Source organism: Allobosea rubneri, from assembly GCF_032464875.1.
Classification (GTDB): Bacteria; Pseudomonadota; Alphaproteobacteria; order Rhizobiales; family Beijerinckiaceae; genus Allobosea; species Allobosea rubneri.
This window is the reverse complement of the sequence record NZ_JAWDID010000046.1, coordinates 1-41,688: the sequence shown is the minus strand read 5'-3', so window position 1 is coordinate 41,688 and position 41,688 is coordinate 1. Positions and strand designations below refer to the sequence as shown.

Below are 41,688 nucleotides of genomic sequence, written 5' to 3'. Positions count from 1 at the left end.
GGGCCTGTCACCGAACGATTTTCCGCCGAAGGGCTTGCCGCCGAACGACTTGCCGCCGCCCGACCTCTCACCGAACGGCTTTCCGCCGGAGGGTTTGCCACCGAAGGATTTGCCGCCGCCCGGCCTGTCGCCCGAGGGCTTGCCGCGGAACGGGCGCTCGGAGCCTGCCTCGTCGCCACCGGCGCGTGGCGGGCGCTTGCCGCGCGGCGGCGCGTCGGCCCAGTCGCCGCTGCCCTTCCAGGGGGAATCGCCGCTGCGATCCGGGCCGTACGCCTCCTGTGGCGCGCGGGAGGGTCGCTCGCCACGTGGCGCGCGCGGCTTCAGCCCGGTCTCCCGCGGCTGCTCCGCCGGGGCGGCAGCGCGGACGCGCTCGACCTTGACGCGGCGGCCGCTCGGATCCTCGATCGCCTTGTCGCGGACGCGAACGACCGTGCCGCTCGCCTCGCGGGCCTGGCGCTCTTCCTTCGGGTCGGCGCCGCGGCGCGGGGCGGCGCGCCGCTCGCGCTGCGGTTGCGCCTCCTCGTCGCGCCAGACCGTGCGCTTCCACGGCTTGTCGCTGCGGTCGTCCTGCGAGGGCGTGCGCTGGACGATGGGCATGCCATCGGCATCCTCGCGCGGGCGGCGGCGCGGCCGGTCGTCGCCGGCGGGAGCGCGACCGCGGGCAGGGCGCTCCTGCGGCGGAAGCTCGTCGCGGCGCGGCGCCTCGAAATCGACGCCGGCCTTGGCCATCAGCTCGGTGCCAAGCTGGTCCTTCAGCACCTTGGAGCGGATCTCGTCCGCCTCGCCCTCGGCGAGGTCGCCGAGCTGGAACGGACCGAAGGAGATCCGGATCAGCCGGTTCACCTGCAGGCCGATATGCTCAAGCAGGTTCTTGACCTCGCGGTTCTTGCCCTCGCGCAGATCGACGATCAGCCAGGTGTTGGCGCCCTGCTCGCGCTCGAAACGGGCGGTGACCGGGCCATAGTTGACGCCGTCGATGGTGACGCCGTCCTTGAGCGTGTCGAGCCGCTCCTGCGTGACATGGCCGAAGGCGCGCACGCGATAGCGCCGCAGCCAGCCGGTCTCCGGCAACTCCAGCATGCGTGCGAGGCCGCCATCATTGGTCAGCAGCAGCAAGCCTTCGGTGTTGATGTCGAGCCGGCCGATCGAGAGCACGCGCGGCAGGTCCTCCGGCAGCGCGTCGAACACGGTCGGACGCCCCTCCGGATCATGGTTGGTCGTCACGAGGCCGCGCGGCTTGTGATAAAGCCAGACCCGGGTGCGCTCGCGCGCCGGCAGCGGCTCGCCGTCGATCAGCACGACATCGGCAGGGCCGACATCGAGCGCCGGGCTCTCGATCACCTGGCCGTTCACGGTGACGCGGCCCTCGGCGATGATCGCCTCGCAATCGCGGCGCGACGCGACGCCGGCGCGCGCCATCACCTTGGCGATGCGCTCGGGCTCGATCGTCGGCAGAATGGTCGGTGAGACCGCCTCGGCGATGTCGGCGGCGCTGCGATGGGCGCGGTCGGGCCGGCTGCGGGTCGGATTGCTGCCGCGCGGCGCGTCGAAGCGCTTGGCGCCGAACCCCTTGGCGCCGAAGCCCTTGGCACCGAAGCCCTTGCCTGCAGGCCTCTCGCCGCGTGGCCGCTCGCCACCTTCGCGCGGCGGCCGGCTGGCGAAGCGATCCTCGCTGCCGCGCTCACGGAAGGGGCGCTCGCCGCCCTCGCGGGGCGGGCGCGAGCCGGCATCGCGGCCGGGACGCTCGAAACGAGCCGGTCTGTCGCCGCGGGGCCTGTCGCCCTCGCGCGGAGGGCGGCTGGAGAAACGCTCTTCACCGCTGCGCTCACGGAAGGGGCGCTCACCGCCCTCGCGGGCCGGGCGCTCGCCGCTCGGACGCTCGCGGAACGGCTTCTTCTCGAAGGGCTTCTTCTCGAAGCGCTTGGCCGGACGCTCGCCTTCGAAACGGCGCTCGGCGCCCTCGGCCGGGGCACGCCGCGGCCGGTCGTCGCCCTCGCGCGAACGGAAGGGAGGCTTGCCGGCGCCGCGGCCGGGCGGCCTGCCGCCGCGCGGGCCGCCATCGCGCCCGCCGCCGTGTCCACCGCTTCCGCCCTTGCGCGGGCCGCGGTTTTTCTGGTTGTTGTCGTCGCTCATAATGGCTCCAAGAGCAGTCCCGTCGTCGGCCGCGATGGGGTTCGCAGGGGCCGCGAGGCAAGCCGTCTCCAAATTGGGTCGTAGCCGGCGCTTGTAGCAGGGCCGGCGGCGCGCCGCGAGCGGCAATGATGAGGGTTCGATGACATCTGTCGACGCAGGGCGCATCGAGCCCATGTCCCAGACGCCCATGTCCGAGACGCCCGACGCCGGGACGTCCGCCGCGCCGATGGCGCTGGCCATGGCGCAGGCGCGCGCCGCGGCCCTACGCGGCGAGGTCCCGGTCGGCGCGGTGGTCGTGCGGGACGGAAAGGTTCTGGCTAGCGCCGGCAACCGGACGCTGGAGCTGAAGGACCCGAGCGCCCATGCCGAGATGCTGGCGATCCGCATGGCCTGCCAGGAGATCGGTTCCGAGCGGCTGATCGATTGCGACCTCTATGTCACGCTCGAACCCTGCCCGATGTGCGCGGCGGCGATCTCCTTCGCCAGGCTGCGCCGTCTCTATTTTGGCGCTTCTGATCCCAAGGGTGGCGCGGTCGAGAGCGGCGTCAGGCTCTATGCCAGCCCGACCTGCCATCATGCGCCGGAGGTCTATGGCGGGCTGAGCGAGAGCGAGGCGGCCGCCTTGCTGCGCGACTTCTTCAAGGAAAGGCGCTGATGCCGCTGACTGGCGAAGCAATCGATATCCGCGCTGCGACGGCTGCGGACGACGATGCCATCGCTGCCCTCAACCGTGCGGCCTTCGGGGGCGAGGATGAGGTCGGCATCGTCGAGCGATTGCGCGGGGACGATCTCGTCGCAGTCGAGCTGGTCGCGGTTCGGGCTGGGGCGATCGTCGGTCATATCCTGCTGAGCCATTTGCCGACGACCATGGACGGAAGGCCGGTCAACGCGCTGGCCCTGGCTCCGATGGCCGTCCTGCCCGGCCAGCAGAAGCGGGGCATTGGAGGACGCCTGATCGAGGCGGCCTTGGACGAGGGGCGCCGCCTTGGATATGCGGCGGTGATCGTGCTCGGCCATCCCGACTATTACCCGCGCTTCGGCTTCTCGGCCGCGCTGGCGAGCAAGCTGGCCTCGCCTTTCGCTGGCGAGGCCTTCATGGCGCTCGAACTGGTTCCAGGGGCGCTGGCGGGGCAGGCGGGGTCGGTGACCTATCCAGCGGCCTTCGGGCTGTAAGAGGCGCGTCTCGGAATGGACACTCCAATCGAGCGAGCCGGCGGGTCCGACAGGATGCGTCCATGAGTTTGCCGGAGGAGCCGGATCAGGAGGCATGGGACGCCTGGCATCCGACGGAGTTGGCGCGCCGGCTGGCTGGCCTATCGCAATCCTGGTGCGTCGTCGGCGGCTGGGCGCTCGATCTCTGGTTCGGCAATCAGACGCGCGAGCATGAGGATCTCGAATTCACGATCTTGCGCCCCGATTTCCGAAGGTTCAGGCAGGCTCTGCGCGGCATGGCGCTCTATACGGCCGATAGCGGCGTCGTTGCGCATCTGCCCGACCATGAAAAGCCGGCGGACTCGATCTGGCAGGTCTGGTGCCGCGACGAGGTCGAGCAAAGCTGGCGGGCCGACATGATGATCGAGCCGGGCACGCCGGAAATCTGGGCCTACAAGCGCGATCCCCAGCTTATCCGCCCGCGCGCCGAGATGGTGGCGACGACCGCGGACGGGGTGCCCTATCTGAAGCCGGCCGGCGTGCTGCTGTTCAAGGCGAAGCATCGCAGGCCAAAGGATGAGGCTGATTTCGAAAACGCCATGCCGAAGCTGCCGGCGCGCGAGCGGTCCTGGCTGAAGAAGAGCCTCGCAGCGACGCATCCCGGCCATGATTGGATCGGGATGCTTTAGGGCGGTTGCCTCGCGCGCCCTCAGCCCATCGCCCGCAACACCAGATAACAGCCCAGCGCCAGGAGGCCTGCGAAGAAGCAGAGCTTGAAGGTCGCGGCCGAGATCCGCTGCCGGATCGCCTGGCCGACGCCCATTCCCGCCAGCGCCGGCAGCAGGGCGAGCAGCGAAGCGCCGGCGATGGTCCAGTCGAGCGCGCCGGCGCCGATCAGCCCGAAGGCGAGCGCGACCGTCGAGACGATGAAGGACAGGCCGAGTGCCTGTACCAGTTCCTCCTTCTCGAAGCCGAGCGCCTGCAGATAGGGCACTGCGGGCAGCACGAAGACGCCGGTCGCTGCAGTGGAAACGCCGGTCAGCACGCCGACGACCGGCCCGAGCCAGGCTTCGTGAGCGGCTGGCACCCGCAGCTTCGCCGCCTTCAGCCCGACCAGCGCATAGAGTACGAGCGCAACCCCGAGCCAGAGCGTCGCCGAGCCGTCCTTGGCCTTTTCCAGCAGGCCGGCGCCGGCCCAGGTGCCAAGGCAGGTGCCGGCCAGCATCGGCCAGAGCCGAAGCGCGATCGCCTTGAGCTTTGGCCCGGAAAGCTGCCAGCTATTGGTCACCAGATTGGGGATCACCAGCAGCGCCGCCGCCTGTGCCGGCGCCATCACCACGCCGAGAATGCCGACGGCGATGGTCGGCAGGCCGAGCCCGATCACGCCCTTGACGAAGCCAGCGACCACGAAGGTCGCGGCGATGAAGAGAAGCAGCGTCGTCTGGTCCATCTGTCGGCCGGCCCTGTCAGTCGGTTGCCATGAATGGCTTGTGGCAGTCCTGCCGCGCCCTGTCGCGCCCCGACACTACGGTTGTGGCCGTAGTGTCGTTGCTTGCCTGCGGCTCCGTGCGGGTGATGATGCGCGAGCAAGGGGAGGCTCTACCCATGGCCATCAACGGACCCTATCTCGCGGAGATCGCGCATCTGATCGGCGATCCCGCCCGCGCCAACATGCTGCACGCGCTGATGGGTGGTCGTGCGCTCACCGCCAAGGAGCTCGCCTTCCTTGCCGGCGTCGCGCCGCAGACGGCGAGCGGCCATCTTTCCAAGCTGCTGCAGGGTGGATTGCTCGGCGTCGCCGTGCAGGGGCGTCACCGCTACTACCGTCTCGCCGGGCCGGATGTCGCAGCGACTCTGGAGGGGCTGATGGTGCTCTCCAGCGGCCAGCCGACCAGTCGGCGCCTGCCGTCGCGCGTTGGGGCCGATCTCGCCGAGGCGCGGACCTGCTATGACCACTTCGCCGGCCGGCTCGGTATCGCCATTCACGACGCGCTGGTCGCTGGTGGGCATCTCTCGGTTTCGGAAGGCGGCTATGGCCTGACCCGTTCCGGCGTCGCGATCTTCGCCGGGCTCGGCATCGACCTTGCCGCCGCGCAGAAGAGCCGCCGTGCGCCCTTGCGTCCCTGCCTCGACTGGAGCGAGCGCCGCCCGCATCTCGCCGGCTCGCTCGCGGCCGCGCTCGCCTGCCGCTGCTTCGAGGCCGGTTGGGTCCGGCGGATCAAGGACAGCCGCGCCGTGCAACTGACCGATGCCGGGCGCGAGGCGCTGGAGGCAGGCCTGCCCGGCTTTCGTTGCGACGCGCCAGAGCAGCCTATACCCGTTGTTCGAGCGCCTGCGACAGCTTCCGCTTGACCTCCTCCTTCACCGGCGCGGCGGCGTCGAGGATGGCCTGCGTCTTGAAGAAGTCGAGTGCGCCGAAACCGTCGCCGCCGGCGCGGATCAGGATGTCGGGCGGCTGGCGCTCGACCATGCGCTGGACGAGGGCGCGGGTCAGGATCTGCGAGACGCCGACGAGGGCTTCGAGCGGCTCTGGCACGCGGCTGTCGCTGACCATGGCCGGCGCGCTGGTGTCGATGGCGAGCACGATGCGGTGCGGGGCGAGCAGCCGGTCATAGGGCAGGGGATTGACCGCCCCGCCATCGATCAGCACCCGCCCACCGATCGTCACCGGCCGGATCAGTCCGGGGATGGCCAGCGAGGCGGCGATCGCCGGTGTCAGCGGGCCATTGCCGAGCACGACCTCCTCGTGGAGATGATAATCGGTCGCGACCGAGAGGAAGGGGATGCCGAGCTCCTCGAAGCGGTCCGGCACCTTTTCCGGCCAGAACAGGTCGAGCAGGCGCTCGCCATCGAGCAGTACCGGATTGCCGAAGCCGCGCCAGAGATCGGCGAACTTGCCGACCCGGGCATCCAGCAACCGGGTGACTACCTTTGCGCGGTCGCGGAAGGTCTTCTCGACATGCTCGCGCAGCTCACTACCCGAGAGGCCCGCGGCATAGGCTGCGCCGATGATCGCGCCCATCGAGGAGCCGGCGATCAAAGCGGGCCTGATCCCGAGCTCGTCGAGCGCTTCGAGCACAGGAATATGGCTGAGCCCGCGCGCCCCGCCGGAGCCGAGCACGAGGACGAGCTCCGGCGGGCTCGCCGGGGCGGGAGAAGGCGAGGCGGTCATGCCGCGGGCCGGGCCAGGAACGGCTTCAGGGCCGCCAGGGTGGCCTGCGGGTTTTCCTCAGGCAGGAAGTGGCCGCTGGCGATGGCCTGGCCCTCGGCCTGGGGCGCGAAGGTCTGCCGCCAGATCTCGAGCGGGCTTGCGCCCTTGGCCGGAATGCCGCCATCGCCCCAGAGCGCCAGCACCGGGCAGAGAATCTTTTTGCCGGCCGCAAGGTCGGCCTTGTCCTGGGCGAGATCGGTGGTGGCGCCGGCGCGGTAATCCTCGCAGGCGGCGTGAATGCGCGAGGGATCGTTGAACGACTCCGTATAGGAGGCGAGCGCCAGCGGGTGGAAGGCCTTCAGCTCCTTGGCCCGTGTCCAGCTCGCGATCGTATGGTCGAGCCAGCCGGCCGGATCGCCCTTGATCAGGTTTTCCGGCACCGGCTCGGGCTGCGCCAGGAAGGTCCAGTGATAGACCTGCATGGCGCGCGCGGCGTTCATGCCCTCCCACATCGAGAGCGTCGGCAGGATGTCGAGCAAAGCGAGCCGCTCGACCCGGCCGGGATGGTCGAGCGCCAGGCGATAGGCGACGCGGGCGCCGCGATCATGGCCGACGACCGCGCAGCGGACATGGCCGAGCGCGTCCATCACCGCGACGATGTCCTCGCCCATGCCCCGCTTGGAGTAGAGCGCCGTGCCACCGTCGCCATGCGGCGCGGCCGACCAGCCATAGCCACGCAGGTCCGGGCAGATCACGGTGTGGCTCTTCGCCAGTTCCGGCGCGATCGTGTGCCATTCGGCGTGGGTCTGCGGGAAGCCGTGGATCAGCACCAGCGGCGGGCCTTCGCCGCCGACGCGGACGAAGATCTTGCCGACCGGGCCGTTGATCCAGTGCGAGGTGAAGCCGGGGAAGAGCGAGTCGATATTGGTCATGGCGCGTCCTCCGCAGGCCCGGCAGCCGAGAGCATTCGGCCGTCACAGCCTATCTAGGCCGCGTACCCGGTTCTGTCAGCCTTCACGCTCGCGCTTCACCGCCTGCCAGCCGATGTCGCGGCGGCAGAAGCCGCCCGGCCAGTCGATCAGGTCGACAGCCGCATAGGCGCGCGCCTGCGCCTCGCTGACGCTCTTGCCGAGGGCGACGACGTTGAGCACGCGTCCGCCATTGGCGACGAGCTTGCCTTCCTTGTCCTGCGTGCCGGCATGGAAGATCAGCACGCCGTCCTGCGCCGCCGCCTTCTCGACGTCGGCGATGACGCTGCCCTTCTCCGGTGTGCCGGGATAGCCCTTCGCCGCCAGCACGACGGTCAAAGCCGCTTCCTCCGACCAGCGCAGATCGAAAGCATCGAGCACGCCGTCGCAGGCGGCGAGCAGGGCCGGCACGATGTCGCTCTTCAGGCGCGGCATCAGCACCTCGCATTCGGGGTCGCCGAAGCGGACATTGTATTCGATCAGCTTCGGCCCTTCCGCGGTGATCATCAGCCCGGCGAAGAGCACGCCCTTGAAGGGGGAGCCGCGCCGCGCCATGCCGGCGAGCGTCGGCTGGATGATCTCGGCCATGACGCGCGCTTCCATCGCCTTCGTCATCACCGGGGCCGGCGAATAGGCGCCCATCCCGCCAGTATTCGGGCCGGTGTCCCCGTCGCCTACGCGCTTGTGGTCCTGCGCCGAGGCGAGGGCCAGCGCATGCGCGCCGTCGCAAAGCGCAAAGAAGCTCGCTTCCTCGCCGATCATCCATTCCTCGATGACGATCTCCTCGCCGGCGGTGCCGAGCCCGCCCGAGAACATCATCCCGATCGCATCATTGGCCTGCTCGACGGTCTCGGCCATCACCACGCCCTTGCCGGCGGCGAGCCCGTCCGCCTTGATCACTAGGGGCGCACCATGCTTCGCCACATAGGCTCTGGCGGCGTCGGGATCGTCGAAGCGGGCGAAAGCTGCCGTCGGGATGCCGAACTCGGCGCAGAGCTCCTTGGTGAAGGCCTTCGAGCCTTCGAGCTGGGCCGCGGCCTTCGACGGGCCGAAGGCCTTGATGCCGGCTGCAGCGAGATCGTCGACGATGCCCTCGACCAGGGGGCCTTCCGGCCCGACCACGACGAGGCCGATCCTCTGCAGCTTGCAGAAATTGGCGACCGCCTCGTGATCGGTGATGTCGATCACGACGTTCTCGCCGCATTCGGCCGTACCGGGATTGCCGGGCGCGATGAAGAGCTTGTCGCAGAGCGGCGAGGCCGAGATCGCCCAGGACAGGGCATGCTCGCGTCCGCCCGAGCCGATCAGAAGGATGTTCATTGCGCCGTCTCCGCTCTGTCGCGTCACCCACAGCCCTCATCCTGAGGAGCGCCGTCAGGCGCGTCTCGAAGGATGGTTCCAGAGCGCGCTGGAAGCATCCTTCGAGACGCCGCTTCGCGGCTCCTCAGGATGAGGGCTCGTTGGATGCTGACCTCGCATGGCGCAATAACCCTCGCGGACCGACGGGGCAACGCTTCAGCTATCGCGCTCGCGTCGGTAAGGTCCGCGCCATGGACAACGAATCGCCTCAGCCTGCCGGCAATGCCCCCGAATGGTCGGTCTCCGACCTCTCCGGCGCGCTCAAGCGCACGCTGGAGGACGCTTTCGGCTTCGTGCGCGTGCGCGGCGAGATTTCGGGCTATCGCGGTCCGGTCTCCTCCGGCCATGTCTATTTCTCGCTGAAGGACGTCAACGCCAAGATCGACGCGGTGATCTGGAAGGGCGTCTTCGGCCGGCTGAAGACCCGGCCGCAGGAGGGGCTCGAGGTGATCGCCACCGGCAAGATCACCACTTTTGCCGGCAAGTCGAGCTACCAGATCGTCATCGACTCGCTGGAGCCGGCCGGTGTCGGCGCGCTGATGGCGCTGCTCGAGGAGCGCCGCAAGAAACTCGCCGCCGAAGGCCTGTTCGACGAAGGCCGCAAGCAGCTCATCCCCTATCTGCCGGGAACGATCGGCGTCGTCACCTCGCCGACCGGGGCCGTCATCCGCGACATCCTGCATCGGCTGGAGGAACGCTTTCCGCGTCGCGTGCTGGTCTGGCCGGTCCGCGTCCAGGGCGAGACCAGCGCCGTCGAGGTCGCCAACGCGATCAACGGCTTCAACGCGCTGCCGCAGGGCGGTCGCATCCCGCGCCCGGACGTGATCATCGTCGCGCGCGGCGGCGGCTCGCTCGAGGATCTGATGGGCTTCAACGAGGAGGCGGTGGTGCGCGCCGCCGCCGCCTCGCTGATCCCGCTGGTTTCCGCCGTCGGTCACGAGACCGACTGGACCCTGATCGACCACGCCGCCGACCTGCGCGCCCCGACGCCGACCGGCGCGGCCGAAAAGGTCGTGCCGGTGCACGCCGAATTGCTGGCGCAGGTCACCGACCTGTCGCGTCGCCATGCGGGCGCGACCTTGCGCCTGTTCGATCGACGCCGCAGCGATCTGCGTGCGCTCGGACGCGCCTTGCCGACGCCCGAGAACCTGCTCGCCGGCCCGCGCCAGCGGCTCGACCTCGCAGCTGCCCGGCTTGGTCCCGCGCTGGCGCGCAATGCCCGCGCTTATGAACAGCGGCTCGCCCAGCTCGATCGCCGCCTGCACGTACAGTCACCGGCGGCGCGATTGGCGACGCTGGCGGTGAAGCTCGACAGCCTGGGCGGACGGCTCGTCCTTGCCCGCGGCAATGTGGTGCTTCGGCAGCGTGAGCGCATCGCCCGTGCCAACGACCGGCTGGAGGCCATCGCCGCGAGGGGGCAGGCCGCTTTCGCGCGCCTCGTCCAGCGTCGGCGCGACCGGCTCGACGGCCTGTGGACGCTCGCCGCCTCGCTCGGCCCGCAGGCCGTGCTGGCGCGCGGCTATGCGCTGGTGCGCGACGAGAACGGCGTACTGCTGCGGCAGGCGGCGGCGGCGCGGCCGGGCATGGCCCTGCAGGTCACGCTCGCTGATGGCAGCTTCGGCGCCGTCGTGCCGGGCGGCACGACCCCGCGTCCGGCGCCGCGCAAGACCGTGGCACCCGGCGGGCAGGGGGATCTCTTCTGAAGCAGCGTCGACGCGCGACCGTTCAGGCAGCGTTCAGCAAGCGCCGGCTAACCGCAATCTATCGACGGTTGGGGGTGCCTGATGCGGATTCGGATCCGGACGGCCTATGCCTGCGCCTTGGCGATGCTTTCCCTGCCGGGCCTTGCGCTTGCGCCGGCGAAGGCCTCTGAGTTCGTCTGCAGGCCGACCTCGCTCATCACCACCGCCACTACCCCGGATTTCACTGCGCTTTGGCGTAAGGGTGACGGGCCGCTGCGTCTCCTCGCGATCGGCTCCTCCTCGACCGAAGGCGTGGGCGCCAGCGCCAAGGACCGGACCTATCCGGCGCGGCTCGCCGCGCTGCTGCGCCAGGGGCTCTCGGGCCGGCCGGTCGAGATCGTCAATGCCGGCATCGGTGGCGAGATCGCGCCGCAGACGCTGCAGCGGCTGAAGAAGGCGTTGGCCGAGACGCGCTACGATCTGGTGATCTGGCAGGTCGGCACCAATGATGCCGTCACCGGCGGCGATCTTCAGGCTTTTAGCGCGCTTATCGCCGACGGGATCGCCGCGGCCCGCCAGTCGCAGACCCGCCTCGCCATCCTCGATCCGCAATTCTATCCCGGGATCAAGGAGACGGCGCGCTACCGCGCCTATGTCGACGCGATCGCCGAGATCGCCCGCGCCAATGGGGTTCCGGTGCTGTCGCGCTTCGCGGCGATGTCCGGCTGGTATCAGCGCGATGCCGAGGGCTTCATGGCGGCGCTCGCCGGTGACCGTTTCCACATGAGCGATGCCGGCTACTCCTGCCTCGCGCAGGATATCGCCCGTTCGCTGCTCGAGCGGGCGCCCGGCGTGACCCTCGCCTCGACCGCGCACTGAAAGCCCGCTCCGGAGCAGCCGCTCCGGAAGCGCGCGCGATCGCTCATTTCCCTGCCAGGAATTCCTTGACGCGCCGGATCGCGTCCTCGCGTGCCGCCGGGTCGGTGCCGACCGTCGCCTTGCCGGTCCCCGTCGCCGAATAGGCGATGTCGTCGCGCTGCTTCATATCGAGGCGCGGATGGTCGAAATCATGCACGGCGCCCTCGTAGACCACGAGATTGACCGACTCGCCGCGGGCGCGGGCGGCTTTCGCCAGGTAGTCGCAGGGCGCCGGCGGGGTCCAGTCGTCGGCTGACCCCATCAGGATCAGCACGGGCAGGCGCGCGGCGAAGCTGCGCGATTCCAGCTGCGTGCGACAGCCGGGGTAAAAGGCGACTGCGCGCTTGAAATCCAGTTGCTTGTCGGCCGGGCTCCGGTCGGAGCGGACCGCGGCGAGGATGGTCGAGCCGCCGCCGGACCAGCCGAGCAGCGAGATCGCGTCGGCACGCACATCCGGCCGGGCCTGCAGCCAGTGCCGCGCGGCGACAGCATCGATCACCCGCTCGCGGCTCGCCCGCACGGTCAGTTCCTTGACACCGCATTGCGAGCCGAGGCCGCGCGAGCCATAGCTGTCCGGCATCAGCACCATGAACCCGGCGGCGGCGAGCCGCTCGCCCCAGTCGCTATGGCGGGTGGAGAGCTTGTCCTTGTCGCGCCAGAGGCCGCCGCAGCCATGCAGCGCCACCACGGCTGGGAAAGGACCCGGTCCCTGCGGCCGGTAGAGCACCGCATTGAGCTGGACATCGTCGAGCGCGATGCGCACGCGCTCATAGCCTCCGGCCCCTGCGGCGGCGGCGAGGCAGGGCAGCAGCCCTGCCGCGAGGAGCAGGATACGGACCAGACTGGACATCATCGGCCGGAACGTTAACACAAGAGCGCCATGATCAGGCAATTTATTCATACACTTGTCTCTGCGCCCCGTGGCAATGCCCGCGGCGGTGCCTGTCGCATCACCGCAGACCGGATTCGTCATGAACATCAATGAGCGCCTGCCGTCCGCCGGCTCCGAGGCCCTGCTCGACTACGGTCATGGCGAATTTCGTGTCGTGCGTCCCGGCGCCTTCGTGCGTTGCGCGGTCACGGGAGCGCCGATCCGGCTCGAGGATCTGCGCTATTGGTCGGTCGAGTGGCAGGAAGCCTATGTCTCGCCGGAAGCGGTGCAGCTAAGGGTGCGCCGCGGCGGCCGCCCCTGAGCCGGACAGCGCCTGCAGCAGCAGCGCGGCGAGCGCGTTCTCGTCCTCGAAGCCGAGCCTGACCGGAACCGCGAGCAGGCGTTCGCGCTCGTCGGCCGGCCAGAGCGGCTCCAGCTTGACCATATCCTTCTCGGTGACGGCGACGACGCAGCCCTGCGCCTTCGCGTCCGCGATCAGCGCAGCGACATCGCTCGCGGCATAGGGGTGGTGGTCGCCATAGCGGCGCTCGCCGACGATGCTCGCGCCGTTCTGGCGCAGGGTCGCCGCGAATTTCTCCGGTCGGCCGATCCCTGAGGCGGCGAGGACCGAAAGCCCGGCGAGGCGGGCCCGAACCTCCGGCACGACCGAAAGCGCAGCGCGCAGCACCGGGCGGCCTGCCGACCGAGCTTTCCTCGCCACGATCTCGCCCGGCTCGCCGGCCCCGATCACGATGACCGCATCGGTTTCCCCGAGCTGCCCTTCGATCGGCGCCCGGAGGGGCCCGGCCGGAAGGCAGAAGCCGTTGCCGATGCCGGCGGCGCCATCAACGACGGCGAGCCGCAGGTCCTTGCCCAGCGAAGGGTTCTGCAGCCCGTCATCCATCACGATCAGGCTGGCGCCCTGGGAACGTGCCAGGGCCGCGCCGGCGGGCCGGTCGCGGGCGACGATCACCGGGACATGCCCGGCCATCAGCAGGGGCTCGTCGCCGATCTCGGCCGCGCCGTGGCGCGCAGGCTCGACCCGCAGGGGACCGGCTTCGCGTCCGCCATAGCCGCGCGACAGCACGAAAGGTCTTTCGCCGATGGCGGCGAGGCGCTCCGCCAGCGCGAGGACGGTCGGCGTCTTGCCGGCACCGCCGGCGACGAAATTGCCGACGCAGATCACTGGGATGCCGGCATCGGCGCCGGGGCGGCGCATGCGAGAAAGGGTCGCCGCTCCGTAGATCGCGCCGATCGGTTGCAGCAGCCGGGCAGGGACAGCCGGTGGCGTGCGCCACCAGAAGTCCGGTGCCGACATCATGGCGTCGGCTCGCGTTGGCCGAGTGCGACGCGCATCAGCAAGGGCTCGAGCGCCTGCACGGTGCGCTCCAGCGCGCCGCCGAGCTGGGTGCTGGTCTGTGCGGCGGCGCGGGCCGCCTGGCGGGCCGCCGCCGGGTCGCTCAGCCAGCGATGCACGGCGCCGGCCAGTTCCTGCCGGTCGGCGACCTGGCGGGCGCCGCCGCCGGCGTCGAAGGCGGCGAAGAGGTCAGCGGATTTGTGGACGAGCGGCCCATGCAGCAGGGCGCAGCCGAGCTTGGCCGGCTCGATCGGGTTGTGGCCGCCGATCGGGGCGAGCGAGCCGCCGATGAAGGCGACCGGCGCCAGCCGGTAGAACAGGCCGAGATCGCCGAGCGTGTCGGCGACATAGAGCTCGACATCGCGCTCCGGCAATTGTCCGAGCGAGCGTCGCGCGCTGACGACACCGTTCGCCTGGACCAGCGCTTCGACCTCCTCGCCGCGCTCGGGATGGCGCGGTGCGATGATGGTCAAGAGCTTCGGCAGATGCGCCTTGATCCCGAGATGGGCGGCGAGCACGTCCTCTTCCTCGCCAGGATGGGTCGAGGCGGCGACCCAGACCGGGCGCCCTGCCATCAAGCCGTCTAGCAGAGCAAGCGTATTGGGGTCGGCCGGCGGTGCCGGCACGTCGAATTTCAGGTTGCCGGCGATGCTGACGCGCGGGGCGCCGAGCTGGGCGAGGCGCTGCCCATCCTCCTGCGACTGGGCGAGGCAGCGCTCGAAGCCGGAGAGCAGATAGCGCGAGGTCTTCGGGAATTTGTACCAGCGCTGGAAGGAGCGCTCGGACATGCGGGCATTGACCTGGACCAGCGGAATGCCGCGCTTTCCCGCCTCGATCATCAGGTTCGGCCAGATCTCGGATTCGCAGACCAGGCCGAGGTCTGGGCGCCAATAGTCGAGGAAGCGGCGCATGTAGCGCGGCACGTCGAGGGGCAGGTACTGATGGATCGCGCCGGCCGGCAGGCGCTGTTCGAGCAGCCTTGCCGAGGTCACCGTGCCGGAGGTGACGAGCACCGCGAGGCCCCGGCGCTGCAGGCGCTCGACCAGCGGCAGCAGGGTCACGGTCTCGCCGACGCTGGCGCCATGCAGCCAGACCAGGGTCTTGTCGGGCCGGTCGACGCTCGGATAGCCGCGCCGCTCGGCGATGCGCGCCGGATCTTCCTTGCCGCGGCGCCGGCGCCAGAGCAGGAGGCCGAACGCAGCCGGTTCGAGCAGCGCCGTCAGCGTGCGATAGGTGCTGATGATCAGGCTGCGGCCGATCATGGTGTCGCTGCCTTCGCCGCTGCCGTGGCAGCGTCCTTGGCGGCTGCGGCTTCGCGCAGGCCGGCGCCCGGGTCGCGCGCGCCGATCAGCGCATAGGCGCGCTCATGCGCGGCATCGAGCCCGGCCTGGACCGCGAGCCTGGCCGCCTCGCAGGTCGCCTCGTCGGCATCGCGCGCCACCGTAACCGCTTCGCCGACGACGATCGCGCCGCGGCCGAAGGGCAGGCCGATCGAGGCCCTGTCCCAGCTGTTGAAATCGATCCGCCGGCTGGTCACCACGGCGATCGGGTGGATCGGCCGGCCCGACGCCCGCGCCAGCGCGACGATGCCGGCGCCACAGACCCGGGCGCGCTTGGGGATGTCGGCGGTCAGCACCATGGTCTCGCCGGCCGCGAGTCGGCGCATCATCGCGAGGAAGGCCGGCGCCCCGCCTTTTTCCCGAACCTTCTTGCCCATCGCCCCGGAGCCGCGGATCGCGCCGATGCCGAGCTCGCGCAGCGCGACCGCGTTGAAGCCGCCATCGCCATGGCGCGAGACCAGCGAGCAGGCCGGCATCCAGTCCGGCCGTGCGAACGGGATCATGATGTGCTGGCCATGCCACATGGCGATGATTAGCGGCAGTTCCGGGCGCACGCGCTCATAGACGTCCGCGGGCTCGATGACGAAACGGTTCGTCCGGCGCACCAGGCGCAGATACCAGGCCAGGCTGCGCCCGAGCGCCTCCTGTGCAAATCGCGTCTTGAGCAGCGAGAAACCCATCGAACGGTGCGAAGTCGCCTCTGCTCAGCGCTGCGCCGTCGAGGGATCGAGCAGGCGGTGCAGGTGCACGACGAAATAGCGGGTCTGCGCCTGGTCGACGGTCGCCTGGGCCTTGGCCTTCCAGACGGCATGGGCAGCGGCATAGTTCGGATAGACCCCGACGATGTCGAGCTTCGAGAGGTCCTTGAACTCGACACCGTCGAGCGAGCTCAGTTCGCCACCGATCACCAGATGCAGAAGCTGCTTGTTTTCCTGGCTCTCGCTCATCGACTCCCTCCGGTTCCGGGTTGCGGGCTCTCCAGTGAGAGCAGGCCCATGGCGCCGCCCGAAAACCGCTCCGGGCGACCGCACGCCATGCGCGCCGCGCGTTCAGTTAAGCCATTCGGGTCGCGCGCGCGAGCGCCGATTTCGGGCATTTTCGTATGTAATGACGCGCCAATAGTCGCATTGCGCCATCGAACGGCACTTAGCCGCCCTGCAGCGTGCTCTCGCGCATGCGGCGCAACGCACGGTCGAGCGGCGAAAGCAGCTCCGTGCCGGACGCGAGCAATATGCCGTGGATCGGATTCTCGCGATTGTAGAGCACCGGCCCGCCTTCGGCGGTGGTCAGCTTTCCGCCGGCTTCGCTCAGCACGAGATCGGCGGCGGCGAGGTCCCAGTCGCGCGAATCCGGCGAGACCAGTCCGGCATCGATGCTGGCATCGGCGATCCGCGTCAGCCTGAGGGCCAGCGAGGGGATCTTGTCGACGGCGACAAAGCTCTGCTGCCGGGCCAGCGCATCGAGCATCGGCTTGGGCCCGGCGATGCGGGCCTGCGCGAGATCGCTGACGCCGCTCGTGCGGATCGGCTCGCCATTGCGCATGGCGCCGCCGCCAAGAATCGCCGAATAGCTCGCGTCGGCGGCAGGGGCGTGAACCACGCCGGCAATCGGGAGGCCGTCGTCGAGCAGTGCGACGCAGACCGCCCAATCCGGCGAGCCGCTCATGAATGCGCGGGTGCCGTCGATCGGATCGACGACCCAGACGAAGCGCCGCGACAAGCGGATCGCATCGTCGGCGGTCTCTTCCGAAAGCCAGCCGGCCTCCGGCAGCAGCGCCGAGAGCCGGATGTGCAGGAAGGTATCGACGCCGATATCGGCTTCCGTCACCGGCGAGCCGCCGGCCTTCGACCAGGTCCGTGCCGCCGTCTTCTCGCCGGGGCGGAACAGGTCGAGCGCGAGTTGGCCGGCCTCGGTGCAGGCAGCGCGAATGGCGGGCAGGAGATCCTTGGCGTGGGGCAGGGAATTGGGATGCATGATGTCCCGTTATGACTGCCGCTGATGGCGGAACAAGGAAAAAGCCGCGCGCCGGGGAAAGATTTCGTCAAGCATCAGGTCGGAAAGCGGCCGGATCAGCCCCGAAAAGGCGCACGATACCTTTGTTTAACCGAAGCTCTTAAGCGCTCGGACAGACCCGGGACGCAATCTCTCACGGCAAGCACGAGAACCCCGCATTCGACAGAGGGTTCCGGGCAGCAGGGAATTAAGAGAGGCGTTAAATCCATGGCAAGCGTCACGCCAGCCGCCGGGGAGATCGGTTTCCAGCCGAGCAGCCCCGGCGGCACCAGCAACTACAATGGCCAGCCCTACAGGACGCATGGGGCCTCCTCGCAGCAGGCGGAGGCGCCGCGGATCGAGCGGCTCGGGGCGGTGCGCATCCTGCGCGGCAGCACCGGCTGGCGCGGTGTCGCGCTGCGTCTCGTCAGCGGCGAGGGCGAGGAAGCACGGTTCCAGCTCGCGCTGACAGCCGGCGATGGCCGCTCGATCACGGTCGCGGTCCTCGACGAGGACGAGGCGGTCGCCGCCTGGCGCGATTTCGGGCGCTCCAGCGGCTTGCCGCTGTTGCTCGAGTCCACCGACGGCGTCATCACCGAGCCCTTTCCGCAGCTCGGCCGGCTCGCGCTCGGGCCGGTCCGCATCCGCCGCCGCTACGGTCTGCTGGCCGGCCGGCGGCCGCGCTTCCTGACGCGCCGCAAGACCGGCCGTTTCTCGGAGCGCCCCGTCGTCATTCAGGGCGAGATCCTGTCGGGCTGAGAACTGTCGCGTCGACCACGACGAATCCAATCACAGGCCGGGGCGCGCAACGAGCTCCGGCCTGATTCGTTTGGATGCGTGCGTCAGCGCTGGCGCGCCTGCTGCGTCAGGTCCGATCGGGACTGGTGATCCTTACGACCTGGCTCATAAATGGAGCCCTCATCCTGAGGAGCCGCGTAGCGGCGTCTCGAAGGATGCTCCAGATGTCTCCGGAGTCTCCTGAAGCATCCTTCGAGACGCCATTTCTGGTGAAATGGCTCCTCAGGATGAGGGCTGAGTGAAGTCTCGATCAGACACTTAGAACGCCGCCTTGGCCGCTGCGTCGAGCGCGAAGCCGGCGGCGAGGATGAGGCCGGCGTTGCGATTGGAGCGGAACAGCATCAGCGCAGTCGGGCCGTCGGCGCCGCCGATCAGGCGCACCTGCCATCCGAGATGCAGCGCGAAAAGACCAAGTCCCGCAAAGGCGACGATGCCGCCGCCGGCGAGCCAGGTCGCAAGTCCCGCCAAAAGCGTCGCAACCGCATAGCAAAGGCCGACGGCCTGCTGCGTGTAGCGGCCGAAATAGCGCGCGCTCGACTTGATCCCGGCGATGACGTCGTCCTCGATATCCTGCATCGCGTAGACCGTGTCGTAGCCGATGGTCCAGAACACCGCGGCGAAATAGATCAGGAAGGCTGGCGGATCGAGGCGCCCGAACACCGCGCTCCAGCCGACCAGCCCGCCCCATGAGAAGGCGAGGCCGAGCACGAACTGCGGCAGGTTCGTGATGCGCTTCATGAACGGGTAGATCGCGACGATGCCGAGCGAGGCGATGCCGGCGGCGATCGTGAAGGCGTTGAACTGCAGCAGCACGAGGAGCCCGGCCAGCGACAGGCCGACCATGAAGAGAGCGGCTGCGCGCGGGCTGACCTGACCGGACGGGAGCGGGCGGCCGCGCGTGCGCGCCACCTGCGCATCGAGCTTGCGGTCGACGATGTCGTTGAAGGTCGAGCCGGCGGCCCGCATGACGATCGCGCCGATCAGGAACAGCAGTATATGCCAGGGATTCGGGTAGGGCAGGCCGGCGGCGATCGCCGCGAGCCCGGCGGCCCACCAGCACGGCAGCAGCAGAAGCCACCAGCCGATCGGGCGCTCGATCCGGGCGAGCTTGAGATAAGGCCGCAGCCGGCGCGGCGCACGCGTATCGACCCAATGGCCGCGCATCGCATCAGGCAGCGGTGCATCGGCGAGTTCGGGCGCAGGCACCATCGCTGTCGTGCCCTTGTCTTAGAGAGCGCCTTGCGGCACTCGCATCGGGCCGCCGGTCAAGGAGTCCGAGCCGCCGAACGGGTTGCCGCCCTGCTGCTGCTGCGCCTGTTGCTGGGCCTTGCGCTGCATCGCCGCATGTTGCTTCACCGCATCGCAGGCCTGGTTGCGAACCGCCGCGGCCTTCTCATTGTCCGCCTTCATGCCGTCGATGAAGCTCGGCGGAATCTGGCACCAATCCTGGTTGGCGGTGGCGAACTTGAGCGTGGCATTGCCGTTGTTGACGAGGCGGCCGAGCGTGCCGCAGGCCTGCTGCGGGGTCAGCTTGCGCTTCGCCTTGCTGGAGGCGTTCAGGCTCTGCACGATCGATTGGCGTTCCTGCAGAAGCTTTTGCATGTTCTCGCAACCGGAAGGCGACTGTGCCAGCGCCGGCTGTGCCAGGCTTGCACCCACCAAACCTGCGCCCGCCAGCGCCGCAGCCAGCTTCAGGGTTGCGTATCGCCGCATCGTCCCGCTCCGCATTCTTCACCATCCGCGCCGTCCCGGCGCCGCACGTCCATAACAGCCACGGCCGCACACCGCAAAGTGTCGACTCGCTTTTGTCTGGGATTTGCCTGCCCATACCTGCCGATTGTGGCGGTTTTCGCGTCCACGTGCTTGGTATGCCGCTGCGTCTCGCTACCGCATGCCCCGGTTTTGCGATCTGGCACAGGGCCGACTATGTGATCTCGCGCGTCCTTGCCCGGTCCGGCCGTTTCCGGCGGAAGGGCAGCGCGCCAGCAAGGCGGATCCACGGCGCATGCGCGATTTCTCCAAGCACCGGCTCTACTGCGACGCGAAGCTTGTCGCGGGTGCCCTGATCGACCTCGCCCGCGACCAGGCGAACTACCTTTTGAACGTCCTGCGCCTGCGCACCGATGACAGCATCCTGGTCTTCAACGGGCGCGACGGCGAATGGCTCTGTGCGGTCAGAGCCGAAGGTCGCAAGCAGGCGCGTCTCGAAGCGCTCCGGCAGGTGCGGCCGCAGCCGCCCGCGCCCGATCTGGTCTATCTCTTCGCGCCGCTGAAGCATGCGCGGCTCGACTATATGGCGCAGAAGGCGGTCGAGATGGGGGCGGGCGTGCTCCAGCCGGTGCTGACCCGCTATACTCAGGTCTCGCGTCTCAATCTCGAGCGGCTTGCGGCCAATGCCGTCGAGGCGGCCGAGCAATGCGGCATTCTCTCGCTGCCGCGGATTCGGCCCGAGCTGTCGCTGGTCTCGGCGCTGGACGGGCTCGAGCCCGACCGCCTGCTCGTCTTCTGCGACGAAGCGCTCGCTCCCGAGGGGCCCGTCGTGGCGCTGCAGTCCGCGCCGCGCGGGAAGGTCGCGGTGCTGATTGGTCCGGAAGGCGGCTTCGACGAATCAGAGCGCGCGCTGGTGCTCGGGCGCGACCGGACTTTGCGGCTCTCGCTCGGCCCGCGCATCCTGCGCGCGGACACGGCTGCGGTCGCTGCGCTCGCCCTCGTTCAGGCGACGCTCGGCGACTGGATAAGCCAATAGCGCCCGGAGTTTGCGCGAAGGGCTCGTCCGCCCGCACAGCGGAACGCGGCTGCCCCCTGCCGAGTTGAGCACAGGGAATGAGGACCACGGTCGCAGTTCCGACTCAATGACGGGCAGTCTGGCGCCGCGCCGAGGAGGCGCCGGCCAGGGGGAGGGTGGATATGGTGAGCAAGGCCTATCGCTTCGGCATCGAGGAAGAGTACTTCCTGTCCGACGCCGAGAGCCGCGGCATCGCGCGCAAGATTTCTCCGCATTTCATCGAGGCGGCCCAGGCGGCCTTTCCGAACGAGCTGCAGCGCGAGATGCTGCAGTCGCAGATCGAGGTCATGACACCGATCTGCGAGAACATGGCGCAGGCCCGGCTGTCCCTGTCGCGGCTGCGTGCCGGGCTCGCTGCGATTGCGCTCGACCACGACATGCTGCTGCTGGCCTGCGGCACTCATCCCAGCGCCGTCTGGTCGCGCCAACGTGCCACCGAGGCCAAGCGCTATGACGGCATCATGCGTGACCTGCAGATGCTCGGCAGCCGCAACCAGCTCTGCGGCCTGCATGTTCATGTCGAGGTGCCGGACGAGGATCTGCGCATCGGCATCATGGTGCGGATGCTGCCCTATCTGCCGCTGCTGCTGGCGCTTTCGACGTCCTCGCCCTTCTGGCAGGGTCGCCGTACCGGTTTGATGGGTTATCGCCTGTGCGCCTATGCAGAATTGCCGCGCACCGGCCTGCCTGAACTTTTCACCGACGCGGCCGATTATCACGCCTATGTCGAAACCATGATGGCCTCCGGCGCGATCCGCGATTCGAGCTTCATCTGGTGGTCTATCCGCCCCTCGGAAAAGCACCCGACGCTGGAATTGCGGGTCGCCGACAGTTGCACACGGCTGGACGACACTCTCGCCATCGCCGCGCTCTACCGCTGCCTTGTGCGCCACCTCGCCCGCAAGCCGGCGCTCAACGGCAAGCTCACCGCAGCCTCGCGCGCCATTGCTGCCGAGAACATCTGGCGGGCACAGCGCTATGGGCTGCATGGCGGCTTCGTCTGCGCGGATCGGCGCGCCATGCGCCCGGTCGCCGAGGTGCTCGACGAGGTGCTGGCGATGCTGGCCGAGGACGCCGCCGCGCTGGGCTGCGGGGCGGATCTGGCGTCGTGCCGCAGCATCGTCGCGGGCGGGACCAGCGCCGACATGCAGCTCGCCATCTTTGAAGAGGCCCGCGCCGGCAGCGGCGGCCAGGATGCCGGAATGCGCGCCGTCGTCGATTGGCTGGCGGCACAGACCCGTGCCGGCGGCAACGGGCAGGCGGGCACGACCCTGCGCGGTGCCGCCTGAACCGCGGATCATGCATTTCGGCAAGATTGTGACCACACCCCCGCATCCGTGATCGTTGTGGTCACGGCGGCGCTCGCCTATGTCTGGCGCTCCGAAGCCTTCCTTGCCGGAGCGCCTGATGGCCCGCGACGTGTCCGATTCCACTCCGATCAGCTCGAAGGCCGAACTGATCGGCTGGATCGCCGAGGGTGAGAAGCCCGCTTCCGCATTCAAGCTCGGCACCGAACACGAGAAATTCCCATTCTATGCCGGCGATCTGAGCCCGGTGCCCTATGAGGGCAAAGGCGGACGTGGCGGCATCCGGGCCCTGCTCGAGGGCATGCAAGCACGCCTCGGCTGGGAGCCGATCCTCGACGACGGCCATATCATCGGACTCGCCGGCCCCGATGGTGGCGGCGCGATCTCTCTGGAGCCGGGTGGCCAGTTCGAGCTTTCCGGCGCGCCGGTGGCAAGCGTGCATGAGACCGCGGCCGAGCTCGATGCTCATCTGGCCGATCTCCACGCGGTCGCGGAGCCGCACGGCATCCGTTTCCTCGGTCTCGGGCATTCGCCGCTCTGGACACTCGCGCAGACGCCGATGATGCCGAAGCGGCGCTACAAGATCATGGCGAACTACATGCCGAAGGTCGGCACGCGCGGGCTCGACATGATGTTCCGAACCTGCACCGTGCAGGTGAATCTCGACTTTGCCAGCGAGGCCGACATGGTGGCGAAGCTGCGCGTCTCGCTCGCCTTGCAGCCGCTCGCGACCGCGCTCTTCGCCGCTTCGCCGTTCAGCGAGGGCAAGCTCAACGGCCTGCAGTCGATGCGCTCGGAGATCTGGCGCGACACCGACAATGCCCGCGCCGGCATGCTGCCCTTCGCCTTCGATGCAGGAATGTCCTACGAGGCCTATGTCGACTGGGCGCTCGACGTTCCCATGTATTTCGTCAAGCGCGGCGACATCTATCACGACGTCGCTGGCGGTTCCTTCCGCGACCTGCTCGCGGGCCGGCTCGCGCAGTTGCCGGGCGAATGCGCGACCATGTCGGACTGGGCCAACCATCTCTCCACCCTGTTCCCGGAAGTGCGCTTGAAGCGCTATATCGAGATGCGCGGCGCCGATGCCGGACCGGTCGAGATGCTGAACGCGCTGCCGGCCTTCTGGGTCGGATTGCTCTATGACGATGCCTCGCTTGCTGCAGCCTGGGATATCGTCAAGGGCTGGAGCGCCGAGGAGCGCCAGCGTTTGCGCGACGATGTTCCCAAGGCCGGGCTCAATGCCAGAATCGGCGGCCGTCCGTTGCGCGACATCGCGCGCGAAGTCGTCGAATTGTCGCGCGCCGGCCTCGCCCGTCGCGCCCGCCTCGATGGGCAGGGCCGCGACGAAACCCGCTATCTCGAGCCGGTGATCGCGATCGCCGATGCCGGGCGCAGCCTCGCCGAGCGGCTGGCGGTGCGCCAGCAGGGTGCCTGGGGCGGGCGGATCGAGCCGGCGTTCACCGAACTGGTGTTGTGAGGCACCGAAGCAGGGAAGGGTGCGCACGCGCGGCGGCCTCAGGCCGATAATTGCGCTTGCCCCCGAATTTAGCGGTTCGGATTAACGAATTCTCCGCAGCTTGCCGCTAGCAATGGCGACATGAAGCCGATTTTCGCCCTTGCCCGCGACTTTCTGCACGATGACCGTGGCGCCACGGCGGTCGAATACTGCCTGATCGCGGCGATGATCTCGCTGGCCTGCGTTACGGCGGCGACGACGATCGGACAGAGCGTGCTCGGCTTCTTCCAGCAGGCGGCCGCCGGCTTCAATCCCTGAGCAATCGCGGCTTTCGCCGCTGCGCCCTGCCTTACATCGTGCGCGCGCAAGAGCGCTGCCTGTCGATTGGCCTGGAAATTGCGCGGCGCAGTTTCACTAAACTTTACCATATTCAGCCCGCGGCAGCCGATCTGGCCCGCTCATGCGCCGATACCCCCGGTTTTCACGAGCCTGCGCAAGATTTTGTCAATCCGCCCGCCCGTACGGTTCTGGCATCGTCGCGCCGCATTTTCGGCGCCTTCCGCGAGGCTTTGGAATGACGCCCCTGTTTCGCCGCTTCCTGAAGGATGCCCGCGGCTCGACTGCGCTGCTGTTCGCTGTCGGCCTGCCGGTGCTGATGCTCGCGGTCGGCGGCGGCATCGACTACAGCCAGGCGGCAGCGCGGCGTCAGGCGATCGCCAGTGTCGTCGAACTGAGTTGCCGCGAGGCCGCCCTCGACATCAACGTCGAGTCGCGAAAGACCGGGGCCGATCCCAAAAGGGACTATACCTCGTTCGCGAAGACCAAGATCAACGATGCGGTCAGCAAGCTCTCCCAGCCCGGAGTCACTGGCGTTGCGGTGGACACGACGCTGGCAAGCAACGTTATCACTGCCGTTGCGACGGCCACGAGTTCCAATGCCTTTAGCGGCATTCTCGGATATCAGACGGTCGCGCTTCGCGTCGAGCGCCAGTGCAATTATGTCGTCGGGACTCCGGGGACGCCGCCCACGGGAACCGGCAAGGTCCTGTTCGCCGAATCCTTCGAGACCGAGCACAATGTCGCCTCGAACGCCTGGACCGTGCTGAAGAACTGGAACGGTTGGACGACCCAGAGTTCTCAGGGCGGTATCGAGATCAACGGTATCCCGTCGCTGGCCGCGAACGAGATCCGCTTCGGTAACTTCTTCGCCGAGCTGGATTCGCATTGCTACACCTCAGGCTGCAAGACCAATTCCAGCATGTGGCGCGAGTTCACCAACCTCGAGGTCGGCGACTACGAACTGAGCTACTGGTACATCTCGCGCGAGCGCAACCCGGCCTACGCCGGCCAGACCCTATGCGCCTACAAGACCGACGCGAAGGCGGAGTGGGACAAGCTCAAGGCGGCGACCTGGAGAGAGCAGACCAACCGCATCGAGGTCTTCTTCCAGAAGAAGGCGAGTTCCTATGTCACGCCTAACAAGGACGTGGACAAGGCGACCGACCAGGTCGACGTCTGCGTGCACACCGACAAGTGGACCCCGCGCAAGATTCCGCTGAAGGTCACGACGAAAGGAACCTACCGCATCTTCTTCCAGGCTGCCGGCCGCGAGGACACCTATGGCGGGCTGATCGACTACATCCGGTTCTGTAGCGGTAGCTGCCCGTGATGGAGTGCTGAGACGATGAGGATCGGTAGTCGATTGGGTTATGCGAGGCGCCTTGCGGTGTGCCTCCAAGCCTTCCGTCGCGACAGGAAGGGCGCGGTCGCGGTCGAGTTCGCGTTCATCGGCCTGACCTCGATGATCCTGCTGCTCAGCATCCTCCAATTCTCTCTCGCCTTCCTGGCGCAGATGTACATCCGCGACGCGGTTGCCGAGGCGGCTACCGGCCGCACCGCGGGCACCTATGCCGGCAACCGCGCCCAGGTGGCGGCGCAAATTTGCCAGCGGATGATCGCGCTCGAGAACTGCGCCGGCAATCTGCGGCTAGAAACCCAGCCACTGTCGAATTACGGGCCGGCCGCCCAGCCGATCACCGGGGCGACCTTCGTTGCCGGGCCTTCCGGTGCCGCGATGATGATGCGCGCTCGGGCGCCGGTCATTACCTTCGTGCCTGGGCTACCGACGCTGCATGTCTCAGCAGCCGCGCTCTATGTGAGGCCATGATGAAGCCTGTCGCTAGACTGTTCCGGAATGCGAAGCGGCGTAGTCTCGTCCGCGATGAGCGCGGCGTCGCCGCCGTGGAGTTCGCCCTGATCAGCGCGGCCATGTTCGCGATGCTGTCAGCAGCGGTCGACGCGACCCAGGCCGTCACCATCAGGCGTGATCTCAATCGCCTTACGGCCGAGATCGCCCAGGTCCTCGCGGCCTGCCCGAATGAGGTCTGTGTCGATACGACGATCCTGTCGATCATGGATCGAAGGGCCAACATCGCGCCGCAGCTTGGGACCATCCAACTGGGCATGGTGCGTTTCAACGAGAAGAACAACCAGATCGATGGCAACAGCCTCGGCGGCAACATGACGTACCTGCCGGCCGATATGAACGCACGCGCTTTGGCGCTTCTGAACGACGGTGACAGCGGCGTCGGGGTCCTCGCCACCTATACCCATCAGCCGATCATCCTGCGCCTGGCCGATGACTGGGGATTCACCACCATGAACTTCCGCTCTTCGGCCGTAACGGTCAGGTTGCGCAAGAGCTGATCCTCGGAGTTTTGTTCGCCTACTCCGCCGCGGTCTTGAAGCTCTGCAGATTGTCCAGGCTCTGGATGATGTGCTCGGCGAGGGCGTTCGAGAGGATCGACGGGTCGTGCCGGGTCCTGAGCAGGCCGATCTTGCAGGAGGGCAGGCTGGCATAGCCTTCCGATGCGCCGAGGATGCGCATGCCGGGCCTGACCGCGCTTTCCGGAAGCACCGACACGGCGAGCCCCGCTACCACCGCCGCGCCGACCGCGGTGGAGTTCCAGCTGGCATAGAGCACGCGGAAGCGCCGCCCCTTGTTCTCCAGCGCCTCGACCGCCGCCTGCCGCCAGTTGCAGGTCGGCCGCCCGAGCGCCAGCGGCAGCGGGTCCTCCTCATGCACGCAATGGCGCGCCGAGGTGACCCAGAGCAGGGGCTCGATCCGGATGATCTCGCCCTGACCGCGTCCCTCGACATGGGTGATGATCGCAAGGTCGATGTCGCCGGTGGCGATCCGCTCTGCCAGCATCGGCGTCGGCTCGCAGACGACGGTGACCTCTGTGCGCGGATTCGAACGGGCGAAGCGCGCCAGGATCTCCGGCAGATAGCGGTCGGCATAGTCGTCGGGCACGCCGAGCCTGATCCGGCCCTTCAGATCAGCTTCCGTGAAGCTCGCGACGCATTCCAGGTTCAGGCGCACGATCCGGCGGGCATAGTCGAGCAGGCGCTCGCCATCCTCGGTCAGCTTGGCATGGCGCCCGTCACGGCCGAACAGGGGCCGTCCGACGCGCTCCTCGAGCCGCTTCATCTGCATCGAAACAGCCGACTGGGTCTTGAAGACGATCTCGGCGGCGCGGGTGAAGGAGCCGGTGTCGGCGATGGCGACGAAGGTCTTGAGCTGGTCGGCGTCGAGCACATGGGCCATGCCGGCGTCCCTCCGAAGGAGTATCAAAATTAATTGTGCCAAACATCATAACCATTCGTTTGGCTGATGACCAGCGAGGAGTTACCTTTGGGTCACTTTCCGGTTCCTGTCATGGCGCGACCAGCTGGCCCGGAAAACCCGATCCGCCGTTCAACCCGAGGAGGCCGTCATGCTGCTCATGACCTATGCCGCGAAGTCGACGTCTGCCTTTGCCGGCGGCGCGACGCGTGCCGCCATCCAGACGGTCACCGGCTTCAAAAATCTGATCCGCGCCTGGGTGCACCGCCGCGAAGTGCTGCAGCTCAGCGAACTCGACGAGCGCGGCCTGAAGGATATCGGCCTCGTGCGTTCCGATGTCGAGGGGGCGCTGGCGACCTCCTGGCTGCGCGATCCCTCTGCCGTTCTTTCGGCCCGTTCGGCGCAGCAGCAGTCGGCGGCCGCGCACCGCCGAGAGGTTGGTCTTCGACATGCCGTAGCCCAGCCGGCCGCCGCGCCGACGGCGCGGACCATCGAGATCGCGTGCAACGCCTGACCCCTTGGCGTGACGCGTTCCTGCGGGCGGTGGCTTCGGCCGCCGCCCTTTTTCTTGCGTCCTCGCCGAAAAGGTGAGGCGGCCGTTCCGAACGGACTCGGTCTTGCTTTAGCAAGCCTCAGGCGCGGCGCTGGCCACCGCCGAGCATCGCGTCAAAGATCGATTTTAGCGCGTCTTGGTGGCTGTCCTGCACCTTGCGGCCATGCTCGAACATCTGGTTGAGCGCATCGAGGCCGATCGAGCCGGGACTGGTTTCGCCGGAAGGCGCCGGCTGCTGCGGCTGGGGCTCAGGTTCCGGCTCGGGCTGACGGCGCTGCGGCGCCGGCTTGGGTCCTTCCTGCGGCGGCTGGCCGCCGCCGAACATGCCGGTCAGGATCTGGCCGAAGATGTTGCCCATATCGGCCGGGTTGCCGGGCATCGGCGCGCCACCGAACGGGCCGCCGCCCGGCGCCTGTCCGGTCGCCGGCGCCTGCCCGCCGAACAGTCCACCGAGAATGGCCTCGAGCGGATTGCCGGGGCTGGCCTGCATGCCCGGCTTCGGCGGGTTCGGCGCCTGCCCGCGCATCATCTCGGCGAACTGGCCGAGAATGCCGCCGAGGCCCTGATTGCCAGCCGACTTGGACAGTCCGCCCATCACCATCGCGGCGATCACCGGCAGCATCTGCTTGAGGATCGCCTGTCCGACGCCGCTGGTCGCGGCCGCCTGGGCGGTGATGGCGTTGCTGACCTCCTTGGAGCCGAAGAGCTGGCTCAGTACGTCCTTGCCCATCGGCGCCGCGGAATCGGGGATGCCGTCGCCATCGGTGTCGTACATCTGGCCGAAGGGCGTCGCCGTCATCATCTGGGCGAGATTGCCGAAGGCGTAGGGGTTCTGCGTCTGGCGCTGCAGGCCCATCGAGAAGGCCGGGAGCAGGGCATCGAGCGCAGCTTGCGTCTGCTGCTGGGAGAGGCCGTATTGCCGCGCCAGATTCTGCATGGCCTGGCCGTTCTGGGCCGTCTGCATCATCTCGAACAGGTTCATCATGGCATGCTCCCTTGCGGGTTCGGTCCCGCCATCGGCGCGTCTTCCGTCCGGCCGGAATCGGTCGAACCACCGGAGCGCGCCAGCCATTGCCCCGACGATATCAGCCGGGCGGGATCAGGCAAGCGAGGCCGCCTGCGCCGCCGCCTGCCGCTCCAACTTCCCGATCGCGCGATAGGCGAAGACCAGGGCCAGCACGCCGAACAGCACCGCTCCGAGAGCCACACCGGCGATGGCGCCCTTCGGCCCGGCATAGTGCGCGCCGATGAAGGCCATCGGCACGGTGCCGAGCGTCGCCCGGCCCCAACTGAACACGGTCGAGTAGAGCGGCATGCCGAGATTGTTGAAGGCGGCATTGGCGACGAAGAGGGCGCCGACGAACAGCCACATCGGGCCGGAGATCAGGCAGAAAAACACGACGATTTCCGCCGTTTCGTCGCTTGCATCGAACAGGGTGGTGAGCGGGTGGCGCAGCAGCACCAGCAGCAGCCAGGCGATGGCGACGCAGGCCGCGGCAAAGCAGACCGAGTCGGTCAGCGCCCGGCGCATCCGGTCGAAGCGCAGCGCTCCCCAGTTCTGTCCGAGGATCGGCCCGATCGCACCGGACAGCGCGAACAGCGCCCCGAACGCCACCGGCACGAGCCTGTCGATGATCGCGGTCGCGGCGATCGCCTGGTCGCCGAAGCGGGCGATGATGCTGGCGAAGAAGGCATTGGCGATCGGGTTGGAGAGATTGGTCAGGATCGCCGGCGCGGCGATGGCGAAGGAGCGGCCGGCATCGGCGCGCACTGCGGCGAGCGTCGGTCGCGCCACGATGCCGTGGACCTTGACCGCGCCGTGATAGCCGACCGCGACGAGCATCAGCCGCGATATCACGGTGGCGATGGCGGCGCCGTCCGGCCCGAGGCCGAGGCCGAAGATCAGCAGCGGGTCCAGTCCGGCGATCACGACGCCGCCGGACAGCGTGACATACATCGCCCGCTTGGCGTCGCCGACAGCGCGCAGCACGGCGGAGAACCCCATGCCGAGCGCCATCAGCACATTCGACGGCAAGGTGATCCACAGGAAGGAATGGGCGACGGCATAGGCCTCGCCCTGCGCGCCGAGGCGCGTCAGCAGCCAGGGCAGCAGCGGCAGGATCAGGGCGCTCAGCACGAAGGCCGCGACGGCCATCAGGGTGAGCGACGACGCTGCCAGCCGGCGAGCGGCGGCGCGATCGCCGGCGCCGAGGGCGCGCGCCGTCAGGGCGGTCACCGCGATCATCAGGCCGACATTGAAGGAGACGACGAGGTAGAGGACGATGGTGGCGTAGCCGACGCCGGCCGTCGCCGCCGGGCGCCCCAGCCGCGAGACATAGAGCAGCGACAGCAGGTCGACGACGAACACCGCCATCAGGCCGACGGAAGCGGTCGCGGTCATCACCGCGACATGGCGCAGGGTCGAGCCGGTGACAAAGACGGCGGGGCTTTTGCTGGGAGCGTTCACTCGGCCGGTTCTCCGACACCGCCGACCGCGACCTCGGCACCGCCATCCTCGATGACCTCGCGGGTCTCCTGGGAGAGCGCCTTCGACTTGGCCTTCGGCTTGACCAGCGGCTCGGGCGAGACGCGCGGCACCTTCTGCAGGCCGGCGGCGATGCCTTCGCTGAACTGGATCTCCATGCGCTGGGCGTCGCGCTCGCGCACATTCTCGATCACCAGGCTTGCCTCCTCATAGTCGAGACCCAGCCCCTCCAGCGTCACCCGGCTGAAGCCGAGCGCCGATTCGAAGGTCTCGCGCATCTGGAAGTCGACATCGGCGCGCATCAGGTCGATGGCGTGGACGCGGTCGAACGCGCGGGCATGCAGGCGCACCGTCGGGAATTCGGCCTTGGCCATCTCGACGATGCGCAGCGCCGCCTCGCGATTGTCGACGCAGATGCAGACGATCCTGGCCTTCCCCGCTCCGGCCGCGCGCAGCACGTCGAGCCGCGTGCCGTCGCCATAATAGATCTTGAAACCGAACTTGGCGGCGGAGCGGATGCGCTCGACATCGGAATCGATCACGGTCACGTCGATATGCTGCAGCAGCAGCGCCTGCGTCACCACCTGGCCGAAGCGGCCGAAGCCGATCACCAGCACGGAAGGCGTGGTGCCGCTGAAATCCTCCTCGATCTCCTCCGGCGGGGCGGCGCGCGCCAGCAGCCAGGCGTCGATCAGCTTGGCGAGGATCGGGCCGATCAGCATGCTGAGGGCGGCGAGCGCGGTGGCGATGGCGCCGTGATGCTCGCTGAGCAGGCCGAGCGAGGCCGCCATCGGCAGCAGCACGAAGGCGAACTCGCCGGCCGGCGACAGCAGGGCTCCGGCCCGGATCGCCTCGGTCCAGGTCGAACAGGAGGCGCGCAGGATCGCGGCTGCGACGGCAATCTTGAACAGGACCAGTGCGGGCGCTGCGAGCGCGAGCAGCAGCGCATTGTCGAGCACCAGCTTCAGGTCGATCGACATGCCGACCGCCATGAAGAACAGGCCGAGCAGCACGCCGCGGAAGGGCTCGATGTCGGCCTCGAGCTCATGACGGAAATGCGAGTCGGCCAGCAGCACGCCGGCGAGGAAGGCGCCCATCGCCATGGAGAGGCCGACCTTCTCCATCACCAGCGCCGCGCCGAGCACGACGAGCAGCGCAGCCGCCGTCATCACCTCCCGGGCGCCGGACTTGGCGAGCAGGCGGAAGAACGGATTCAGCGCATAGCGGCCGGCAAAGACGAGTGCCGCGACCGCGAGCAGCGCCAGGCCGAGCCCGGCGAGCGCCTGCACGGCGTTCTCGTCATTGGCTACGCCGGTCGTCGCCAGCAGCGGCAGCACGGCGAGCATCGGCGCGATCGCGATATCCTGGAACAGCAGGACGGAGAAGCAGCGCCGGCCATAGCGCTCGGCGCCGTCGCCGCGCTCTTCGAGCAATTGCAGGGCGATCGAGGTCGCGGAGAGGGCGAGCGCGAGGCCGACCGCGACCGCCCCGCCGGGGCTCAGCCCGAGATGCCAGGCGATGCCGCCGATCACGCCCGCGCTCAGCACCATCTGGGCGAGGCCGGAGCCGAGGATGTCGCGGCGCATCGAGTAGAGACGCGCGGGCTGCAATTCGAGCCCAACCAGGAAGAGCAGCAGCACGACGCCGATCTCGGCCGTGCCACGGATCGCGTCCGGGTCCTTGACCACGGCCAGCAGCGAGGGCCCGATGGCGATGCCGGCGGCGAGATAGCCGAGCACGGCCGAGAGCCCGAAGCGCCGGAACAGAGGAACCGCGACGACGGCCCCGGCGCAGAAGGTCAGGATCGGCGGCAGATAGCTGGCGTGCGAGGCATCGGCCATGAAGGACTCGTGCTGGAATGGGGCGGCCTGGCGCGCCAAGGGCAGGCCGACCGGGGCAATTTAGGCGTTGTGCGGCACGTCTGCGAGGGGCGGCAGGAGCGGGGCGCCCCTGCGGCCTGCGGCGAGCCGCTTCCTTGACATCATTCGCGTGAGACCGAAAGAAGGCGCAGCCCTTGCCGGAGCCTCTGAATCCTCGTGACCGCCGCGCCGAAACCGCCGCTCGACATCCTGCTCTGCGCCCCGCGCGGCTTCTGCGCCGGCGTGGTCAGGGCGATCGACGCCGTCGAGAAGGCGCTGACGCTGCATGGAGCGCCGGTCTATGTCCGCCACGAGATCGTGCACAACAAATACGTGGTCGAGTCGCTGAAGCGGAAGGGCGCGGTCTTCGTCGCCGAGCTCGACGAGGTTCCCGATGCGACGCGACCGGTGATCTTCTCTGCCCATGGCGTGGCGAAGTCGGTGCCGGCCGAGGCGCAGGCGCGCAATTTCTTCGCCATCGACGCGACCTGCCCGCTGGTCACCAAGGTGCATCGCGAGGCCGAGGTCCACCACAAGCGCGGCCGGCACATCCTGCTTGTCGGCCATGCCGGCCATCCCGAGGTGATCGGCACCATGGGGCAGTTGCCGCCGGGCGCGATCACCCTGATCGAGACGCTCGAGGACGTCGCGGCGTTGGCCCCGCCCGAGGGCAAGCCGCTGGCCTATGTCACGCAGACGACGCTTTCGGTCGACGACACCCGCGGCATCGTCGAGGCGCTGCAGGCGCGCTTTCCCCAGCTGATCGCGCCGCACAAGGAAGATATCTGCTACGCCACCACCAACCGGCAGGAGGCGGTCAAGCGCGTCGCTCCGCTGGTCGACGGGCTGATCGTCGTCGGCTCGCCCAATTCCTCGAACTCGCAGCGCCTGCGCGAGGTCGCCGAGCGGGCAGGCTGCCCGGTGGCGCGCCTCGTCCTGCGCACCGATGAGATCGACTGGTCGCTGTTCGGCGATATCCGCCGCCTTGGCCTCACGGCCGGCGCGAGCGCGCCGGAGGTGCTGGTCGAGGAGATCATCGACGCCTTCGCCGAACGCTATGAGGTCACGGTCGAGACCGTCTCGACCGCCGATGAGAGCGTCTTCTTCCCCCTGCCGCGCGAATTGCGCGGCGAGCCGGCCTCGACCCCGGCCGAGTGAGCTGATCGTGGCCGTTTATACCGAAGTACCCGATAACGAGATGGCTGCCTTCGTGGCGGGTTATGGCATTGGCGACCTCCTGTCGGCCAAGGGCATCGCCGAGGGCGTCTCGAATTCGAATTTCCTGCTGCACACCACGCAGGGCTTCTACATCCTGACGCTCTATGAGGAGCGGGTCTGCGCCGATGACCTGCCATTCTTCATCGGCCTGATGGAGCATCTGGCGCAGCGCGGGCTGATCTGCCCGCAGCCGCTGCGGACCGGGGACGGAGCCGCCGTCGGTCGCCTCGCCGGGCGCCCTGCCGCGATCGTCACCTTCCTCGACGGTCTTTCCGTCCGCCGGCCGACGGTCGCGCATTGCGGCGAGGTCGGGCGCGGGCTCGCATTGCTGCACGAAGCCGGCCGGGATTTCGGCATGCAGCGGGCCAATGTCCTCTCCGTTCCCGGCTGGCGCCCGCTCGCCGAGCAGGCAGGGGCCGAGGCCGACACGGTTCTGCCCGGGCTGTCGAAGCGCATCTTCGCCGAGATCGAGGCGCATGAGCGGAACTGGCCGCAGGGGCTGCCGAGCGGCATCATCCATGCCGACCTCTTCCCCAACAACGTCTTCTTCATCAAGGACCAGCTCTCCGGGCTGATCGACTTCTATTTCGCCTGCACCGACGCCTTCGCCTACGACCTCGCGATCTGCCTGAACTCCTGGTGCTTCGAGGCCGACGCCTCGTTCAACCTGACCAAGGGACAGGCCCTGCTCGCCGGCTATGAGAGCGTCCGGCCGCTCGAGGCGGCCGAGGTCGCGGCGCTGCCGGCGCTCTGCCGCGGCTCCGCCCTGCGCTTCCTTTTAACCCGCCTGGTCGACTGGCTGAACGTGCCGGAAGGCGCCTTCGTGAAGCCGCTCGACCCGCTCGAATACGACCGCAAGCTCGCCTTCCACCAGCGCGTCTCGGATGCGCGCGAATACGGGCTGCGCCGATGAGCGACGTCGTCGAAGTCTGGACGGACGGCGCCTGCTCGGGCAATCCGGGCCCCGGCGGCTGGGGCGCGATCCTCAGCTACAAGGGCAAGGAGCGCGAGCTTTCGGGCGGCGAGGCGCTGACCACCAACAACCGCATGGAGCTGATGGGAGCGATCTCGGCGCTGGAGACGCTGACCCGGCCCTGCACCGTCGCGCTCCACACTGACAGCCAATATCTGCGCCAGGGCATCACCGCCTGGATCCATGGCTGGAAGAAGAACGGCTGGAAGACCGCCGACAAGAAGCCGGTCAAGAACGAGGAACTCTGGAAGCGCCTCGACGCTGCGCTCAAGCAGCACAAGATCGAGTGGAAATGGGTCAAGGGCCATGCCGGCGACGAGATGAACGAGCGCGCCGACGCGCTCGCGCGGGCAGGGATGGCGCCGTTCAAGCCGGGGCGGTAAGGGGCGGGAAACTGCTATCTCAACAGCGGCTGTGGGTGGAGAGCGGTCTTCGCATATCGCAAAGACCGCCCTCTTCTCTTAGGTCGCGTCGAACCCGGCGTGGAATGCGACTTCGCCCTTTGGCGCAATGGCCGTGAACACCAATCGCTGGAAATACTCGGGCGGCACGTCACCATACCGGAGTTCAGGATCACTCATGAACCCGAAGCGGCTGTAGTAGGCGGGGGCGCCGAGGACGACGCAGCCTTGCGCGTTCAAGCGTCTAAGTCGGTCAAGGCCATCGCGGATTAAGGCCTGGCCGATGCCTTTCCGCTGCTGATTGGGCCAGATCGAGACCGGGCCAAGGCCATACCAGCCCTTCGCCGTGCCGCTGACCTTAACTGGCGAGAACGCAACATGGCCGACGATCTCGCCGTCCATGATGGCGACGAGGGAAACGGTCAACACTCCTGCTTTCCGCAAAGCCTCGATGATCGCGGCCTCGGTCTGACTGCTATGGAGCATGTCCTTGAATGCGGCAGTTGTCAGGCTTCGGATCGTGTCGGTGTCTTCTGGGCACTCCAAACGGATTTGCATGGAAGTCTCCTATCGTTGTTCAGCGATTGTCAGTTTGCGAGCGCACAGCTTCCCGGCCTCGCCGCCAGACGCGGTAAGGACTGGAAGCTCGGGACTCGATCAGGCGTTTGCGATGCAGTCTTGCGAAGACCTCAAGCGTGCAGTCGGTCAGCAGGTGACCGTCTCGCGTGAAGCACTCGATATGAGAAATCCTGCCGTTGTCGCAACGTTGATGACGGATGAAGCCGCCTTGGGCGAGCACGTGAAGCACGCGCTGCTCGCTCCGCGAAATGTTCATTTTGGTGAGCCTGTGATAGAATCCATGACAAGCATCAGCGTTGAGCTCTACGCTGCGCGCAGATCCCTCCCGAATGCTTCGACATGTCTCGTCAATTCGAGACGGTCAGCGGATTCTCACAAGCTCTAACATGGACACTTCCCATGCGTCGTTCAGACAGACGCGACCCCTTCTTAGTTTCCTGCGTAGGGCATGGCAATGCTGTGGCCGCATCAGTGTTGGCTTCCATGCCGTCACAGGCCTATGGCCGAACCCGTCGACTCGGTGGCGCGGCATCGGCTCGTTTCGCCTCCTCGAAGGTCCGCAACGGGTTGGAAACAGTACCGCTAGACCGGTATCCCGCTCTCTTCGACGTGGTAGCCACGCCCCTCAGCGCCAGCCCAGCCCTGGCGCGACATGCTTCAGGATCGCCTCGATCACATGGGCGTTGTAGTCGACGCCGAGCTGGTTCGGCACCGTCAGCAAAAGCGTGTCGGCCTCGGCGATCGCCTCGTCGCTTTTCAGCTCCTCGATCAGCCTGTCCGGCTCGGCGGCGTAGGAGCGCCCGAAGATCGCGCGCGTGGTGTCGTCGATATAGCCGATCGAATCGCTGCCCTGCCCGTCGCGGCCGAAATAGGCGCGGTCGCGATCGTCGACCAAGGCGAAGATGCTGCGGCTGACCGAGACGCGCGGCTCGCGCTGATGGCCGGCCTCCTTCCAGGCCTGCCGGTAGCCGCGGATCTGCTTCGCCTGCTGGATATGGAAAGGCTCGCCGCTCTCATCGGTCTTCAGCGTCGAGCTCTGCAGGTTCATGCCGGCTTTGGCGGCCCAGATCGCAGTAGAGTCCGAGGCGGCACCCCACCAGATGCGCTCGCGCAGGCCCTCGGAATGCGGCTCGAGCCGCAGCAGGCCGGGCGGGTTCGGGAACATCGGGCGCGGGTTCGGGCGCGCAAAGCCCTCGCCACGCAAGACGTCGAGGAAGACCTCGGTGTGGTGGCGGGCCATGTCGGCATCGCTCTGTCCGTCGGCCGGCTGGTAGCCGAAATGGCGCCAGCCATCGATGACCTGCTCGGGCGAGCCGCGGCTGATGCCGAGCTGCAGGCGCCCGCCGGAAATGAGATCGGCCGCGCCGGCGTCCTCCGCCATGTAGAGCGGATTCTCATAGCGCATGTCGATGACGGCGGTGCCGATCTCGATGCGCTTGGTCCTGGCGCCGACAGCGGCCAGCAGCGGGAAGGGCGAGGCGAGCTGGCGGGCGAAATGGTGCACCCGGAAATAGGCGCCGTCCGCGCCCAGCTCCTCGGCCGCTACGGCAAGATCGATCGATTGCAGCAGCGTGTCGCCGGCCGAACGCGTCTGCGATTGCTGGGAGGGGGACCAGTGGCCGAAGGAAAGGAAGCCGATCTTCTTCATTGTGCAGCGCCTGTGAATGACCGCGAGCGCGGAGCCGTTCCGCAAAAAGGAAAACGCCCGAGCGGCCGGCGCCGTCGGGCGTGCTTGTCCCTGATATAGGTGCGATCCGCGGCTTCGCCCTGGCGTTCATGCACGCAAGTGAATGTCGCGATGCAATCCCGGCGGACCTGGCGGGATGGCTGTCGGCTCAGCCCAGCGGCTGCCGGTAGACGATGAAGCCCGACTTCTGCGCGACCTTGTCGTAGAGTTCCTGCGCTTGCACGTTGCTCTCATGCGTCTGCCAGTAGACGCGGAAGCAGCCCTTCTTCTCCGCCATCTGCCGGACGGCCTCGATCAGCTTGCGGCCGACGCCGCCGCCTCTTGCTTCCTCGCTGGTGAACAGATCCTGCAGATAGCAGATCTCCTTCGGACTCCAGGTCGTGCGGTGCAGCACATAGTTGACGATGCCGATCGCCTTGCCGTCGCGCAGGGCGATGAAGCCGCCCATTGGCTCCGTGCCGCCCGTCAGGCGCGCGAAGGTGGTGTCTGATGTCTCCGGGGCAAGCGATGCCTTGTAGAAAGTCAGATAGCCCTGCCAGAGCGGCTCCCAGGCGGTGCGGTCGCCTGCGACGAGCGGGCGGATGGTGATCTCGGACAAGGGCTCCTCCATGAATGGGCCGGAGGCTAGCGCGAGCCGGGCGGGCCTGTCTCATGACCAAGCGTCATGATTTCGATCAGCATCGCTGTGGGCTCGGCGTCCGCCCGGGGCTTGTGCACTACTCGGGAACGCCGGCCTTGCGCATGCCTTCCACGAAGACTTCGCAATGCGCGTAATGGCGGAGGTTCTCGCGCAGCACCGAGAGGTGCAGGGGCGGGCCGACCCGGGCGCGGGCGGCGATGAACTCCTGCGCCTCGTCGATCAGGCCGAGATGGCCGCAGCAACTGATCAGCGTGTTGTAGTGCCCCGAGTATTCCGCGAAGGCGGAGACCGAGGCGCGCAGGTGCGGCAGCGCTTCCGCGAAGCGCCTTGCGCCAAGCAGAGCGAGGCCGTGAATGGCGGTGTAAATCCCGGCGAAGCTGTCGGCCGGGCTCAGGCGCACGGCCTTGCCGGTCTCGGCGATCGCCTCGTCGTAGCGGCCCGCCCGAAGCAGAGCCCAGCCATGGGCGGTGCGGCCGAGCGCGAAGCTCGGATTGAGCGCGAGCGCGGCTTCGAGCTCGACCAGCGCCCTGTCGTGCCGTCCCGCGGTGCTGAGGCTAAGGCCGCGGGTCATCCGCGCCCAGGGATCGCCGGGATCGTGCGCGAGCGCGTCCTCGGCATGCTGCGCCGCCTGCCGGTAGGCCTCGCGCGTGTCCGGCACCCAGTAGCAGAGCGAGGCCCACCAGAGTGCCCAGCTCAGCAGCGCGTGGGCCCGGGCATAGGCAGGGTCCATGGCAATGGCCTGGTGCAGCAGCGCCTGCGCCTCGTCGTTCTGGCGCCTGCCGACCTTGCTGATCAGCCCCATCGCCCGCACGACCAGGCCCCAGGCGTTGATGCTGCCGGGCGGGCGGCCCGAGACCCGCACGCCTTCCTCGGCATAGAGGCGCGGCTCGATCGCCGCGACGACATGCTCGGTGATCTCGTCCTGCACGGCGAAGATGTCGGCGAGGTCGCGGTCGTACTTCTCCGCCCAGATATGCTTGCCGGTACCGGCGTCGATCAGCTGGACGACGACGCGGATGCGCCCGCCCGCGGCGCGCACACTGCCTTCCAGCACATAGCGCACGCCCAGTTCACGGGCGACCTGGCGCACATCCACCGCCTTGTCCCGGTAGACGAAGCTGGAGTTGCGGGCGATCACGAAGAGCCAGCGCAGGCGCGAGAGGCCGGTGATGATGTCCTCGCTGATCCCGTCGGCGAAATGGCTCTGCTCGGGACCGCCGCTCATATTGGTGAAGGCAAGGACGGCGATCGAGGGCGTGTCGGGCAGGGGCGGTGGGTTATATTGCAGCTCTGCCGCGGCGCCGGCCCGCCCTGCGCGAGCGCCGCGATGCTGGCCGGTGAGAGCGCATAGACGCGCACCGGGCGGGTCAGGTTTTTCAGCTGCTGCTCGCCGATGTCCTCGAAGGGATAAGGCAGCTTGTCCCGGACCTGCTCGTGGACCATCCCGGACATGCAGAGCCCGCCGGCCTCCGCCATGGTCTGCAGCCGAGCGGCGACGTTGATGCCATCGCCGTAGAGCTCGCCCTCGTCGAGGATCACGTCGCCGAGATTGACGCCGAGGCGGAAGGCGATGCGCCGTCCCGCCGCCACCTCGTTCTGATGCGCCGCGATGGCCTGCTGGATCTCGACGGCGCAGGCGACTGCCTCGACCACGCTCGCGAACGCGACGAGCGCGCCGTCGCCCATCAGCTTGACGGTCCGCCCGCCGCGCCGGGCGATGCACGGCTCCACCGCCTCGGCCCGCAGCGCCTTCAGGCGCGCGACCGTGCCGGCTTCGTCCACGCCCATCAGGCGCGAATAGCCGACGACATCGGCAGCAAGGATCGCGGTGAGCTTGCGTTCGACCTGCTGCGCCTGTGCGACGCGGTTCCTGTTCACCGTGGGCGCTCGTCCAGAGAGCCGGGCCGATGGTCCGGGACGGCACGGAGGCATGGCTCCGGCCCTGGCTCCGCGTGGATGTTGCGCCTTTCCGGGGCGCTTGGCTATCGGCCGTTGGCGCGACCCGGTGACGACGAGCCGCAAAGCCGGGGCAAAAGAAGCCGTGACCCAGAATTTGTCGGACTCAAGTGTGAAGCGGCCATGGCGTCGACTTCGCAGGGAAGCCAGAGAACCCGTGGCGCAGAAAGCTAGCACCCAGGTGCAGACGTTGCCATTGCCGCGGAAAGACCCATTCTGTGGCGTCGCAAAGTCGGGAGATCTTCTGTCGCTTTGATCGTGATTGTCGCGACATGGTCAATCCCGGCGGCTGAGATCGGTGCCGGTTTCACATATGGGAGATGGCCTTGCGCTTCAGAATTTCACGGGTTCTGGCAGTTTTCGTGGCCGTTTTCGGGTTTGCCGTGGTGGGATACGCCGCAGCAAATCCTAGCGCGGCGGTGTGCGCTGCGTTGGACGTCATACCATCGGCACGCCTGAATGACGGAACCTTGGCCGCATCAGACGCTCTGGAGCCAAATCAAGCCCGCGCGATCGAGCGCCTTGTGTCGGACGCAAAAGGCAGAATTGCAGAGGTTTTTGGAGCGCCCCGATCGAAGCCAATTGTCCTGTTCTTTGATGGCGCGACCAGATTTGGGCCATTTCGACTTAACGAATACGGCAGCACGCAATTCATTGGTTCAAGAATTTGCGTTCTGATCGGTCCGAAAGGCCAGAACATAGATATCGTCGCTCATGAACTAATGCATGCCGAAATTGCGGATCGTGTCGGGCCTTTGGCCAAGTTCGCGGAGCTTCCGACATGGTTCGATGAAGGCCTTGCCATGCAGGTCGATTTCAGGCCGGAGTACGACATTCGGGCGGGAGCGGATGTGGATAGTAAATCCGTTAGAGGTATGGGGTCTGCTCGATACTTTTTCGTTTCGGACTCGGAGTTGTTGACCAATAACTATGCGTCCGCAAAATTCGAAGTCGCTTTGTGGGCCAACAAGGTGGGCTATTCGTCAATTTATGCTCATCTTGAGCGCATCAAGCAGGGTGAAGCATTCGAAAAGGTCGTCGACCCCAATTTGCGGTAGTGTCAGCCGCAATATCGCGCCGCAGCATGGGGATGTTTCAACCTCCTCGACATTGCACGCAAATCGAAGTTCGTTGCGAGAAATTCGCCAGAGCCTTTTATTCTGCCAGGAGGCCGTCCTGATCGGAGAGCCGAGGCATTTCCGTAACGGGGGCCTGCTGCGGGTCAAGGGGCGCGACCGACTTTGCGACGGGTTCGATGTCGGCTTCCGGCCCGGTGCGGTTGTTGGCACGGGTCGACATCGGAGCCGCATCGGCCACCATGGCCGGCACGAAAATGGCTCGCCGGCGGGGACCGCTGGCCAAGCTGCTCCCCGCCGGCGGCGCGCGGCTGGATGATCTTCGTCGTGACGAGCAGTATTGTCACAGGGCGATCACTTCACCGCTCCCGTGCGGAGAATCATGGAAAGCTCGGCTTCGATCTCCGACGGCAGCGCCATAGCCTGCAACCTCGCTATGGTCGTCTCCACCGGATATGCGAACGATCGGAGCGAAAGCTCCCCGTCTTCCCACACTGCGTAATGGGCTGCTGTAGAGCCGTTTCGAGGCTGTCCGATGCTACCGGGATTCAAGACAGTTTTCGAACCGAAGCGGCCGAGAAATGGCACATGGCTGTGCCCGACGAGGAGGATGTCAGCATCGACATCAGAAAGCTCCCTCGGCCAGTTTTCGTCAGCGCATTTGCCATAATGAGGATCAGAAGGGGTTGCGTGTGTTAAATGAAATCGTGTCCCGTGCCGTTCGACATCTACTCGGAGCGGGAGGTCGCCAAGATATTGTTTCTGATCATGCGAGATGGTCTCAACCGTTCGCTTTCGGCAGCATTCAGATAGCTGCCGATAACGAGCGCTCCAGCGGCTGTCATCGTCGTTGGCTACGGCATGATCATGGTTGCCCTGAATGACGACCGCTGCCCCTGATTTGACCTGCTCAACGACCTCCGCAGGTTGAGGTCCGTAATTTACGAGATCACCGAGCACCCAAAGCTCGTCAAAGGATTCCGGCAGCGCCCGCAATGCGTCGAAGTTTCCGTGGATGTCCGAGACAATGACGATCTTCATAATTTCGCTCGGTCAAAGGACTTGGTGGGAGAGCAACCAAGGCTGGCTCGGTCGTGCATTCGATTGGCTCGGCCATGTGTCCATCTAGCGGCAACCTGATGACGATCGAAAGCCGAGACGACGTCACCGACTAGTCCGCTCCCGACCCAAGAGCGACATTCGTCTCGTCGGGGTCTCTACTCCTCTCGCCCCATAGAAAAGGTTGGGCCATTGGGCTCGCGTCGCGGATGCGATGCGGCGGTGGCCGATGCGCTTTAGGCTCCACCGATCCAGCCCAGCGGATCAGGGAGAAGAGCGATGGAGTGCTTTGTTGGCTTGGACGT

At 67.6% G+C, this 41,688-nt stretch carries 45 protein-coding genes; 21 read left to right on the top strand and 24 right to left on the bottom strand.

All coding sequences use genetic code 11. From position 1 onward, the window contains the following. Positions 1-2,133: pseudouridine synthase (locus tag RKE40_RS22690; RefSeq protein ID WP_316020478.1), on the bottom strand; the 2,133-nt coding region annotated here is incomplete at its 3' end. 226 nt (positions 2,134-2,359) lie between these two features. Between RKE40_RS22690 and RKE40_RS22685 the strand changes: the two genes are divergently transcribed. From RKE40_RS22685 to RKE40_RS22675, 3 genes are all read left to right on the top strand, one after another. Continuing rightward, the gene (locus tag RKE40_RS22685) at positions 2,360-2,788 is read left to right on the top strand and encodes a nucleoside deaminase (protein WP_316020479.1); all 429 of its coding nucleotides are present in this window, start codon (positions 2,360-2,362) and stop codon (positions 2,786-2,788) included. Next, the gene (locus tag RKE40_RS22680; RefSeq protein ID WP_316020477.1) at positions 2,788-3,306 is read left to right on the top strand and encodes a GNAT family N-acetyltransferase; all 519 of its coding nucleotides are present in this window, start codon (positions 2,788-2,790) and stop codon (positions 3,304-3,306) included. The genes RKE40_RS22685 and RKE40_RS22680 overlap by 1 nt, the downstream gene beginning before the upstream one ends. A 62-nt stretch (positions 3,307-3,368) precedes the next feature. Continuing rightward, positions 3,369-3,974 (top strand): nucleotidyltransferase domain-containing protein, encoded by a 606-nt coding sequence (locus RKE40_RS22675; protein WP_316020476.1) that lies wholly within the window; start codon positions 3,369-3,371, stop codon positions 3,972-3,974. Between the two features lie 20 nt (positions 3,975-3,994). Here the strand turns inward: RKE40_RS22675 and RKE40_RS22670 are convergent, their stop codons facing one another. After that, positions 3,995-4,735 (bottom strand): sulfite exporter TauE/SafE family protein, encoded by a 741-nt coding sequence (locus RKE40_RS22670; protein WP_316020475.1) that lies wholly within the window; start codon positions 4,733-4,735, stop codon positions 3,995-3,997. 155 nt (positions 4,736-4,890) lie between these two features. Between RKE40_RS22670 and RKE40_RS22665 the strand changes: the two genes are divergently transcribed. Next, entirely contained in the window at positions 4,891-5,637 is a 747-nt protein-coding gene (locus tag RKE40_RS22665; protein ID WP_316020474.1) for an ArsR/SmtB family transcription factor, read from the top strand. On the opposite strand, the gene RKE40_RS22660 is transcribed toward RKE40_RS22665, so the two are convergent. The 3 genes from RKE40_RS22660 to purD form a co-directional block, all read right to left on the bottom strand. Beyond that, positions 5,597-6,457, bottom strand: coding sequence for a patatin-like phospholipase family protein (locus RKE40_RS22660; protein ID WP_316020473.1), 861 nt, complete (start codon positions 6,455-6,457; stop codon positions 5,597-5,599). The two genes, RKE40_RS22665 and RKE40_RS22660, sit on opposite strands and share 41 nt — an antisense overlap. Further along, positions 6,454-7,368 (bottom strand): alpha/beta fold hydrolase, encoded by a 915-nt coding sequence (locus RKE40_RS22655; RefSeq protein ID WP_316020472.1) that lies wholly within the window; start codon positions 7,366-7,368, stop codon positions 6,454-6,456. Before RKE40_RS22655 ends, RKE40_RS22660 begins: the two co-directional genes overlap by 4 nt. Before the next feature lie 75 nt (positions 7,369-7,443). Further along, the gene (gene purD, locus RKE40_RS22650; RefSeq protein WP_316020471.1) at positions 7,444-8,724 is read right to left on the bottom strand and encodes a phosphoribosylamine--glycine ligase; all 1,281 of its coding nucleotides are present in this window, start codon (positions 8,722-8,724) and stop codon (positions 7,444-7,446) included. A 230-nt stretch (positions 8,725-8,954) separates the two neighbouring features. Between purD and xseA the strand changes: the two genes are divergently transcribed. Together xseA and RKE40_RS22640 are read left to right on the top strand one after the other, a co-directional pair. Then, a complete protein-coding gene (gene xseA / locus RKE40_RS22645; protein ID WP_316020470.1) occupies positions 8,955-10,466 on the top strand; it encodes an exodeoxyribonuclease VII large subunit in 1,512 nt (503 codons plus the stop codon). An 81-nt stretch (positions 10,467-10,547) separates the two neighbouring features. Further along, entirely contained in the window at positions 10,548-11,324 is a 777-nt protein-coding gene (locus tag RKE40_RS22640; RefSeq protein ID WP_316020469.1) for an SGNH/GDSL hydrolase family protein, read from the top strand. Positions 11,325-11,367: 43 nt separating this feature from the next. On the opposite strand, the gene RKE40_RS22635 is transcribed toward RKE40_RS22640, so the two are convergent. Continuing rightward, positions 11,368-12,216 (bottom strand): dienelactone hydrolase family protein, encoded by an 849-nt coding sequence (locus RKE40_RS22635; protein WP_316020468.1) that lies wholly within the window; start codon positions 12,214-12,216, stop codon positions 11,368-11,370. A 118-nt stretch (positions 12,217-12,334) separates the two neighbouring features. Between RKE40_RS22635 and RKE40_RS22630 the strand changes: the two genes are divergently transcribed. Beyond that, positions 12,335-12,556, top strand: a complete 222-nt coding sequence (locus RKE40_RS22630) for a DUF2093 domain-containing protein (RefSeq protein WP_066468068.1) — start codon at positions 12,335-12,337, stop codon at positions 12,554-12,556. Here RKE40_RS22630 and lpxK read toward each other — a convergent pair. The 5 genes from lpxK to RKE40_RS22605 form a co-directional block, all read right to left on the bottom strand. After that, complete coding sequence (gene lpxK / locus RKE40_RS22625; protein WP_316020467.1) at positions 12,527-13,555, bottom strand: tetraacyldisaccharide 4'-kinase; 1,029 nt, start codon at positions 13,553-13,555, stop codon at positions 12,527-12,529. The two genes, RKE40_RS22630 and lpxK, sit on opposite strands and share 30 nt — an antisense overlap. Beyond that, positions 13,552-14,853, bottom strand: a complete 1,302-nt coding sequence (locus RKE40_RS22620) for a 3-deoxy-D-manno-octulosonic acid transferase (protein ID WP_316020466.1) — start codon at positions 14,851-14,853, stop codon at positions 13,552-13,554. Before RKE40_RS22620 ends, lpxK begins: the two co-directional genes overlap by 4 nt. Continuing rightward, entirely contained in the window at positions 14,850-15,611 is a 762-nt protein-coding gene (locus RKE40_RS22615; protein ID WP_316020465.1) for a lysophospholipid acyltransferase family protein, read from the bottom strand. The genes RKE40_RS22620 and RKE40_RS22615 overlap by 4 nt, the downstream gene beginning before the upstream one ends. Before the next feature lie 24 nt (positions 15,612-15,635). Then, positions 15,636-15,878: a DUF4170 domain-containing protein gene (locus RKE40_RS22610; protein WP_316020464.1), complete on the bottom strand. Its 243-nt coding sequence runs from the start codon at positions 15,876-15,878 to the stop codon at positions 15,636-15,638. Positions 15,879-16,077: 199 nt separating this feature from the next. Beyond that, positions 16,078-16,905 carry a 3'(2'),5'-bisphosphate nucleotidase CysQ gene (locus RKE40_RS22605; protein ID WP_316020463.1) on the bottom strand — a complete coding sequence of 276 codons (828 nt, stop codon included), beginning with the start codon at positions 16,903-16,905 and terminating at the stop codon, positions 16,078-16,080. A 246-nt stretch (positions 16,906-17,151) separates the two neighbouring features. Between RKE40_RS22605 and RKE40_RS22600 the strand changes: the two genes are divergently transcribed. Continuing rightward, a complete protein-coding gene (locus tag RKE40_RS22600; RefSeq protein WP_316020462.1) occupies positions 17,152-17,682 on the top strand; it encodes a DUF6101 family protein in 531 nt (176 codons plus the stop codon). A gap of 297 nt (positions 17,683-17,979) precedes the next feature. Here the strand turns inward: RKE40_RS22600 and ubiA are convergent, their stop codons facing one another. Both ubiA and RKE40_RS22590 read right to left on the bottom strand, forming a co-directional pair. Beyond that, a complete protein-coding gene (ubiA, locus tag RKE40_RS22595; RefSeq protein WP_316020461.1) occupies positions 17,980-18,930 on the bottom strand; it encodes a 4-hydroxybenzoate octaprenyltransferase in 951 nt (316 codons plus the stop codon). Positions 18,931-18,948: 18 nt separating this feature from the next. Beyond that, the gene (locus RKE40_RS22590; protein ID WP_316020460.1) at positions 18,949-19,449 is read right to left on the bottom strand and encodes a hypothetical protein; all 501 of its coding nucleotides are present in this window, start codon (positions 19,447-19,449) and stop codon (positions 18,949-18,951) included. Positions 19,450-19,726: 277 nt separating this feature from the next. Between RKE40_RS22590 and RKE40_RS22585 the strand changes: the two genes are divergently transcribed. The 8 genes from RKE40_RS22585 (at position 19,727) to RKE40_RS22550 (ending at position 25,978) form a co-directional block, all read left to right on the top strand. Beyond that, on the top strand, positions 19,727-20,467 hold the full coding sequence (locus RKE40_RS22585; protein WP_316020459.1) for a 16S rRNA (uracil(1498)-N(3))-methyltransferase: 741 nt from the start codon (positions 19,727-19,729) through the stop codon (positions 20,465-20,467). Positions 20,468-20,628: 161 nt separating this feature from the next. Further along, a complete protein-coding gene (locus RKE40_RS22580) occupies positions 20,629-21,795 on the top strand; it encodes a carboxylate-amine ligase (RefSeq protein ID WP_316020458.1) in 1,167 nt (388 codons plus the stop codon). 118 nt (positions 21,796-21,913) lie between these two features. Further along, complete coding sequence (locus RKE40_RS22575) at positions 21,914-23,293, top strand: glutamate--cysteine ligase (protein ID WP_316020457.1); 1,380 nt, start codon at positions 21,914-21,916, stop codon at positions 23,291-23,293. A 120-nt stretch (positions 23,294-23,413) separates the two neighbouring features. Continuing rightward, a complete protein-coding gene (locus RKE40_RS22570; RefSeq protein WP_316020456.1) occupies positions 23,414-23,590 on the top strand; it encodes a Flp family type IVb pilin in 177 nt (58 codons plus the stop codon). 38 nt (positions 23,591-23,628) lie between these two features. Further along, positions 23,629-23,850 (top strand): hypothetical protein, encoded by a 222-nt coding sequence (locus RKE40_RS22565; protein WP_316020455.1) that lies wholly within the window; start codon positions 23,629-23,631, stop codon positions 23,848-23,850. Next, positions 23,847-24,941, top strand: coding sequence for a TadE/TadG family type IV pilus assembly protein (locus tag RKE40_RS22560; protein ID WP_316020454.1), 1,095 nt, complete (start codon positions 23,847-23,849; stop codon positions 24,939-24,941). The genes RKE40_RS22565 and RKE40_RS22560 overlap by 4 nt, the downstream gene beginning before the upstream one ends. Positions 24,942-24,998: 57 nt before the next feature. Continuing rightward, the gene (locus RKE40_RS22555) at positions 24,999-25,439 is read left to right on the top strand and encodes a TadE/TadG family type IV pilus assembly protein (RefSeq protein ID WP_316020453.1); all 441 of its coding nucleotides are present in this window, start codon (positions 24,999-25,001) and stop codon (positions 25,437-25,439) included. Further along, on the top strand, positions 25,436-25,978 hold the full coding sequence (locus RKE40_RS22550; RefSeq protein ID WP_316020452.1) for a TadE/TadG family type IV pilus assembly protein: 543 nt from the start codon (positions 25,436-25,438) through the stop codon (positions 25,976-25,978). Before RKE40_RS22555 ends, RKE40_RS22550 begins: the two co-directional genes overlap by 4 nt. 19 nt (positions 25,979-25,997) lie before the next feature. Here the strand turns inward: RKE40_RS22550 and RKE40_RS22545 are convergent, their stop codons facing one another. Continuing rightward, positions 25,998-26,879, bottom strand: coding sequence for a LysR substrate-binding domain-containing protein (locus RKE40_RS22545; RefSeq protein ID WP_066468091.1), 882 nt, complete (start codon positions 26,877-26,879; stop codon positions 25,998-26,000). 169 nt (positions 26,880-27,048) lie between these two features. Here RKE40_RS22545 and RKE40_RS22540 point away from each other — a divergent pair, with 169 nt between their 5' ends. Beyond that, positions 27,049-27,411, top strand: a complete 363-nt coding sequence (locus tag RKE40_RS22540) for a DUF1127 domain-containing protein (protein ID WP_316020451.1) — start codon at positions 27,049-27,051, stop codon at positions 27,409-27,411. Positions 27,412-27,529: 118 nt separating this feature from the next. On the opposite strand, the gene RKE40_RS22535 is transcribed toward RKE40_RS22540, so the two are convergent. From RKE40_RS22535 to RKE40_RS22525, 3 genes are all read right to left on the bottom strand, one after another. Continuing rightward, the gene (locus tag RKE40_RS22535) at positions 27,530-28,435 is read right to left on the bottom strand and encodes a DUF937 domain-containing protein (protein ID WP_316020450.1); all 906 of its coding nucleotides are present in this window, start codon (positions 28,433-28,435) and stop codon (positions 27,530-27,532) included. 114 nt (positions 28,436-28,549) lie between these two features. Beyond that, the gene (locus RKE40_RS22530; protein WP_316020449.1) at positions 28,550-29,917 is read right to left on the bottom strand and encodes an MATE family efflux transporter; all 1,368 of its coding nucleotides are present in this window, start codon (positions 29,915-29,917) and stop codon (positions 28,550-28,552) included. Further along, entirely contained in the window at positions 29,914-31,776 is a 1,863-nt protein-coding gene (locus RKE40_RS22525; protein ID WP_316020448.1) for a monovalent cation:proton antiporter-2 (CPA2) family protein, read from the bottom strand. The genes RKE40_RS22530 and RKE40_RS22525 overlap by 4 nt, the downstream gene beginning before the upstream one ends. 195 nt (positions 31,777-31,971) lie before the next feature. On the opposite strand from RKE40_RS22525, the gene ispH reads away from it, so the two are divergent. The 3 genes from ispH to rnhA are packed head-to-tail and all read left to right on the top strand — an operon-like array spanning position 31,972 to position 34,368. Continuing rightward, entirely contained in the window at positions 31,972-32,952 is a 981-nt protein-coding gene (gene ispH, locus RKE40_RS22520) for a 4-hydroxy-3-methylbut-2-enyl diphosphate reductase (RefSeq protein WP_316020447.1), read from the top strand. 7 nt (positions 32,953-32,959) lie between these two features. Continuing rightward, positions 32,960-33,925 carry a homoserine kinase gene (locus tag RKE40_RS22515; protein WP_316020446.1) on the top strand — a complete coding sequence of 322 codons (966 nt, stop codon included), beginning with the start codon at positions 32,960-32,962 and terminating at the stop codon, positions 33,923-33,925. Further along, positions 33,922-34,368: a ribonuclease HI gene (gene rnhA, locus RKE40_RS22510; protein WP_316020445.1), complete on the top strand. Its 447-nt coding sequence runs from the start codon at positions 33,922-33,924 to the stop codon at positions 34,366-34,368. The genes RKE40_RS22515 and rnhA overlap by 4 nt, the downstream gene beginning before the upstream one ends. A gap of 78 nt (positions 34,369-34,446) precedes the next feature. On the opposite strand, the gene RKE40_RS22505 is transcribed toward rnhA, so the two are convergent. The 6 genes from RKE40_RS22505 to RKE40_RS22480 all read right to left on the bottom strand — a co-directional run bounded on the left by RKE40_RS22505 (position 34,447) and on the right by RKE40_RS22480 (position 39,170). Next, the gene (locus tag RKE40_RS22505) at positions 34,447-34,944 is read right to left on the bottom strand and encodes a GNAT family N-acetyltransferase (RefSeq protein ID WP_316020444.1); all 498 of its coding nucleotides are present in this window, start codon (positions 34,942-34,944) and stop codon (positions 34,447-34,449) included. Between the two features lie 19 nt (positions 34,945-34,963). Further along, on the bottom strand, positions 34,964-35,221 hold the full coding sequence (locus RKE40_RS22500; RefSeq protein ID WP_316020443.1) for a YjhX family toxin: 258 nt from the start codon (positions 35,219-35,221) through the stop codon (positions 34,964-34,966). 369 nt (positions 35,222-35,590) lie between these two features. Continuing rightward, positions 35,591-36,613, bottom strand: coding sequence for an LLM class flavin-dependent oxidoreductase (locus tag RKE40_RS22495; RefSeq protein WP_316020442.1), 1,023 nt, complete (start codon positions 36,611-36,613; stop codon positions 35,591-35,593). 187 nt (positions 36,614-36,800) lie between these two features. Next, the gene (locus tag RKE40_RS22490) at positions 36,801-37,250 is read right to left on the bottom strand and encodes a GNAT family N-acetyltransferase (RefSeq protein WP_316020441.1); all 450 of its coding nucleotides are present in this window, start codon (positions 37,248-37,250) and stop codon (positions 36,801-36,803) included. A gap of 118 nt (positions 37,251-37,368) precedes the next feature. Next, entirely contained in the window at positions 37,369-38,517 is a 1,149-nt protein-coding gene (locus RKE40_RS22485; RefSeq protein ID WP_316020440.1) for a tetratricopeptide repeat protein, read from the bottom strand. After that, positions 38,514-39,170: an adenylate/guanylate cyclase domain-containing protein gene (locus RKE40_RS22480; protein ID WP_316020439.1), complete on the bottom strand. Its 657-nt coding sequence runs from the start codon at positions 39,168-39,170 to the stop codon at positions 38,514-38,516. Before RKE40_RS22480 ends, RKE40_RS22485 begins: the two co-directional genes overlap by 4 nt. A gap of 404 nt (positions 39,171-39,574) precedes the next feature. Between RKE40_RS22480 and RKE40_RS22475 the strand changes: the two genes are divergently transcribed. After that, positions 39,575-40,306: a hypothetical protein gene (locus tag RKE40_RS22475; RefSeq protein WP_316020438.1), complete on the top strand. Its 732-nt coding sequence runs from the start codon at positions 39,575-39,577 to the stop codon at positions 40,304-40,306. A gap of 372 nt (positions 40,307-40,678) precedes the next feature. Here RKE40_RS22475 and RKE40_RS22470 read toward each other — a convergent pair whose 3' ends face one another. Then, the gene (locus tag RKE40_RS22470) at positions 40,679-41,365 is read right to left on the bottom strand and encodes a metallophosphoesterase family protein (protein WP_316020437.1); all 687 of its coding nucleotides are present in this window, start codon (positions 41,363-41,365) and stop codon (positions 40,679-40,681) included. Positions 41,366-41,688: the final 323 nt, after the last annotated feature.

Bases quoted from the DNA above. Each gene is read 5' to 3' on its own strand.
- RKE40_RS22685 (WP_316020479.1), top strand. From the start codon at position 2,360: ATGGCGCTGGCCATGGCGCAGGCGCGCGCCGCGGCCCTACGCGGCGAG.
- RKE40_RS22680 (WP_316020477.1), top strand. From the start codon at position 2,788: ATGCCGCTGACTGGCGAAGCAATCGATATCCGCGCTGCGACGGCTGCG.
- RKE40_RS22675 (WP_316020476.1), top strand. From the start codon at position 3,369: ATGAGTTTGCCGGAGGAGCCGGATCAGGAGGCATGGGACGCCTGGCAT.
- RKE40_RS22670 (WP_316020475.1), bottom strand. From the start codon at position 4,735: ATGGACCAGACGACGCTGCTTCTCTTCATCGCCGCGACCTTCGTGGTC.
- RKE40_RS22665 (WP_316020474.1), top strand. From the start codon at position 4,891: ATGGCCATCAACGGACCCTATCTCGCGGAGATCGCGCATCTGATCGGC.
- RKE40_RS22660 (WP_316020473.1), bottom strand. From the start codon at position 6,457: ATGACCGCCTCGCCTTCTCCCGCCCCGGCGAGCCCGCCGGAGCTCGTC.
- RKE40_RS22655 (WP_316020472.1), bottom strand. From the start codon at position 7,368: ATGACCAATATCGACTCGCTCTTCCCCGGCTTCACCTCGCACTGGATC.
- purD (WP_316020471.1), bottom strand. From the start codon at position 8,724: ATGAACATCCTTCTGATCGGCTCGGGCGGACGCGAGCATGCCCTGTCC.
- xseA (WP_316020470.1), top strand. From the start codon at position 8,955: ATGGACAACGAATCGCCTCAGCCTGCCGGCAATGCCCCCGAATGGTCG.
- RKE40_RS22640 (WP_316020469.1), top strand. From the start codon at position 10,548: ATGCGGATTCGGATCCGGACGGCCTATGCCTGCGCCTTGGCGATGCTT.
- RKE40_RS22635 (WP_316020468.1), bottom strand. From the start codon at position 12,216: ATGATGTCCAGTCTGGTCCGTATCCTGCTCCTCGCGGCAGGGCTGCTG.
- RKE40_RS22630 (WP_066468068.1), top strand. From the start codon at position 12,335: ATGAACATCAATGAGCGCCTGCCGTCCGCCGGCTCCGAGGCCCTGCTC.
- lpxK (WP_316020467.1), bottom strand. From the start codon at position 13,555: ATGATGTCGGCACCGGACTTCTGGTGGCGCACGCCACCGGCTGTCCCT.
- RKE40_RS22620 (WP_316020466.1), bottom strand. From the start codon at position 14,853: ATGATCGGCCGCAGCCTGATCATCAGCACCTATCGCACGCTGACGGCG.
- RKE40_RS22615 (WP_316020465.1), bottom strand. From the start codon at position 15,611: ATGGGTTTCTCGCTGCTCAAGACGCGATTTGCACAGGAGGCGCTCGGG.
- RKE40_RS22610 (WP_316020464.1), bottom strand. From the start codon at position 15,878: ATGAGCGAGAGCCAGGAAAACAAGCAGCTTCTGCATCTGGTGATCGGT.
- RKE40_RS22605 (WP_316020463.1), bottom strand. From the start codon at position 16,905: ATGCATCCCAATTCCCTGCCCCACGCCAAGGATCTCCTGCCCGCCATT.
- RKE40_RS22600 (WP_316020462.1), top strand. From the start codon at position 17,152: ATGGCAAGCGTCACGCCAGCCGCCGGGGAGATCGGTTTCCAGCCGAGC.
- ubiA (WP_316020461.1), bottom strand. From the start codon at position 18,930: ATGGTGCCTGCGCCCGAACTCGCCGATGCACCGCTGCCTGATGCGATG.
- RKE40_RS22590 (WP_316020460.1), bottom strand. From the start codon at position 19,449: ATGCGGAGCGGGACGATGCGGCGATACGCAACCCTGAAGCTGGCTGCG.
- RKE40_RS22585 (WP_316020459.1), top strand. From the start codon at position 19,727: ATGCGCGATTTCTCCAAGCACCGGCTCTACTGCGACGCGAAGCTTGTC.
- RKE40_RS22580 (WP_316020458.1), top strand. From the start codon at position 20,629: ATGGTGAGCAAGGCCTATCGCTTCGGCATCGAGGAAGAGTACTTCCTG.
- RKE40_RS22575 (WP_316020457.1), top strand. From the start codon at position 21,914: ATGGCCCGCGACGTGTCCGATTCCACTCCGATCAGCTCGAAGGCCGAA.
- RKE40_RS22570 (WP_316020456.1), top strand. From the start codon at position 23,414: ATGAAGCCGATTTTCGCCCTTGCCCGCGACTTTCTGCACGATGACCGT.
- RKE40_RS22560 (WP_316020454.1), top strand. From the start codon at position 23,847: ATGACGCCCCTGTTTCGCCGCTTCCTGAAGGATGCCCGCGGCTCGACT.
- RKE40_RS22550 (WP_316020452.1), top strand. From the start codon at position 25,436: ATGATGAAGCCTGTCGCTAGACTGTTCCGGAATGCGAAGCGGCGTAGT.
- RKE40_RS22545 (WP_066468091.1), bottom strand. From the start codon at position 26,879: ATGGCCCATGTGCTCGACGCCGACCAGCTCAAGACCTTCGTCGCCATC.
- RKE40_RS22540 (WP_316020451.1), top strand. From the start codon at position 27,049: ATGCTGCTCATGACCTATGCCGCGAAGTCGACGTCTGCCTTTGCCGGC.
- RKE40_RS22535 (WP_316020450.1), bottom strand. From the start codon at position 28,435: ATGATGAACCTGTTCGAGATGATGCAGACGGCCCAGAACGGCCAGGCC.
- RKE40_RS22525 (WP_316020448.1), bottom strand. From the start codon at position 31,776: ATGGCCGATGCCTCGCACGCCAGCTATCTGCCGCCGATCCTGACCTTC.
- rnhA (WP_316020445.1), top strand. From the start codon at position 33,922: ATGAGCGACGTCGTCGAAGTCTGGACGGACGGCGCCTGCTCGGGCAAT.
- RKE40_RS22505 (WP_316020444.1), bottom strand. From the start codon at position 34,944: ATGCAAATCCGTTTGGAGTGCCCAGAAGACACCGACACGATCCGAAGC.
- RKE40_RS22500 (WP_316020443.1), bottom strand. From the start codon at position 35,221: ATGAACATTTCGCGGAGCGAGCAGCGCGTGCTTCACGTGCTCGCCCAA.
- RKE40_RS22495 (WP_316020442.1), bottom strand. From the start codon at position 36,613: ATGAAGAAGATCGGCTTCCTTTCCTTCGGCCACTGGTCCCCCTCCCAG.
- RKE40_RS22485 (WP_316020440.1), bottom strand. From the start codon at position 38,517: ATGAGCGGCGGTCCCGAGCAGAGCCATTTCGCCGACGGGATCAGCGAG.
- RKE40_RS22470 (WP_316020437.1), bottom strand. From the start codon at position 41,365: ATGAAGATCGTCATTGTCTCGGACATCCACGGAAACTTCGACGCATTG.